Genomic DNA, 56,229 nt, shown 5'->3' with positions numbered 1-56,229 from the left:
GAAACCGTGGAGCTCGCCGTGCCGGGCTTCGTGCTGCACCGCACCGCCACCGCGGCCGGCCCCCTCCCGCTGGTCGTCGACGCGCTGGCCGCCGGAGTCGGCCCCGCCGCCGCTGCCGCGGGCACCGCGACCGCGCTGACGGCCGCGGCGGTCTCCGGCGGCCCGTACGACCTGGTGGTCTCGGCGGGCATCGGCGGCGGGTTCACGGGCGCGACGGCGGGGGCCCCGGTGGGTTCCCTCGTCGTTTCCGACGCGATCGTCGCCGCGGACCTGGGCGCCGAGACGCCCGAGGGCTTCCTCCCGGTGACCGAGCTGGGCTTCGGGACCGTGGAGCACCGGCCGCCCGAGGCGCTCGTGCGGGCCGTGGCCGAGGCGACGGGCGCCCGGCGCGGTGAGGTGCTCACCGTGTCGACGGTGACGGGTTCCGCGGAGCGCGCCCGCGCGCTGGCGAAGCTGCGTCCCGGCGCGCTGATCGAGGCCATGGAGGGCTTCGGCGTGGCCGAGGCCGCCGCGGCGCACGGGGTGCCGGTGCTGGAGATCCGCGCGGTGTCCAACCCCGTCGGCCCGCGCGACCGCGCCGCATGGCGCATCGGTGATGCCCTGGCCGCCCTCGCGGGCGCGTTCGCGGCGCTGCCCGGGGCCCTCGCGACGGAGCCCCTCCCGCACGTCAACGATCTTCCGGAGGCCCGCCCCGCGCCAGCCCCCGCAGCACCGCCACCGCACGCGAGGAGGACCCCATGAGTGAACCGCTCAAGATCGCCTATTCGCCCTGCCCCAACGACACCTTCGTCTTCGACGCCTGGGCGCACGGCCGCGTCCCCGGCGCCCCGGCCCTCGACGTCACCTTCGCCGACATCGACATCACCAACGGCATGGCCGAGCGCGGCGAGTTCGACGTGCTGAAGGTGTCGTACGCGGAGCTGCCCTGGGTCCTGGAGGAGTACGCGCTGCTGCCGTGCGGCGGCGCCCTGGGCCGGGGCTGCGGCCCGCTGGTGCTGACCCGCGAGCCGGGCGAGGCCGCGGGGCTCGCCGGGAAGACGATCGCGGTGCCGAGCGAGCGCTCGACGGCCTATCTGCTGTTCCGGCTGTGGGCCGCGGCGGAGGTGCCGGGCGGGGTCGGCGAGGTCGTCGTCCTGCCGTTCCACGAGATCATGCCGGCCGTCAAGGAGGGCAAGGTCGACGCCGGACTGGTGATCCACGAGGCGCGGTTCACGTATCAGCGGTACGGGCTGCACTGCCTCGCCGACATGGGCCAGCACTGGGAGTCGACGACGGGGCTGCCGATCCCGCTCGGCGCGATCATCGCCAAGCGCTCGCTGGGCGCGGCCCGGCTGCGTGAACTGGCGCAGGCGGCACGGACGTCGGTGCGGATGGCCTGGGAGGACCCGGCGGCGTCCCGGCCGTATGTGCTGGCGCACGCCCAGGAGATGGACCCGGCGGTCGTCGACCAGCACATCGGGCTCTACGTCAACGAGTTCACCGCCGACCTCGGTGAGGACGGCTACGCCGCGGTGCGCGGGCTGCTGACCCGCGCCGCGGCCGAGGGGCTGGTGCCGCCCCTCGGCCCGGAGGCACTGGAGTTCGCCTGACGGTCGGCCCGGCAGGCTTTTCCCCGCACCTCCGTCGAGCGGGAGCGGTGGTCAGACGTCCAGCTGGTCGGCCACCGCCCGCAGCATTCCGGCGATCTTCGCGCCATGGGCCTTGTCGGGGTAACGGCCGCGCTCCAGCTGCTGGGTGACGTTCTCCAGGAGCGTGGTGAGGTCCTGCACGATCGACGCCAGCTCGTCGGGCTTGCGGCGCTGTGCGGCCGCGACCGACGGGGCGGGGTCGAGGAGCGTCACGGTGAGCGCCTGGTCGCCGCGCTGGCCGGCCACGACACCGAATTCCACCCGCTGTCCGGGCTTGAGGGCGTCCACCCCGTCCGGGAGCACCGAGGAGTGCACGAAGACGTCTCCGCCGTCGTCGCGGGAGAGAAAGCCGAAGCCCTTCTCACTGTTGAACCACTTGACCTTGCCGGTAGGCACGTCTGTCCTCGTCCTCGTATCTCGTCGGAATTACGGAAAACGTCTGCAATCAACGGAAAAACAGCTCTTGATAGCACTACAGCGGGTCGCAAGACCCGCTACCCCCAAGGCTAATGGTCCCGGGCCCGGTGACAAGACGTCCTTTTCCGTGCGGCGCCGGGGGCGAAAGGAGCCACCGCGCCGTCGGCTATGGATCTACCCTGGTCAGGTGAGTAGCGAAACTCCCCGGGACGGGGATCTGCTGGTACGCGTCGGCGCCATCGTCTTCCTCGTGGGCGCGGTGGCCACCCTGGCGACGGTCGCCCCCCTCTTCCTCGGCGCCCATCCGCTGCCGCCGGCAGCGTACTTCGTCTGCATGCTGATGGGGGTCGGATTCCTGATCGCCGCCGCCGGAGTGCTGCGTTCCGTCGCGGCGCAGCGCCGTCAGGCGCGGGCCTCGCTCGCGGCGGCGGTCCCGGACGGCGCGGCCGCCTCGCGGTAGCCGCGCAGCCAGCCGGGGAAGGCCGTGAGGTCGGCGAGGAGCACATCGGCCCCGGCGGCGCGCAGTTCGTCCTCGTCACAAGGGCCCGTCGCGACCGCTACGGACAGCGCACCCGCCGTACGCGCGCCGCGCACGTCCCCGGTGTGGTCGCCTACGTAGACCGTCGCACCGTGCGCGCGCAGCGCCGTGGCCTTGCCCTCCGCCCAGAGGTCGCCGACGAGCGCGTCGGGGGCGAGCCCGAGGTGGTCGAGGTGCAGCCGGGCGTTGCGCTCGTACTTCGCGGTGACGACGACCGACCGCCCGCCCAGCTCCCGGACGGCGGCGAGCGCCTCGCGCGCGCCCGGCATGACGGGTGACGCGGCGATCGCGAGCGTGGGATAGACCGCGCGGTAGTCCGCGGCGGCCTCGGCGACGCGGTCCGCGGGGAACCAGTTGGCGAGCTCCTGCTCCAGCGGCGGGCCCAGCCTGCTGCACACGAGGTCGACGTCGATGCGCGTGCCCGTGGTGGCGGCCAGCGACTCGTAGGCGGCGCGGATGCCCGGCGCGGAGTCGATCAGGGTCAGGTCGAGGTCGAAGCCGACCGTGAAGGAGGGCCGGTCCTGGTGCCGCTGGTGCGAGGTCATGCCCCACATTCTGCCGCGATGCCCGACCCGTACACTTAGCGTTGCCTAACTTCCCCAGGTACGAGCCACGAAGTGGAAGCGATGTCAGCCGCCGTCCCGATCAGCAGCCCAGGGTCCCCACGGGTCCGGCGCCGCGTCGGCTGGACGGCGGCCGCGGTCGTCGCCCTGCTGGCGGCGGTGCTGTTCAGCCTCGCCGTCGGAGCCCGCGCCACCGCGCCCTCCCAGGTCTTCGACGCGCTCTGGCACGGCACCCCCGGCAAGGCCACAGCCGTCGTGCGGGACATGCGGCTGCCCCGCACGGTCGTCGGGCTGATGGTGGGCGCGGCACTCGCCATTGCCGGAACGGTTCTTCAGGGCATCACCCGCAACCCCATCGCCGACCCCGGCATCCTCGGCATCAGCCACGGCGCCTCGCTGGGCGTGGTCCTCGCGATGACCTTCGCCGGGGTGCAGACGCTGTCCGGCTATGTGTGGTGGGCCTTCGCGGGCGCGGCACTCGCCTCCGTCGCCGTCTACGCCGTCGCCGCGCGCGGCCGCGGCGGCGCCACTCCCGTGAAGCTGGCGCTGGCCGGTGCCGCGATCAACGCGCTGCTGCTGTCCGTCGTGCACGGCGTCCTCACCACCCACGCCGCCGTCCTGGACCGCTTCCGCTTCTGGCAGGTCGGCTCGCTGCCCAGCCAGGACACCGGGATCGCGGGCCAGATCTGGCCGTTCCTGCTGGTCGGCGTGGTGCTGGTGCTGAGCGTGGCCCGCGGCCTGGACGCCCTCGCGCTCGGCGAGGACGTCGCCAAGGGGCTCGGCCAGAACGTCGCGGCCGTGCGGATCGTCGGCGGCGTCGGCGCCACGGTGCTCACCGGCGTGGGCGTCGCGGCGGCCGGCCCGATCGCCTTCGTCGGCCTCGCCGTCCCGCACATCGCCCGCGCGATCGTCGGCACCGACCACCGCTGGCTGCTGCCGATGGCCGCGCTCATCGGGCCCGTGATGCTGCTGGTCGCCGACACCGTCGGCCGGATCGTCTTCCCGCCGAGCGAGGTCCCCTCCGGGGTGATGACGGCGCTCATCGGGGTGCCCTTCCTGATCGCGCTCGTCCGCCGCAAGAAGGCGGTGGCCGCGTGACGTCCACGCTGTTCCGCCCCGCCGGCCACACCCTCGTACGCGCCGGACGCGCCTCCTTCCTCGTCCACCGGCGGGCCACCGGCGTCGCCCTCGCCCTGGCCGCGCTGCTGGCCGCCGCGTGCCTGGCGTACCTCTGCGCGGCGCAGTCCTTCGTGTCGCCGGCCGAGGCCCTGAAGGTCGTCCTCGGGCAGCCGTCGCCGGAGGAGCTCACCGTCGGCACCTTCCGGCTACCCCGGATGACCGTGGGCCTGCTCGTGGGCGCGGCCTTCGGCGTGGCCGGGGCGCTCATCCAGACCGTCTCCCGCAACCCCCTGGCCAGCCCCGACATCATCGGCGTCACCCAGGGCGCGAGCGCGCTGACCGTCGGCGCGCTCACCTTCGGCGTCACCTCGTACGCCTTCCTGCCCTACCTGTCCGTCATCGGCGGGCTGCTCGCGGCGGCCCTCGCCTACCTCTTCGCCTGGCGCGGCGGGCTGCACGCCACCCGCTTCGTGCTCATCGGCATCGGCTTCGCGGTCGCGCTGCGGTCGCTGACCAACCTCTTCATGACCAAGGGCGACTACCTCGTCGCCCAGCAGGCCAAGGTGTGGATGACCGGTTCGCTCGCCGACCGGGGCTGGGACGAGGCCGTGCCGGTGGCCTGGGCGCTGCTGCTGCTCGCGCCGTTCGTCTGCTGGGCGGCCCGCGCGCAGCGCACCGTCTCGATGGACGACGACACCGCGACCGCGCTCGGCGTCCGGCTGAACCGGGTCCGGCTCGGCCTCGCCGTCCTCGGCGTCGTGCTGGCCTCCATCGCCACCGGCGCCGCCGGGCCCGTCGACTTCGTCGCCCTGCTCGCCCCGCAGCTGGCCCGCCGCATGACGCGTACGGCCCAGATCCCCCTGCTCTGCTCGGCGCTGACCGGCGCCGTCATCGTGATCGTCGCGGATCTGCTCGGCCGCAGGCTCTTCGAGCCGAACCAGCTGCCCGTGGGCGTCCTGACCGCCGCCGTCGGCGCCCCCTATCTGATCTGGCTCATCATCAGGGGCCGCACCGGAGGAAAAGCGTGACCGAGACCAGCGTGACCGGGACCGGCGACCGCACGGCCCGGCTCACCGCCCGCGACCTGACCCTCGCCTACGAGGACCGCACCGTCGTCGACGGGCTCGACGTGGACGTCCCGGACGGCGCCGTCACCGTCATCGTCGGCCCCAACGCCTGCGGCAAGTCGACCCTGCTGCGCGCCCTCGGGCGCCTGCTCAAGCCGGCCCGCGGCGCCGTCCTCCTCGACGGCACCGAACTCTCCCGCATACCCACCCGCACCATCGCGCGGTCCCTCGGCCTGCTCCCGCAGACCCCCGTCGCCCCCGAGGCCATCACCGTCGCCGACCTCGTCTCCCGCGGCCGCCAGCCGCACCAGCGCTGGTGGCAGCAGTGGTCGGAGGACGACGAGCGCGCCGTCACCGAGGCACTGACCCGCACGGACACGGCCGCCCTCGCCGAGCGCTCCGTCGACGAACTCTCCGGCGGGCAGCGGCAGCGCGTGTGGATCGCGATGGCCCTCGCCCAGGAGACGGACCTGCTGCTCCTCGACGAACCCACCACATATCTCGACATATCCCACCAGGTGGAGGTCCTCGACCTCTGCCGCCGCCTCAACCACGAGCGCGGCCGCACCGTCGTCGCCGTCCTCCACGACCTCAACCAGGCGGCCCGCTACGCCGACCACCTGATCGCGATGCGGGCGGGCCGGATCGTGGCCCAGGGCCCGCCGTCGGACATCGTGACGGCCGAGCTCGTACGCGACGTCTTCGGCCTGGAGTCGGTCGTCGTCCCGGACCCGGTGACGGGCAGTCCGCTGGTGGTGGCGGGCCGGCCGTGGGAGTCGGAGCGGGCCGCCGGCTGACGGCTCAGCCGGGGCGGCGCGAGCGCCAGACGACGTACAGCGCCGAGGCGACGGCAGCCGCGCGCACGACCCAGGGCCAGGAGTCCGACAGCGCCGCGCCCAGGCCGCCCTCCGGGATGGAATCGCCCCAGCGGCCCTCCGTACGGCCCCACAGCCAGACCGCCCAGGCCCCGAGCGTCAGCCCCGGGACGCCCATGACCGCCCACTGCGACTCGTTGTGCGAGAGCTTGCGCGTGAAATAGGCCAGCGCCCATCCGGCGGCGAGCACGAACCAATTGCCCAGCACCGCGCCCACGAGCAGCACCAGCGCCACCAGGAGCAGCAGCACGCTCACGGGCTCCCCGTCCGGGCGGCGCAGCAGGCTGGGGCGGCGCCGGGTCTCCCCGGCCTCCTCGGCCATGGCCTCGTCGTCCGGCTCCGCCTCCACGGCCTCGGCCGGCACTCCGTCCACCGGCTCGCGGGGCGGCGGCTTCAGTATCTCGGGGATCTCGATGCCGCCGACGAACCCGTGCACCGCCTCCCCCTTGCCGAACGGCCCCGGGTCCACCCGCCACCAGTCCGGCACCTCACCGGCGGGGCCGAGCTCCTCCGCGGGCGCGAGGTGCGGCGGCGCCACGGCGGGCACGCCCCGGGCGGGCTCCTCCTCCCGGCGCTGCGCCGGAACCCTGCCGCTCTCGGCGGTCACGAACCCGTTCGCGTCCGCCACGGCCTCGTCCGGCGTGCCGAGCCCGGAGAGGATGCGCTGCACGGCGGCGGGAGTGTCCGCCCCCTCGGACGATCTGCGACGCTCGATCTCCGTACGCAGACGGGACACGAGCCGCATGCGGTCGGCGGAGGTCAGCGCGGTGCGTTGCGCGATGTCGCCGACTCGGCTCAGGTAGTCAAAAACCAGCTGATCGCTCTCGATCCCCACCGAATCCCCTAAGACCGCTCGTGCTCCGACGGTACCGGGTCCCTGCGGGGCGGGCGGTGTTGTTCGGGGTTCTGCCGGTTGTCGAGTGCGGGTTGTTGTCCGCCTGCGGCGGGCTCCCGATGTGCGGATGCGTCGGCTGACGCGCAGCGCCTGCGGCGCTAGTCCTCAAACGCCGGACGGGCTGGTTTTTCAGCCCGTTGGGGCACCTCTGGGGGCACCCCCGGACGGAGTCTAGGGGAGGTAGCTGGGGGAGTTTGAGGACAACGCGCGAAGCGTGTTGCGGGGGTCTGGGGGCTTGCCCCCAGTTTCGGGAAGGGGCGGGGTAGGGGAACAAAGCGCCGCAGGCACACGGACCCGCACCCAAAAGCGACCCGCACCCCAACGCAGACCGACAGCAAAGCGCAGCGGACCGGTACCGTAAGCAGAATGACCACCCCGCGCCGCCCCGCCGACAGAACCGGCGCCCCCCGCACCCTCGCGGAAGAGCTGCGCGGCAGGCCCGACAACGCCCTCGCGGCCCTCCTCGTCGCCCGGCCGGACCTGCTCAACCCCGTCCCCGGCGACCTCACGCAGCTGGCCACCCGCGCCGGGACCCGCGCCTCCGTCGTCCGCGCGCTGGAGCGGCTGGACCGGTTCGCCCTACAGGTCGCGGAGGCGCTCGCGGTCGCCCCGGACCCCTGTCCGTACGCCACGCTGGACGCGCTGATGAGCGGGGACGAGGCCGCGGACCCCCGCGTCTCCCGCGAACTGCCGCGCGCCCTGGGGACGCTGCGCGACCAGGCCCTGGTCTGGGGCGGCGAGGACCGGCTGCGCCTGGTGCGCACGGCACGCGAGTTGCTCGCGCCGAGCGCCGCGCACCCCTCCCCCACCGGCCTCGGCCCGTCCGTCGCGGAGGCCACGGCGGGCATGTCCCCGGGGCGGGTCCAGCAGATCATCGCGGCGGCCGGGCTGCCCGCGACACACGATCCGGTGACGGCCGTCGACGCGCTGACGGAACTGTTCGAGGACCGTACGCGCATGGCCGCCCTGCTCGCCCAGGCGCCCGCCGACTCGGCGGCCGTCCTCGGCAAGCTGCTGTGGGGCCCGCCGTACGGCACGGTCACCGCCGACCCCGCCCCGCACCTGCGCTGGCTGCTCGACCGCGGCCTGCTGCTGTCCGCCGGGCCGGGCAATGTGGTGCTGCCCCGCGAAGTCGCCCTGCACCTGCGCGCCGGGCGCGCGCACCGCTCGCCCGAACCGGTGGCTCCGGAGCTCGCCCCCGTGACCGAGCACGCGGAGCGGACGGTGGACGCGACGGCGGCCGGCCAGGCGTTCACCGCCCTGGCCACCGTCGAGGAGCTGCTCAAGGAGTGGGAGACCGGCGGCCCGCTGGTGCTGCGCGCGGGCGGCCTCAGCGTCCGCGACCTCAAGCGCACGGCCGCCGTCCTCGACACCACGGAGCAGGCGGCCGCCTTCTGGGTCGAGCTGGCGTACGCGGCCGGACTGCTCGCCTCCGACGGCGAGGTCGACGAGCGGTACGCCCCGACGCCCGCCTACGACGAGTGGCTCAAGCTGCCCGCCGAACAGCGCTGGGCGCGGCTGGCCACCGCCTGGCTCGCCGCCACCCGCGCGGCCGGGCTCGTCGGCGGCCGGGACGCCAAGGCCCGTACGCTCGCCGCGCTCGGCCCCGACCTCGACCGCGGCCCGGCCCCCGAGGTCCGCCACCGCGTCCTCGCGCTCCTCGCCACCCTGCCGCCGGGCGCCTCCGTCTCCCCGGACACCCTCCTGGCCCGGCTGCACTGGGAGCGCCCGCCGCGCGTCACCACCGGCGCCGAGGAGGACCTCCGCACCCGCCTCGCCCGCTGGTCCCTGACCGAGGCCGAACTGCTCGGCGTCGTCAACCGCGGCGCCCTCTCCGCCCACGGCCGTGCCCTGCTCCCGCCCGTCGACGAGGCCCACGCCGTATGGCGGCCGCCGACCGATCCGGAGCTGGGCGCCGCGGGCGTACGGGCCGCCGCGCTCCTCGCCCCGCTGCTGCCCGAGCCGCTCGACCACATCCTGCTCCAGGCCGACCTCACGGCCGTCGCCCCCGGCCCGCTCGTCCGGCCGCTGGCCCAGACGCTGGGCATGCTCGCCGACATCGAGTCCAAGGGCGGGGCCACGGTCTACCGCTTCACCCCCGCCTCCGTGCGGCGGGCCCTGGACGCCGGGCGGACCGCCGACGACCTGAAGGCGTTCCTCACCGCGCACTCGCGCACGCCCGTGCCGCAGCCCCTCGCCTATCTCGTCGACGACGTCGCCCGCCGCCACGGCCATCTGCGGGTGGGCGCCGCCTCGTCCTACCTCCGCTGCGACGACGAGGCCGTCCTCGCCGAGATCCTCGCCGACCGCCGCTCCGCGCACCTGCGGCTGCGCCGCCTCGCCCCGACGGTGCTGGCCGCGCAGGCGGCACCGGACGCGCTCCTCGCGGGCCTGCGCGACATGGGGTACGCGCCCGCCGCCGAGTCCGCCGAGGGCGACGTGCTGATCGCCCGCGCCGACGCCCACCGCACCCCTCCCCGCACGGCCCCGGCCCCCGTCCCCGAGGGCCCGCCCGCCCCCGACGCGACGCTCCTGGGCGCGGCGGTACGGGCCATCCGCGCGGGCGACATGGCCGCCACGGCCGAACGCAAACCCGCCCCCGACACGGCCCCCGGCCACCTCCCCCGCACGACCTCCGCGGACACCCTCGCCGCGGTCCAGGCCGCGGTCCTCACGGGCACGCCGGTCTGGATCGGCTACGTCAACGCGGAGGGCTCGGCGAGCCAGCGTGTCATCGCGCCGGTACGGGTGGAGGGCGGCTTCGTGACGGCTTACGACCACACGGCGGACGAGATCCGCACGTATCCCTTGCACCGGATCACTGGCGTGGCGGAACTGGCGGACGATCCGGCGTAGCGCCGACTGCGTCTGATGGGCCCCGCGGGGTACGGGCCGGTTGGCGCCTGCGGCGGGCTTCTTCCCCTACCCCGCCCCTTCCCGGCTGCGTCTGGGGGCGCTGCCCCAGCCCCCTGCCCGCGGGCGGGTCGGCGCCTGGGGCGGGCATTTTCCCCTACCCCGCCCCTTCCCGGCTGCATCCAATCTGCGGCTCCGCCGCGTGGGGGGCGCTGCCCCAGACGCCCGAGTGCCGGCCGGTGGGCGCCTGCGGCGGGCATTTTCCCCTACCCCGCCCCTTCCCGGCTGCATCTAATTTGCGGCTCCGCCGCGTGGGGGGCGCTGCCCCAGACGCCTGGCCGCAGGCCGGTTGGCGCCTGCGGCGCTTCCTTCCCCTACCCCGCCCCTTCCCGAAACTGGGGCTCCGCCCCAGACCCCGAACCTGCGGGCCCGTTGGCCGCCTGCGGCGGGAGCGGCCTGCGGCCGCGTCCTCAAACTCCCCCAGCTACCTCCCCCAGAGGTGCCCCCAACGGGCTGAAAACAAAAGCATGGCGTGCCCCGAAGCCTGATGCTGCCCTCCGGCGGGAGGGGGTGGGGTCGGAGGGTGGGGTTCTGGAACGCGGTGCGACTTCACAGCACCCAACACGCCTCACAGCAACCGCACCGCGTTCCAGGTCCTCAGCCCGGAGGCCCCACCCCCGGCACCCACCACACACCCAAGCCCGGCCGGCGATTGAGGCCACGCCCGAAGGGCGTCCCGCCGCAGGCGCACACAACCCGCACCCAACAAACGACCGCAACCCACCCCACCGCTATACCCTGGACGTTTGGCCGGAAGAAATGGGTGAAGCGTTGAACGGACCCCTGATCGTCCAGAGTGACAAGACGTTGCTGCTGGAAGTGGACCACGACCAGGCGGACGCGTGTCGTCGGGCGATCGCCCCGTTCGCGGAGCTGGAGCGCGCGCCGGAGCACATCCATACGTATCGGGTCACGCCGCTCGGGCTGTGGAACGCGCGGGCCGCCGGGCACGACGCCGAGCAGGTCGTCGACGCCCTGGTGGCCTACTCCCGGTATCCCGTGCCGCACGCCCTGCTCGTCGACATCGCCGAGACGATGGCCCGCTACGGGCGGCTCAAGCTGGTGAAGCACCCCACGCACGGTCTGGTCCTGGAGTGCACGGACCGGCCGGTGCTGGAGGAGATCCTGCGGTCGAAGAAGATCCAGCCGCTGGTGGGGGCGCGGATCGACCCGGACACGGTGGCCGTGCACCCCTCCGAGCGCGGTCAGGTCAAACAGACGCTGCTGAAGCTCGGCTGGCCCGCCGAGGACCTCGCGGGTTACGTCGACGGCGAGGCGCACCCCATCGAGCTGCGCGAGGACGGCTGGGCCCTGCGGCCGTACCAGAAGCAGGCCGTGGAGGGCTTCTGGCACGGCGGGTCCGGTGTGGTCGTGCTGCCCTGCGGCGCCGGCAAGACGCTCGTGGGCGCGGGCGCGATGGCGCAGGCGAAGGCCACGACGCTGATCCTGGTCACCAACACGGTCTCCGCGCGGCAGTGGAAGCACGAGCTGGTCAAGCGGACGACGCTGACCGAGGACGAGATCGGCGAGTACAGCGGCACGAAGAAGGAGATCCGGCCGGTCACCATCGCCACGTACCAGGTCCTGACGACGAAGCGGAAGGGCATCTACCCGCACCTGGAGCTCTTCGACTCCCGGGACTGGGGTCTGGTGGTCTACGACGAGGTGCACCTGCTGCCCGCGCCGGTCTTCAAGTTCACCGCCGACCTCCAGGCGCGCCGCCGCCTCGGCCTGACCGCCACGCTCGTGCGCGAGGACGGCCGCGAGTCGGACGTCTTCTCGCTCATCGGCCCGAAGCGCTTCGACGCCCCCTGGAAGGAGATCGAGGCGCAGGGCTACATCGCGCCCGCCGACTGTGTCGAGGTCCGCGTCAATCTGACGGACAGCGAGCGGCTGGCGTACGCGACGGCCGAGACGGAGGAGAAGTACCGCTACTGCGCGACCACGGCCACCAAGCGGAAGGTCACGGAGGCGCTGGTCGCCAAGCACCAGGGTGAGCAGACGCTGGTCATCGGCCAGTACATCGACCAGCTCGACGAGTTGGGCGAGCACCTGGGCGCGCCGGTCATCAAGGGCGAGACGACGAACGCCCAGCGCGAGAAGCTCTTCGACGCGTTCCGCCAGGGCGAGCTGAGCGTCCTGGTGGTCTCGAAGGTCGCCAACTTCTCCATCGACCTGCCGGAGGCGACGGTCGCCATCCAGGTGTCGGGCACCTTCGGCTCCCGCCAGGAGGAGGCGCAGCGCCTGGGCCGGGTCCTGCGACCGAAGGCGGACGGCCACGAGGCGCGGTTCTATTCGGTGGTGGCGCGTGACACGGTCGACCAGGACTTCGCGGCCCACCGCCAGCGCTTCCTGGCGGAGCAGGGCTACGCGTACCGCATCGTGGACGCGGATTCCCTGCTCGCGGGCGAGGAGGCGTAAGGGGTCGGCGGAGGAACGGGGCGGCGGAACCCAGGTCGTGTCTGGGGGCGTGTCCTCAAACGCCGGACTGGCTGGTTCTGGCTGATGTGGGTGCTCAATCCAGCCCGTCCGGCGTTTGAGGACACGCCCGAAGGGCGTTCCCGCCGAAGGCGGCAGACGGCCCGCAGACTGGCCACGAGCCGAGGCACCCGCGTTCAACCGCGCCGCGCGTCCTCGTACTGCCCGAGGAGGACGACGCTGACGGCCGCGCCGGTGAAGGCCTTGATCGCGCGCAGGGCGGCGGCGAAGGAGAAGGGCGTGGTGTCCGGGGTGACGGATGCGGTGGTCATGTCGTCCATGATGGTTTCCGGCCGCCGACGCCACATCGCCCTGCTGGTGTAAACCCCGTGGCGCTGCCGTACGACCCAAGACTCATGCCGCCCCCTACGGAAGTGTGAGGGCGACCCTGAGAAGGGCCAGGGGCGCGTCGAAAAACCATTCGCACGCCTCCTCCGTGCTGGCTACAATCGCCCGTCCTGCCGCCTCCCGCACGCATCCGGGAGCGGCCCCGTCCGGTCGGAAACCGGCGGGTCCCGCTCGTCCACAGCACTCTCCCGGAGGCCATGCCGTGCCCGCGCAGCAAGTGACCGAAGCCGACGCCCCTCTCGAACGCGAGCGCGCCCACCTCTCCTCCTCCCGGGCGGCCCTGCGCGCGATGCGCGCGGACGTCGAGTCCCTGGACATCAAGGACGTGACCGCGAACTGGGTCAACGCGGCTGTCCTGCAACGCCAGATCGACGACCGCATCACCGCGCTCGCCGACCTCGCGCACACCCCGCTCTTCTTCGGCCGCCTCGACTATCTGCACGCGCCCGGGGCTGAACAGGCGGAGGGCGCGGACGGCGAGCGGTTCTACATCGGGCGCCGGCACGTCCACGACGCGGACGGCGACCCGATGGTGATCGACTGGCGCGCGCCCGTCTCGCAGCCGTTCTACCGGGCGTCGAAGAAGGACCCGATGGACGTCGGCACGCGGCGCCGGTTCGGCTACACCGGCGGCGAGTTGACGGCGTACGAGGACGAGGACCTCACCGACACGGCGGGCGCCGAGCGGACGAGCCGGCTGCTCCAGACGGAGATCGAGCGGCCGCGCGTCGGCCCGATGCGGGACATCGTCGCGACGATCCAGCCGGAGCAGGACGAGATCGTCCGCGCGGACATCGGCGGCACCGTGTGCGTGCAGGGTGCCCCGGGCACCGGCAAGACCGCCGTCGGCCTGCACCGTGTGGCCTATCTGCTCTACGCCCACCGCGAGCGCCTCGCGCGCACCGGCACGCTCGTCGTCGGCCCGAACCGGTCCTTCCTGCACTACATCGAGCAAGTCCTGCCCGCGCTGGGTGAGTTGAACGTCGGGCAGGCCACCGTCGACGACCTCGTCGCCCACGTCGAGGTCCGCGGCGCGGACACCGCCGCCGCGGCCTGCGTCAAGGGCGACGCCCGCATGGCCGAGGTGCTGCGGCGGGCTGTGCGGTCCGGGGTGACGATGCCCACCGAGCCGCTGGTCGTCGTGCGTGGTTCGCGCCGGTGGCGGGTCCCGGCGTACGAGATCGAGGAGATCGTCCGCGAGCTACTGGCCCGCGACATCCGTTACGGAGCGGCGCGCGACGCCCTGCCGCAGCGCATCGCCCACGCCGTGCTCGTCCGCATGGAGGCCGCGGGCGAGGCACCGGACGACCGCGTGCAGGACGCGGTGGCCCGCAACGCGGCGGTGAAGGCGCTGGTCAAGACGGTCTGGCCGCTGGTGGACCCGGCCAAGCTGGTGCTCCGGCTGCTCACCGACGCGGAGTTCCTGGCCGAGCACGCGGAGGGCCTCCTCACGCCGGAGGAGCAGGCGGAGATCCTCATGGCCAAGCCCGCCCGGAGCGTGAAGTCGGCCAAGTGGTCGGCCGCGGACGCGGTGTTGATCGACGAGGCCGCCGACCTCGTGGCCCGCACGCCGTCGCTCGGGCACGTGGTCCTGGACGAGGCGCAGGACCTCTCCCCCATGCAGTACCGCGCGGTGGGCCGCCGCTGCACGACGGGCTCGGCGACGATCCTCGGCGACCTGGCCCAGGGCACGACCCCGTGGGCGACCCGCAGTTGGGCGGAGGCCCTCACCCACCTGGGCAAGCCGGACGCCACCGTGGAGGAGCTCACGCAGGGCTTCCGCGTCCCCCGCGAGGTCATCGCGTACGCGTCCCGCCTCCTGCCCGCGATCGCGCCGGAGCTCAACGAGGCGACATCCGTACGAGAAGCGGCGGGCGACTTCTCCGTACGCTCCGTCACCGCAGACGAACTCGACACGACGGTGGTAAAAGCCTGCCACGAGGCCCTGAAGCACGAAGGCTCGACCGGCCTGATCGCAGCGGACGCACGCATCCCCACCCTGGCCGCGGCACTGGAGAAAGCCGGCCTCCCCTACCTGGCCCCGGGCGAGGAAACAAGCGCCGAGGCCCGCCTGACCCTGGTCCCGGCAACACTCGCGAAGGGCCTGGAGTACGACTACGTGGTCCTGGACGAACCGGAACGCGTGGTCGCGGGAGAACCGGACGAACGAACGGGCCTGCGCCGCCTCTACGTGGCACTGACCCGAGCGGTATCAGGCCTGACGGTCATTCACGCACAGCCGCTACCGGCCGAATTGGGCTGAGGACACACTCCGGCGGGAGGGGGTGGGGTCGGAGGGTGAGGTTCTGGAACGCGGTGCGTCTTTACAGCACTCAATACGTAGAACGGTGCCCGCACCGCGTTCCAGGTCCTCAGCCCGGAGGCCCCACCCCCGGCACCCCCACAAACCAGCCCGGCCGGCGCTTGAGGCCACCTACATCAAGCACAGCACACCCGCAGACAAAAACCGGTCACCCCCCAAGCGCCTCCCGCCACACCGAAACCGCCGAAGCGGAAACCGGCGCACCCCACCCGCCAGGCCGAGCCGCCCCGCCGATATGGAACCCGGAAACGCCGGCCCCCAGAAGCACCGGCACATGCTTCAACTGAAGCCCCCCGCCCACCAGGATGCGAGGTTCGTACCCCGGCTCGTCCCCCCGCGCCGCCTCGGCGAGCAGCGTGGCGATGCCGTCGTCGACGCCGGAGGCGGCCCCGGCGGTGAGGTAGGTGTCGAGCCCGGGGAAGTCGGCGAGCTGCTTGCGCAGGGCGTCCCGGTCGGCGGCCCGGTCGATGGCACGGTGGAAGGTCCACCGGGCCCGCGGCCCGATCGCGTCGGCGAGGGCGGCGACGGCGGTGAGGTCGGCCCGGCCGTCGTCGGTGAGAAAGCCGAGGACGAACTCGTCGGCACCCTCGGCGGCCAGCGCCCGGGCAGAGTCGCAGAGGGCGGAGAGCTCGGCGGCGCTCCCGGCGGAGAAGCCGTCGGCGGCGCGGAGCATGACGCGCACGGGGAGGGAGACGGCCGCGCGGACGGCGGCGAAGGTCGCGAGGGAGGGGGTGAGCCCGTCGGCGGCCATGTCGGTGACCAGTTCGAGGCGGTCCGCCCCTCCGGCCTGGGCCGCCACCGCGTCCTCGGGGGTGAGCGCGATGACCTCGAGAATTGGTCTAGACATGTAGCACAGAGTGCCACACCGGCGCCCGGCGTCAAAAGCGGTACTCCACAATTGGCCTATGGCAGACACGCCCGAGCACCCGTCCGGCCCCGCGCTGCGCGCCCGCTGGCGGGACACCGTCGTGCGGGCCCGCGGCGGCGCCACCGCCCCGGACCCCGCCCCCTACGCGGAGGACCTGCTGCGCCGCTGGTCGGAGCCGCAGCGCCGGTACCACACGGTCGATCACCTGGCGGCGGTCCTCGACCGGGTCGACGAGCTGGCGGCGTACGCGGAGGACGTCGACACGGTGCGCTTCGCGGCGTGGTTCCACGACGCCGTCTACCGCCCGGACCGCTCGGAGAACGAGGAGCGCAGCGCGCACCTCGCGGAGCGCGCCCTGCCGGAGCTGGGCCTGGACGCGGACCGGACGGCGGAGGCCGCCCGGCTCGTACGGCTGACGGTGACGCACGACCCGGCCGAGGGCGACCGCAACGGCGAGGTGCTGTGCGACGCGGACCTGGCGGTGCTGGCGGGGGCGCCGCAGGAGTACGCGGCGTACGCCGCGGCGGTCCGGGAGGAGTACGCCTTCGTGCCCGACGCGGCGTTCCGCGAGGGCCGGGCGGGGGTGCTGCGGCACCTGCTGGGGCTGCCGTGCCTCTTCCGCACGCGGCTGGGGCACGACCGCTGGGAGCCGACGGCCCGCCGCAACCTGCGCACGGAGCTGGAACTGCTGACGGCGTAAGGGTGCGGGTCCGTTGCGCCTACGGCGGGAGCGCCCTTCGGGCGCGTCCTCAAACTCCCCCAGCCACCTCCCCCAGACTCCGTCCGGGGGTGCCCCCAGAGGTGCCCCCAACGGGCTGAAATTGCGCACCCACATCAGCCAAATCCAGCCCGTCCGGCGCTTGAGGACAACGCGCGAAGCGTATTGCGGGGTCTGGGGCGCAGCCCCAGTTTCGGGACGGGGCGGGGTAGGGGAACAAAGCCCGCCGCAGGCGCAAGCAACCGCCCCGGCCACCGCCTAAAGCAAACCCCCCGCCGGCGGCGAATGCTTAGGCCGGCGCAGCCCCGAAGCCACCAGCAGCCCCACCAGCTCCTTGCTGCCCACCTCCCGCGCGCCCATCTGCACGGCCCGGCCGTACGACGTCGACGGGATGTCGTAGTGATCACGGTCGAACGCCCGCGCGGGGGCGCCGAGCCGCGCCGCGAACTCGTGCAGCTCGTCGAACGACACGTCGCTGACCAGGTGGGACCACATGCGTCCGTGACCGGGCCAGGTCGGCGGGTCGATGTAGAGGGTCACCGCAGTGCCGCCCCCAGCGACCCCACGCGCGCCACCAGCACCGTCTGCTTGGCGCAGGCCCAGTGCGGGTCGGGGCCGAGCTCGGGCTCGACCTCCAGGGCGTGCGGGTCGCCGGCGTCCGTGCAGACCGGGCACAGGGGCCACCGGCCGTGCCGCTCCAGCAGGGCGTCCTGGACGTCCTGGGCGACGAGCCCCACGACGTACGCCACGCCCTCCGGCCACTGCTCGACCCACCACCGGCGGTGGACCACCGCGTCCTCGACGAGGGAGACGACGTCGGCCTCCGCCACGTCACCGGCCATGAGGTCGGCGAGGACGAGGGCGCGCGCCGTGTGCAGTGCCTGTTCGAGCTCCATATGGTCCATTGTCCGGGACGGGGAGGGTTGACGGTTCACCGGTCCGAAAATACCTTTCATGAGGTGAGCAGCAAACTGAAAGAAACTTTCACCGCCGTCCCGGCACCCGCCGCCACACCACCGGCCCCCGGCGCGCTGGCCGCCAAGGTCCGCACGCTGGCGCCGTCGATGACACGCTCCATGCAGCGCGTCGCCGAGGCCCTGGCGGGCGACCCGGCGGGCTCGGCGGCGCTCACGGTCACCGGCCTCGCGGAGCGCACCGGCACCAGCGAGGCCACCGTCGTCCGCACCGCGCGCATCCTGGGCTACCCCGGCTACCGCGACCTGCGCCTGGCCCTCGCCGCGCTCGCGGCCGAGCAGGCGGCGGGCCGGGCCCCGGCGGTCACGGCCGACATCGCGGTGGACGACCCGCTGGCCGAGGTGGTCGCCAAGCTCGCCCACGAGGAGGCGCAGTGCCTGGCCGACACCGCCGCCGGGCTGGACACCGCGCAGCTGGAGCCGGCGGTCGGCGCGCTGGCCACCGCCCGGCGCATCGACGTCTACGGCATCGGCGCCTCCAACCTCGTCGGCCAGGACCTGGTGCAGAAGCTGCTGCGCATCGGCCTGATCGCGCACGCGCCCGCCGACCCCCACCTGGCCGTCACCAACGCCGTGCAGCTGCGGGCCGGTGACGTCGCCATCGCCATCACCCATTCGGGCCGGACCACCGATGTGATCGAGCCGCTGCGGGTCGCCTTCGAGCACGGCGCGACGACGATCGCGATCACCGGCCGCCCGGACGGGGAGATCGCGCAGTACGCCGACCACGTCCTCACCACCTCCACCGCGCGGGAGAGCGAGCTGCGCCCGGCCGCGATGTCGAGCCGCACCAGCCAACTGCTCGTGGTGGACTGCCTGTTCATCGGCGTCGCCCAGCGGACGTACGAGCGGGCGGCACCCGCCCTGTCCGCCTCCTACGAAGCCCTCGCCCACCGCCACGACCCCCGCCGCTGAGCCCCCGTTCCGGCACACGGAAAGGCGCCGCACCCATGGAATCGCCCGCACACGCGGCGCTCCGCGCCGAACTCGCCGCGCTCACCACCGAGGCGTTCCGCCCCGAGCTCGCGGACATCGACCGGCTGCCCACGCTCGACATCGCGAAGATCATGAACGGTGAGGACGCCACCGTCGCCACCGCCGTCGCGGCCCGGCTCCCCGGCATAGCGGCCGCCATCGACGCGATCGCGGCCCGGATGGCCGGTGGCGGGCGGCTCGTCTACGCGGGCGCGGGCACGGCCGGCCGGCTCGGGGTGCTGGACGCCAGCGAGTGCCCGCCGACCTTCAACACCGACCCCGCGCAGGTCGTCGGCCTGATCGCGGGCGGCACGCCCGCGCTGGTCACCGCGGTGGAAGGGGCCGAGGACAGCCGGGAGCTGGCCGCCGGGGACCTGACGGCGATCGGGATCGGCCCGGCCGACACGGTCGTGGGCGTCTCCGCGTCCGGCCGCACCCCCTACGCGCTGGGCGCCGTCGAGCACGCCCGCGCGGCGGGCGCGCTCACGGTCGGGCTGTCCTGCAACGCCGGCTCGCCGCTCGGCGCGGCCGCCGAGCACGCCATCGAGGTCGTCGTGGGGCCCGAACTCCTCACCGGATCGACCCGGTTGAAGGCGGGCACCGCGCAGAAGCTCGTCCTCAACATGCTCTCGACCATCACCATGATCCGGCTCGGCAAGACCTACGGAAACCTCATGGTCGACGTGCGCGCCTCCAACGACAAGCTGCGCGCCCGCTCCCGGCACATCGTCGCCCTGGCCACCGGCGCGTCCGACGCGGAGACGGAGGCGGCGCTGGCGGAGACCGGCGGCGAGGTGAAGAACGCGATCCTCGTCGTGCTCGGCGGGGTCGACGGCCCCACGGCGGCGCGCCTGCTCCAGGAGTCGGCCGGGCACCTGCGCGCGGCCCTGCGTGCGGTCGCCGGGGGCTGACCGGCGGGAGAGAATCCCGTTACGAGCGTCCCCGGAGCAAGGGACTTCACCCATGGCCCCAGCCGACAGCCCCGCCGCCATCGCCGCCGCGCTGCTCCCGCTCCTGGGCGGCGCCGGGAACATCGCCTCCGTCGAGAACTGCATGACCCGGCTGCGGCTGGAGCTCCACGACCCCGCCCTCGTCCGGGGCGAGGCGCTGCGGGCGCTGCCGGCCGTGCTCGGCGTGGTCGAGGACGGGCGGGTCCGCCAGGTCGTGCTGGGCCCGGGAGCCGTCGCCCGGGTGGCGCCCGAGCTGGCGCGGCTCTGCGCGGCCGCGCCGGTCACCGCCGAGGCCCTCGCCCAGCGGGGCGCGGCGATCCGCGCCGAGCGCGCCGAGCGCAACGCCACCCCCGGCAAGCTCTTCCTGCGCCGGATCGCGGCCGTCTTCGTGCCGCTGATCCCGGCGCTGATCGGCTGCGGCATCGTCGCCGGGCTCGGCGGGCTGCTGGCCAATCTGCACCGGCTGCCCGGCCTCTCGCCCGCGCTGACCGCGGTGGCCTCGGGCTTCATGTCGCTGATCGCGGTGTTCGTCGGCTACAACACGGCGAAGGAGTTCGGCGGCACCCCGGTGCTGGGCGGCGCGGTCGCGGCGATCACGGTCTACGGGGGCGTCGGCCGGGTCAGCGCCTTCGGGGAGCGGCTGGAGCCGGGCCAGGGCGGGGTGCTCGGCGCGCTGGCCGCGGCGCTGCTGGCGACCCGCGTCGAGAAGTGGTGCCGCAGGCGGGTGCCGCAGGCCCTGGACGTCCTCGTCACCCCGACGCTGACGGTGCTGGTGACGGGCCTGGTCACGCTGTACGGGCTGATGTACGCGGCCGGGAAGGTCGCCGCGGGCATCGGGCGGTGGGCCGACTGGCTGCTGGCCCACGGCGGCGCGGGCGCGGGCTTCGTCCTGGGCGGGCTGTTCCTGCCGCTGGTGATGCTGGGCCTGCACCAGGCGCTGATCCCCATCCACACGACACTGATCCAGCAGGAGGGCTATTCGGTCCTGCTGCCGATCCTGGCGATGGCGGGCGCGGGCCAGGTGGGGGCGGCCCTCGCGGTCTACGTCCGGCTCCGGCGCAATCTGTCGGTGCGCGGCACGATCCGCTCCGCGCTCCCGGCGGGCCTGCTGGGCATCGGGGAGCCGCTGATCTACGGCGTCTCGCTGCCGCTGGGGCGGCCGTTCGTCACGGCGTGCGTGGGCGGCGCGTTCGGCGGCGGCTTCGTGGGCCTGCTGAACCAGCTGGGCGTCAAGGTCGGCGCCACGGCCATCGGCCCGTCCGGCCTGGCCCTCTTCCCCCTGCTGAAGGGCAACCACGGCCTCGGGAGGACGGCGGCGGTCTACGCGCTGGGGCTGCTGGTGGGGTACGTGACGGGCTTCGCGGCGACGTACTTCTTCGGCTTCGGCCGGGAGTCGCTCAGGGAGCTGAACGCGCCGAGGGCGGCACCCCGGTGATGGGGTACCGCCCTCGGAAGACTCGAGCTGCTCCCGATCACCGGACGGAGTCCGGTGCAGCGTCCCGAAGCGTGTGAGGCCGGCTACGGCCGAACACTGCGAGGGGCGCGTCGGGAGGATTCAGCTCAGAAGTCCATGTCACCGCCCGGCATGCCGCCCGGAGCGGCCGCGGCGGCCTTCTCCGGCTTGTCGGCGATGACGGCCTCGGTGGTCAGGAACAGCGCGGCGATGGACGCGGCGTTCTGCAGGGCGGAGCGCGTGACCTTCGCCGGGTCGATGATGCCCTCGGCGATCATGTCGACGTACTCGCCGGTCGCGGCGTTCAGGCCGTGGCCGACCGTGAGGTTGCGGACCTTCTCCACGACGACGCCACCCTCGAGACCACCGTTGACGGCGATCTGCTTGAGCGGGGCCTCCAGGGCCAGGCGCACGGCGTTGGCGCCGGTGGCCTCGTCACCCTCGAGCTCGAGCTTCTCGAAGACCGCGGAGGCCTGGAGCAGGGCCACGCCACCACCGGCGACGATGCCCTCCTCGACGGCCGCCTTCGCGTTGCGCACGGCGTCCTCGATGCGGTGCTTGCGCTCCTTGAGCTCGACCTCGGTCGCGGCACCGGCCTTGATGACGGCCACGCCGCCGGCCAGCTTCGCGAGGCGCTCCTGGAGCTTCTCGCGGTCGTAGTCCGAGTCGCTGTTCTCGATCTCGGCGCGGATCTGGTTGACGCGGCCCTGGACCTGGTCGCTGTCACCGGCACCGTCGACGATGGTCGTCTCGTCCTTGGTGATGACGACCTTGCGGGCGCGGCCGAGCAGGTCGAGACCGGCGTTCTCCAGCTTGAGGCCGACCTCCTCGGAGATGACGGTGCCACCGGTGAGGATGGCGATGTCGCCGAGCATGGCCTTGCGGCGGTCACCGAAGCCCGGGGCCTTGACGGCGACGGACTTGAAGGTGCCACGGATCTTGTTGACGACCAGGGTCGACAGGGCCTCGCCCTCGACGTCCTCGGCGATGATCAGCAGCGGCTTGCCGGACTGCATGACCTTCTCGAGGAGCGGCAGCAGGTCCTTGACCGAGCCGATCTTCGAGTTGACGATCAGGATGTACGGGTCGTCCAGGGACGCCTCCATACGCTCCATGTCGGTGGCGAAGTACGCCGAGATGTAGCCCTTGTCGAAGCGCATACCCTCGGTGAGCTCCAGCTCCAGACCGAAGGTCTGGGACTCCTCGACGGTGATGACGCCTTCCTTGCCGACCTTGTCCATCGCCTCGGCGATGAGCTCGCCGATCTGGGTGTCGGCGGCGGAGATGGAGGCGGTGGAGGCGATCTGCTCCTTGGTCTCCACGTCCTTGGCCTGCTCGAGCAGCGCACCGGAGACGGCCTCGACGGCCTTCTCGATGCCGCGCTTGAGGGCCATCGGGTTGGCGCCGGCGGCGACGTTGCGCAGGCCCTCGCGGACCAGCGCCTGGGCCAGGACGGTCGCGGTCGTCGTGCCGTCACCGGCAACGTCGTCCGTCTTCTTCGCGACCTCCTTGACCAGCTCGGCGCCGATCTTCTCGTACGGGTCCTCGAGCTCGATCTCCTTGGCGATGGAAACACCATCGTTGGTGATCGTGGGGGCGCCCCACTTCTTCTCGAGGACGACGTTGCGGCCCTTGGGGCCGAGGGTGACCTTGACGGCGTCGGCGAGCTGGTTCATCCCGCGCTCGAGACCGCGCCGTGCCTCCTCGTCGAACGCGATGATCTTGGCCATGTGAAGTGGTCCTCCCGGGACGTCGGGGGTCCCCCCATGCCGTTCAGGCTATGGGGGAAGGATTTCTCCGGACCGCGCTGGCGCCCGCGACGGACGGCTCACCGGCCTGATGGTTCCTTGCCCCACCCGGCTGATGGACCTCACCGACGGTCCAAATCTGTCACTCTCACGGGGAGAGTGCTAACGCCAATGATTAGCACTCGACCCACCAGAGTGCAAGCGATCCGTCGGCGAGCGCACCGTAAGTGGCACCGGGGGCACCTCCCAGCGTTAGCTGGGGGCGCAAGCGCCTCTACCGAACGGCACCCCTACGGAGAGAACGCGACCGGGTACACACGGAACGCGCACGCGTACACGTACACGTACACGCGCGAGGGCACACGAAGGGCCCGTACCCCGGTGCGCGGGTACGGGCCCCTCGGCGAGCTGAGTGAGCCGGTGGTCGATGCGCCGAGATCAGACGGCGAGCTTGACCATGTCCGCCTGCGGCCCCTTCTGGCCCTGCGAGATCTCGAACTCCACTCGCTGACCCTCCTCGAGGGTGCGGTAGCCGTCCATCTGGATCGCGCTGTAGTGGACGAATACATCCGCACCACCGTCGACCGCGATGAAGCCGTACCCCTTCTCCGCGTTGAACCACTTGACGGTGCCCTGAGCCATGCCTAACTCCCCTATTACTGGCCCTTGCGCAGGACCGCACTTCGCGGACCCGGGTCAGACCTCACCCCTGGAACTCTCCCCAGCCGGTGGCAGGAGGAATCCCAGTGGCGTGCGCCGGAACGCGTCGACCGCGGCTGAATGTATCTGCACGGATGCCGTCTGCAACAGGTCACTCGGACGAGAATTCCCGGCGCGGCCGATTGCCGAAATACGGCGAACTCCGGTGGATCCAGGGCAAGTCGGGCCGGGCATAGCGCAAGCAACCCGACAATTCGCGCACACAGTTCGCGCACAACTTGACGGGTTCTCATATGCGTTCGGCACTGACGCCGGAGGGGGATCGCCCCAACTGTATCGCGCTCAACAGACGGAATCGCCCCGTCCACTTCGTGGCCGGGGCGATTCCGGGGGTCTTTCGCAAGGAGCCTGCGTAAAGCTCAGCCTCCGGCGACGGCGGGGATGATCGAGACGCCGGAGCCGTCCGGCGTGGGCGTCAGAAGTCCCTGCTCGAACCGCACATCGTCGTCGTTGACGTAGACGTTCACGAACCGGCGCAGCTTCCCCGCGTCGTCGAGGACGCGGGCGGCGATGCCGGGGTGGTTCTTCTCCAGATCGCCGATCACCTCGGCGAGCGTCGCGCCCTCGGCGGGGACTTCGGCGACACCTCCGGTGTAGGTGCGGAGGATGGTGGGGATGCGCACGGAGATGCTCATGGGGGTCCTGCCTTTCCGGTCTTCCGGTGAATGGTCGGGTACGGACGTCAGCCGGTGGCGAGCCCGGCGGCGCGGAACGCCTCCAGGGACGGCCGGATGGTCGCGGACGGCCCGGCCGCCACGGCGTCCAGCGTCTTGAGCCCGTCCCCGGTGTTGAGCACGACCGTCGTCAGCGCGGGGTCGAGCACCCCGCGCTCGACGAGCTTGCGGGTGACGCCCACCGTCACCCCGCCCGCGGTCTCGGCGAAGATCCCCTCCGTCCGGGCCAGCAGCCGGATCGCGTCGACGATCTCCGCGTCGTCCACGTCCTCCACGGCGCCGCCCGTCCGCCGGGCGATGTCGAGCACGTACGGCCCGTCCGCGGGGTTGCCGATGGCGAGGGACTTCGCGATCGTGTCCGGCTTCACCGGCCGCACCACGTCGTGGCCGTCCTTGAACGCGCGGGAGACCGGCGAGCAGCCCGCCGCCTGGGCACCGAAGATCTTGTACGGCCGGTCCTCGACCAGGCCCAGCGCGATCAGCTCCTTCAGCCCCTTGTCGATCTTCGTGAGCTGGGAGCCGGAGGCGATGGGCACCACGATCTGGTCCGGCAGCCGCCAGCCCAGCTGCTCACAGATCTCGTAGGCGAGCGTCTTGGAGCCCTCGCCGTAGTACGGGCGGAGGTTGACGTTGACGAAGCCCCAGCCCTCGCCGATCGGGTCGCCGATCAGCTCGGAGCAGAAGCGGTTCACGTCGTCGTAGGTGCCCTCGATGCCGACGAGGTCGCCGCCGTAGACCGCGGCCATGACGACCTTGCCCGCCTCCAGGTCGTGCGGGATGAAGACGCAGGACTTGAAGCCCGCGCGGGCCGCGGCGGCACCGACCGCGCCGGCGAGGTTGCCGGTCGAGGAGCAGGAGAGCGTGGTGAAGCCGAAGGCGCGCGCCGCCTCGACCGCGATGGCGACGACGCGGTCCTTGAAGGAGTGCGTGGGGTTGCCGGAGTCGTCCTTGACGTACAGCCCGCCGGTGAAGCCCAGCTCGCGGGCGAGGTTGTCGGCCTTGACGAGCTTGGTGAAGCCGGGGTTGAGGCTGGGCCGGTCCGCGACGTCGGCGGGGACGGGCAGCAACGGGGCGTAGCGCCAGATGTTGTCGGGACCGGACTCGATGCGGCGGCGCAGGGCCTCGGGGTCCCCGGTGGGGAGGTCGTACGCGACTTCGAGCGGGCCGAAACAGGCGGCGCAGGCGAAGATGGGACCGAGGTCGAACCGCTCGCCGCACTCACGGCACGAGAGGGCGACGGCGGGACCGAGCGCGACAGAAGTGGTTGAGCTTTCGACAGACTGCACAGCCATGGAGGCGAGGCCCTTTCTCCTCATCTTCCTCGCGGCGAACCTCGCCACGAGACGGAATTGGCACCTTCCCCACCGGGAGCCTCGCTGCTTACGCGCAAGACCGGCGGGAGGGTTGCCGGGGCTTCAACGGGCCGTGTCCCTCTGCCCCTCTGGATGAGCGGTATGGCACTGGGCACTGCCCAGGCGTTTGTGCGCGCGGCGACCCCGACATACGACGGCGTTCCGCGTTGTTCAGACTGTAACCGAAGGCACGGAGGCCCGAGACAGCCGTCCGTACCGCGAGATGCGTCACAGAACCACGTCACAGAACCACATCGCAGAACCAGAGGAGTCGTTCACGTGCTGGAAGAGGTGGAGCGCTGGCTGGACCGGCGGTCCTGGTCCGTCGGAGACCGTCCGCTCGACCAGCTGCTCGCGGCCAAACGGGAGAAGGGCACCACGGTCAGCGTGGTGCTGCCCGCGCTGGACGAGGAGGCGACCGTCGGCGACATCGTCGCCACGATCCGGCGCGAGCTGATGACGGACGCGATGCCGCTGGTGGACGAGCTGGTGGTGCTCGACTCCGGCTCCACCGACCGCACGGCCGAGGTCGCCGCCGCGGCCGGCGCGCGCGTGGTGCACCGCGACTCGGTGCTGCCGCGGCTGCCCGCCCTGCCCGGCAAGGGCGAGGTGCTGTGGCGGTCGCTGCTGGTGACGCGCGGTGACGTCGTCTGCTTCGTCGACGCCGATCTGCGCGACTTCTCCGCGGACTTCGTCTCCGGCATCGTCGGCCCGCTGCTGACCGAACCCGGCGTGCAGTTCGTGAAGGCGATGTACGACCGCCCGCTCGGCGAGGTGGCCGGGCAGGGCGGCCGGGTGACCGAGCTGGTGGCCCGCCCGCTGCTCAATCTGCACTGGCCGCAGCTGGCGGGCTTCGTCCAGCCCCTGGGCGGCGAGTACGCGGCCCGCCGCTCGCTCCTGGAGAGCCTGCCGTTCCCCGTGGGCTACGGCGTGGAACTCGGCCTCCTGGTCGACGCGCTCCACACGGTCGGCCTGGACGCGCTGGCCCAGGTCGACGTGGGCGTCCGCGTCCACCGCCACCAGGACGGCCGCGCGCTGGGCCGGATGGCCGCCGCGATCTACCGCACGGCGCAGCTGCGGCTGGCTCGCGGCCATTTGGTGCGGCCGTCTTTGACCCAGTTCGAGCGTACGTCCGAGGGATTCGTCCCTCGGACGTACGCGGTGGACACGGAGGAACGCCCCCCGATGCGAGAAATCCCGGAATACGCGAGCCGCGACGCCGCGTAGCGGGTTCTTGTGCCCCAGCCCCGCCCCTTCCCGGCTGCGTCCGATCTGCGGCTCCGCCGCGTGGGGGCGCCTGCGGCGCTTTGTTCCCCAGCCCCGCCCCTTCCCGAAACCGGGGAGACCCCGCCCCCCCTGACCGCGCTCCGCGCGGTGTCCTCAAACTCCCCCAGCTGCCTCCCCCAGACTCCGTCCGGGGGAGGCAGCTGGGGGAGGCAGCGGACCCGCAGCCCGGGGTCTGGGGCAGCGCCCCCCACGCGGCGGAGCCGCAAATTAGATGCAGCCGGGAAGGGGCGGGACTGGGGAAACAATCCCGGCCGCACCCAGGCACGGGTCCGGGGCGGAGCCCCGGCCGCGGCGGAGCCGCGCAACAGACGCTGCGGGAAGGGGCGGGGTAGGGGAACAAAGCCCGCCGCAGGCGCAGCCGACCCGCACCCACCCCCGCCAAGGACAAACGTTTGAACGGCCGGCAGTCAGGCAAGGCTGGCCACATGGTCGTTGAGCACATGCAACCGCACACGCACGCCGCCCAGATCGTCGTCGCCTCCAACCGCGGCCCGGTCTCGTACAAGCTGGTCGACGGCGAGCTGACGGCCGGCCGAGGCGGTGGCGGTCTCGTCTCGGGGCTCAGCGCCATAGACCGCGACGCCGGCGCCGTATGGGTGTGCGCGGCCATGAGCGAGGGCGACCGCGAGGCGGCGCGGCGCGCGGGCCGCAGGCTCGACGCCGAGGACACCGGCGGCCACCGGGTGCGCATGCTGGACGTCGCCCCGGACACTTTCACCGCCGCCTACAACGGCATCGCCAATTCCGTGCTGTGGTTCGTCCACCACATGCTCTACGAGACGCCCCTGGCCCCCGTCTTCGACGCGGACTTCCGACGGCAGTGGGCGGCGTACGAGGCGTACAACGCGGCCTTCGCGGACGCGCTCGCCGAGGAGGCCGCGCAGGGCGCGGCCGTGCTCGTGCAGGACTACCACCTGGCACTGGTGCCGGGCCTGCTCCGGGAGCGCCGCCCGGACCTGCGGATCGGCCACTTCTCGCACACCCCCTGGGCCCCGCCCGACTACTACCGCGTACTGCCGGACGACGTCGCTGAGCGGGTGCTGCGCGGCATCCTGGGCGGCGACCGCGCGGCCTTCCTGACCGAGCGGTGGGCGGACGCGTTCGCCGACTGCTGCGAGAAGGTCCTGGGCGCGGAGATCGTCCGCGGCACGGGCGGTACGGCGGTGCTCTTCGAGGGGCGGACGACCCGGCTCGGCGTGCACGGCCTCGGCGCCGACGCGGACTTCCTGCGGGAGCGCGCGCACCGGCCGGATGTCGAGGAGCGGATGGCGGCGCTCCGCGAGCGGCTCGGTCCGGACCGCAAGGCGATCGTGCGCGTCGACCGCACCGAGCTGTCCAAGAACATCGTGCGCGGCCTGCACGCGTACCGCCGACTGCTGGAGGACCGCCCGGAGTGGCGGGGCAAGGTGGTGCACATCGCCTTCGCGTATCCCTCGCGGCAGGACCTGAAGGTCTACCGCGACTACACGGCGGAGGTGGAGCGGGTCGCCCGGGACATCAACTCCACGTTCGGCACGGTGGATTGGGAGCCGGTCTCGCTGCACGTCAAGGACGACTTCGCCCGCTCGCTCGCCGCCTACCGGCTCGCGGACGTCGCGCTCGTCAACCCCATCCGCGACGGCATGAACCTGGTGGCCAAGGAGGTGCCCGTCGTCTCCGACCACGGCTGCGCGCTCGTCCTCTCCCGGGAGGCGGGGGCGGTGGCCGAGCTCGGCGACGAGGCGATCGTGGTCAACCCGTACGACGTGGAGGCGACGGCCTCGGCACTGCACGAGGCTCTCCTGATGGACCCGTCGGAACGGGCGTCCCGCACGAAGCGGCTCGCCGAGGCGGCGGTGGCGCTCCCTCCGGCCCGCTGGTTCCTGGACCAACTGTCCGCGCTGTAGCCGCTGGCGGCGGGCTTTTTCCCCAGCCCCGCCCCTTCCCGAACTGGGGCTGCGCCCCAGACCCCGAAGCACGCTTCGCGCGCTGTCCTCAAACGCCGGACGGGCTGGATTTCGCTGATGCAGGTGCCAATTCAGCCCGTCCGGCGTTTGAGGACGCGCCCGAAGGGCGCTCTCCGCCGCAGGCGGCAACGGACCCGCAGCCGGGGGTCTGGGGCACGAGCCCCAGTTCGGGAAGGGGCGGGTAGGGGAAAAAGCCCGCCGCAGGCGCACCCGGCCCGCACCCAACACACCGCTCACCCCCCAGCGCACACCCCGGGCAAACAACCGGGCAGCCTTCGGCAAAGTGCTTCGGGCCGTCGCCTGGCCCGTCCCGGGCACGGGTAACCATGAGGCCATGCCGATAGCAACACCCCGAGCCGCCTCCGTCCTCGCGGCCGTCGCCCTTCTGGCCGCCGCCCTGACGACCGGCTGCTCCTCCGATTCCGGGAGCAAGAGCTCCGACACCGAGAACGCCAAGGACACCAAGGGCGCCAAGTCCAGCGCGTCCGCGTCCCCCTCCGCTTCGGCCGCCGCCGCGGGAGGGGTCGGCGCCATACCCGTGGGCCCGGGCCCCCAGGGCTCGTACACCGTGCAGAAACAGCCCGAACCGGGCAGCTGCCACTATCAGTACACGGCGGCCAAGGAGCCACTGCCCGACTCCAATTGCACGCCCGGGGCGACGAATCCTAAGGTCACGCAGGCGACGTTGAAGTCGACGATCTGCCGCAGCGGCTACACCAAGGACATCCGGCCGCCGGTCAACATCACCAGCCGCGAGAAGACCGCCAACGCGGCCTCGTACGGCTACAAGGGCTCGATGAAGGACTACGAGTACGACCACCTGATCAGCCTTCAGCTCGGCGGCGACCCCAACGACCCGCGCAATCTGTGGGTCGAGCCGCCCTCCCCGGGCCACAAGGAGGGCGCGGGGCCCAACAACCCCAAGGATGTGGTCGAGACCAAGCTCAAGAACGCGATCTGTTCGGGCAAGGCGGACCTCGTCAAGGCTCAGCAGGCCATAGCCCATGACTGGACGACGGCGCTGAAGACTCTCGGGCTGCCGGAGAAGGCGGCCAAGGGGGACCCGACCGCGGTCAAGGACCCGGACGACGAGTGAGGTTCAGCCGGTGGTGAGACGGTCCGCGAGGGCCGTCAGCAGTTCCACGACGCCGGCCGGGCCGTCGACGACGAGGTCGGCCCGTTCGGCGAGTTCGGTGACCTCCGTGCTGCCGCTGCACACGAGGAGGCCGGCCAGCCCTTCGGCCCGCAGCTCCTCGACGGCGGCGAAGGCGGCGAGGTCACCGAGGTCGTCACCGGCGTAGAGCACGGAGCGGGCGCCCGTCTCGCGCACGTACTCGGCGAGGGCCACGCCCTTGTCGATGCCGGGCGGGCGCAGCTCCAGGACGAACCGGCCGGGTTCGACGATCAGTCCGTGCCGTGCGGCGAGCGCTTCCAGCGGGCCGCGCAGGGCGTCGTACGCGGCCTGGGGGTCGGCGGCGCGCCGGGTGTGCACCGCGATGGCGCGGCCCTTGTCCTCGACCCAGGTGCCCCGCCAGGAGCCGGACCGGTCGAGCTCCCCGGGCAGCGCCGCCTGCACGGCCGCGACGCCGGGGTGCGGGGCGGGGGCCTTGACGGTGCCGGTGACGGCGTCCCAGCGCTCGGCGCCGTAGTGGCCGAGGACGACGAGGTGTTCCAGCCCCTGGACCCCGGCGAATCCGCCGTAGCGCACGGCCACGCCCGCCGGGCGTCCGGTGATCACGGCGACGGAGCGCAGTCCGGGCGCGAGGCGCGCGAGCGCGGGCACGGCGCCGGGGTGGGCGCGGGCCTGCTCGGGGTCCGGGACGATCGGCGCGAGCGTGCCGTCGAAGTCCAGCGCGACGACGCTCTTGTCCGGCGCGGCGAGCAGCTCGGCGAGGCCGTGGCGGCCGGCGCGGCTGCGGGGTTCGGGGAGCGGATGACTGCCCATGGGGACGACCCTACTGTCCTGGAGCGCCCGAGGGGCTCGAACGTGCGACTGGAACCGGCCCGGCTAGCGTCTTTCCCGCCGTGCGTCGCGCAGCCGCCGGAGGCGGTTCACCGTCACCGGGTCGTGCGCGAGCGCGGCGGGGTCGTCCAGCAGCGCGTTGAGCAGCTGGTAGTAGCGGGTCGGCGTGAGGCCGAGGTCCTCGCGGATCGCGCGTTCCTTCGCGCCGGGGCCCGGCCAGGTGCGGCGCTCCAGCGCCAGCACGTCCCGGTCCCGTCCGGAGAGCCCGGACCCGTCCGGTCCGGAGCCCGCGGAATCGCCGTCGGCCGCCGTCACTTGTTGCCCTGGCTCGCCGTCTCGAGGGAGTTCGCCTCGCGCTCGATCTCGCTGAGCACGCTGCTCGGGTCGCCGCCGTTCTTCACCGTGGCGCCGATCTTCTCCTTGATCGCCTTGCTGACCGCCGCCCAGGACGTCTTGTCGGCGGGATAGAACTCGGCGCTCTCCAGCTGCTCCAGGAAGGGCCGCAGCTTCTTGCGGCCCGAGTCCGCGGCCATCTTCGCGGAGGCGGACGAGGTCACCGGCAGCAGGTCGTACTGGCCGGTGAAGTCCAGCACGTTCTTGGTGCTGTAGACGAAGTCGAGGAAGGCACCGATCTGGTCGCGGTTGCCGTTCTGCTTGAACGCCATCATCCAGTCGGCGACGCCCATGGTCGACTTGGACTTGCCCTTGACGCCGGGCAACGGCGCGGTGATGTACTTGATCCCCTTGGCGTCGGCCTGCTGCATCAGCGTGGGGTGGCCGTTGAGCATCCCGACGTCGCCCTTGCAGAAGGCGTCGAAGACTTCCTGCCGGTTGGTGCGGGCGGGGTCGAGGGAGCCGGTGAGCTTCTTGGCCACGAGCTCGTCGCGCAGCCAGGTCAGCGCGTTGACGTTCTCCTGGCGGGCGATGGTGTAGACGCCGTCGGCGTCGGTGTAGCCGCCGCCCGCGGCGAGGAACCACATCATCGTCTCGGCCGGGGCCTCCTCCGGGCCCAGCGGCAGGCCGAAGGGTATCTTCACGCCGTTCGCCTGGAGCTTCTTCGCCGCGGACTGGAGCTCGTCCCAGGTCTCGGGGGCCTTGGCGATGCCGGCCTTGTCGAAGTGCTCCTTGTTGCAGAAGAGCAGACGGGTGCTGGAGACGAACGGCATGCCGTACTGCACGCGGTGCACCTCACCCGCCTTCTCGATCGAGGGGATGAACTCCGCCTGGGTGGGGACCGTGAGCAGCTGGTCGACGCTGTAGAGCTTGCCGGCCGCGGCGAAGTCGGCGTACGCGCCGATCTGCGCGAGGTCGGGGGCCTTGCCCGCGGCGACCAGGTCGGCGACCCTCTTGTCGACCTCGGTCCAGCTGAGGACCTCGACGTCGACCTTGATCTTGCCGTGCTGGTCCTCGAAGTCGCGGACGACGGCGTCCCAGTACTTCTTCGAGGTGTTCGACGGATTGTCGCCGTAGTCCGCGGCGATCAGCTTCAGCTTCTTGGTGCCCGAACCGGGACCGCCGCTCCCGCAAGCCGTCAGTGCGGGAGCCAACGCCGCAGTCGCGGCACCCGCCGCCGTCATACCCAGGAACCGCCGCCGCTGCACTACTGCTGCCCACCTTCGTGGTTCGTTTGTCCTCGCTGGAGACCGTGAGTCTCCCCCGCGCGCCACCTTACGGTCCAGCCGGCTCCGGTTGCGCTTCGGTACCACCTTCCGCTCTTCCCTCCCTCGCCGCAGGGCTGCTATCCACGTTCCCGACGCCCACCGCACCTCTCCCAAGGAGCCTCAGCGCATGCAGCAGCCTTCCTCCTCACATTCCGCTTCCCGCACGGCGGCGGAGATCGTCACCCAGCCCGGCTGCTGGCGGCGCGCCGCCGAGGCGGCGGCCGGCACCACGGAGCTGCCCCGGCCCGGCGAGCGGGTCGCGGTGACCGGGTGCGGCACGTCCTGGTTCATGGCCCAGGCGTACGCGGCGCTGCGCGAGGCCGCCGGGCAGGGCGAGACGGACGCCTTCGCCGCCTCGGAGTTCCCCCGGGCCCGCGCGTACGACCGGGTCGTGGCGATCACCAGGTCCGGGACCACGACGGAGGTCCTCGACCTGCTGGCGGCCCTGCGCGGCCGCACGCGCACGCTCGCGCTGACCGCCGACCCCGCGACGCCGGTGACGGACGTGGCCGGATCTCTCGCCCCGCTCGACTGGGCCGACGAGGAGTCCGTCGTCCAGACCCGCTTCGCGACCACGGCCCTCGCGTACCTCCGCGCCGGCCTGGAGGCACACGGCCCGCTCCCCTCCGGCGTCCGTACGGTCGCCGAGGCGGCGGCGGACGCGGAGTCCGCGGTCTTTGAGCCGCTGCCGCCGTCCGTGCTCTCCGCCGGGCAGTGGACCTTCCTGGGCACGGGCTGGACGTACGGGCTCGCGCAGGAGGCCGCCCTGAAGATGCGCGAGGCGGCGGGCGCGTGGACCGAATCGTACCCCGCGATGGAATACCGCCACGGCCCGATCTCGATCACGGCCCCCGGCCGCGTCGCGTGGATCCTGGGCGCGGTCCCCGCGGGGCTCGCGGAGGATGTGTCACGAGCGGGCGGCACGCTCGTGACGGCCGGTCCTCGCCTCGACCCGATGGCGGACCTGATCCGTGCGCAACGTCTCGCTGTCGCGGTGGCGGAGTCGAAGGGCCTCGCCCCGGACGAGCCGCGGGGGTTGACGCGGAGTGTCATCTTGAACGGCTAGCGGACGCGGCTTCGCCTGCGGCGGGCTTTTGTTCCCCAGCCCCGCCCCTTCCCGAACTGGGGCGCTGCCCCAGACCCCGACCTGCGGGTCCGTCAGCTGACGCGCAGCGCCTGCGGCGCTCGTCCTCAAACTCCCCCAGCTACCGCTGGGGGAGTTTGAGGACAACGCGCGAAGCGTGCTTCGGGGGTCTGGGGGCTTGCCCCCACGCGGCGGAGCCGCACTTCAGACGCAGCCGGGAAGGGGCGGGGCTGGGGAACAAGCCCGCCGCAGGCGCACCACACCCGCACCCACCACCGCCCCACCCAACAGTGGACTAGACCTTTCCACCCCCACACGCGACACTACAGACGTGAAACACGTCATCGCCCTGGACGTCGGCGGCACCGCCATGAAAGCCGCACTCATCGGCCCCGACCACCAGATCCTGCACGAAGCCCGTCGCCCCACCCGCCGCGATCACGGGCCCGACGCGGTCGTCGACGGCATTCTCGACCTCGCGGCGGAGCTGCGAGCGGCGGGGCGGGAGAAGTTCGGGCGGGAGGCGGAAGCGGCCGGCGTGGCCGTGCCCGGGATCGTGGACGGCGAGGCCGGCACGGCCGTCTACGCCGCGAACCTCGGCTGGCGCGACGTGCCGCTGCGCGACCTGCTGACGGAGCGCCTGGGCGGCGGCACCCCCGTGGCCCTGGGGCACGACGTCCGCACGGGCGGCCTCGCGGAGGGCCGCGTCGGCGCGGGCCGGGACGCCGACCGGTTCCTGTTCGTCGCCCTCGGCACCGGCATCGCGGGAGCGATCGGCATCGACGGCCGGATCGAGCAAGGCTCGCACGGATACGCGGGCGAGATCGGTCACATCTCCGTACGTTCCGGGGCAAACGCCCCGAAGTGCGGCTGCGGCGGCACCGGCTGCCTGGAGACGCTGGCCTCGGCGGCGGCCGTGAGCGCCGCCTGGGCGCGGGTCACGGAGGACCCGGCCGCCGACGCCGCGGGCTGCGCCGCGGCCGTCGCGGCCGGTGACCCGCGCGCCCGCGCGGTGTGGCAGGAGGCCGTCGACGCCCTCGCGGACGGCCTCGTCATCGGGCTCACCCTGCTGGACCCCCATACGCTGATCATCGGTGGCGGGCTCGCCGAGGCGGGGGAAACGTTGTTCACACCGCTGCGCGCCGCCGTCACGGAGCGGATCACGTTCCAGCGGCTCCCCCGCATCGTCCCGGCGGTGCTCGGGGACACCGCCGGCTGCCTGGGCGCGGGCCTGCTCGCCTGGGACCTTCTCTCCACCGATGCCACGGAGGTATCCGCCTGATGGTCGAACGAACGGTTCTCTCCGGTGCCCGCGTGGTCCTGCCGACAGGCGTGGCCGAGAACGGGCGGGTGGTGGCCGAAGGCCGCCGCATCGCCGCGACGGCACCCGCCGACGGCCCGGTCCTCGACCTCACGGGCCACTGGATCGTTCCCGGCTTCGTGGACATGCACGTGCACGGCGGCGGTGGCGCGTCCTTCTCCTCGGGCGACGCCGAGGAGGCGCTCACGGCCATCCGTACGCACCGCGCGCACGGCACGACCACGACCCTCGCCTCCACGGTCACCGGCGACCTCGACGACCTGGCCCGGCAGGCGGCCGTCCTCGCGGAGCTGACCGAGCAGGGCGACCTGGCGGGCATCCACTTCGAGGGCCCGTTCATCTCGCCGCACCGCTGCGGCGCGCACCAGCCGGGGCTGCTGCGCGACCCGGACCCGGCGGACGTGCGCAAGCTCGTCGACGCGGCGCGCGGCACGGCCCGCATGATGACCCTCGCCCCGGAGCTCCCCGGCGGCCTGGAGTCCGTCCGGCTGCTCGCGGACGCGGGCGTCATCGCGGCGGTCGGCCACACGGACTCCACGTACGAGGCCACGCTGGAGGCCGTCGAGGCGGGCGCGACGGTGGCCACCCACCTCTTCAACGCGATGCCGTCCCTGCTGCACCGCGCGCCCGGCCCGATCGCGGCGCTGCTGGAGGACGAGCGGGTCACCGTCGAGCTGATCGACGACGGCACCCACCTCCACCCCGCCGCCCTGCAACTCGCCTTCCGCGGCGCGGGCGCGGACCGGGTCGCGTTCATCACGGACGCGATGGGCGCGGCCGGCATGAACGACGGCATGTATCCGCTGGGCCCGATGCGCGTCGAGGTCAAGGACGGCGTCGCGCGGATCGCCGACGGCCCGACGGCCGGTTCGATCGCGGGCTCCACGCTGACGCTCGACACCGCCTTCAAGCGCGCGGTGACCGTCGACGGGCTGCCGGTCGAGGATGTCGTACGGGCCCTGTCGGCGAACCCGGCGCGGCTGCTGGGCGTCGACGACCGCGTCGGTTCCCTGGAGCCGGGCAAGGACGCGGACCTCGTCGTCCTCGACGCGTCCTACGACCTGGTCGGTGTCATGCGCAAGGGCGAATGGGTGGTTGAGCCCGAAGTGCGGTAGTTCTCCGCACCCGTGACGGGAGTTCACACGGCGGCGGCGCGTCCGAGGTCTGGGCGTGCCGCCGCTGTTTTGGCATGATCGCTCGCGCAGCCGTTCACACAGCCGTCACGCCGCCGTAAACGCCGTCCCCGGTCATGGGAGAGAGCCGCCGATGATCCTCACGGTCACGCTCAACACCGCACTCGATCTGACCTACCGCGTTCCACGTCTGCACCCGCACACCTCGCACCGCGTCACGGACGTCACCGAACGGGCGGGCGGCAAGGGCCTCAACGTCGCGCGCGTCCTCGCCGCGCTGGGCCACCCCACCGTCGTCACCGGCTTCGCCGGGGGCGCGACGGGTGAGACCGTGCGCCGTCTGCTCGCCGAAGGCGCCCCCGCCACGGGGAACCTCACCGACGCCCTCGTACCCGTCCTCGGCCCCACCCGCCGCACGGTCGCCGTCGTCGACGCCTCAACCGGCGACACGACCCAGCTCAACGAGCCCGGCCCCGCCATCGCGCCCGAGGAGTGGGCGTCCTTCACCGACGCCTACGCCCGGCTCCTGCCCGAGGCCGCCGCCGTCGCCCTGTGCGGCAGCCTGCCGCCGGGCGTCCCGGTCGGCGCGTACGCCCATCTCGTACGGCAGGCCCGCGCGCTCGGCGTGCCCGTCCTCCTCGACACCAGCGGCGAGCCGCTGCGCCGGGGCATCGCCGCCCGCCCCGACCTGGTCAAGCCCAACACCGGCGAACTCGCCGCCCTCACCGGCTCCACCGAGCCGCTGCGCGCGGCCCTCGACGCCCGGCGCCGGGGCGCCCACGCGGTGGCCGCGACCCTGGGCGCCGACGGCATGCTCGCCGTCACCCCCGAGGGCACCTGGCGCGCGACCCCGCCGCGGCGGCTGACCGGCAACCCGACCGGCGCGGGCGACTCCGCCGTCGCGTCCCTCCTCGCCGGCTGGGTGGAGGGCACCCCCTGGCCGGAGCGCGTGGCCCGCGCCGTGGCCCTCGCGGCGGCGACCGTACGGGCGCGGGCGGCGGGCGAGTTCGACCGGAAGGCGTACGAGGAGTTGCTGCCGAAGGTCTCGGTGACGCCGCTGTAGCAGGCGCGGAACCCCTCACGAGCAAGGGAGTTGGCCCGCAATGCCCCTGACCCGCACCGCCGATCTCGTCTCCGCCCACGAGGCCGTGATCGCCTTCAACGTCATCACGGTCGAACACGCGGAGGCGATCGCCACGGCCGCGGAGGCCGCCGGCTCCCCCGCCGTCCTCCAGGTCTCCGAGAACGCCGTGAAGTACCACGGGGGCCACCTCGCCCCCATCGCCGCCGCGACGGCGGCGGTCGCCGCGTCCTCGACCGCCCGCCTGGCCCTGCACCTGGACCACGTCGAGGACGACGCCCTGCTGCGCGAGGCGCACGCCCACCCCTTCAGCTCGGTGATGTACGACGCGTCGAGGCTCCCGTACGGCGAGAACGTCAAGGCCACCGCGGAAGCGGTGCGTTGGGCCCACGAACGCGACCTGTGGATCGAGGCGGAACTGGGCCGCGTGGGCGGCAAGGCGGGCGACGCCCACACCCCCGGCGTACGCACCGACCCGGCGGAGGCCGCCGCCTATGTGGCCGAGACCGGCGTGGACGCCCTGGCGGTGGCGGTCGGCAGCACGCACGCGATGGCCACCCGCACGGCCACCCTCGACCACGCCCTCATCGCCGCCCTGGCCGCCGCCGTCCCCGTCCCCCTCGTCCTCCACGGCTCCTCGGGCGTCCCCGACGGGGAACTCCGCCGCGCGGTCACCGCGGGCATGAGAAAGATCAACGTGGGCACGGCCCTGAACACGGCCTTCACCGAGACGGTCCGGACCTTCCTGAAGACCCACCCGTCGACGGTGGACCCGAGAAAATACCTGACCCCGGCACGAGAGGCGATGGCGGAGACGGCACGCCACTTCCTGGAGGCGGTGAGCCGAGGTCAGTCCTGACCGGAGAAGATCTCGTCGGCCTCGGACACGATGAAGGCCCGGTCCAGCCAGCGCTCCAGGGTGTCCAGGTCCTTGCAGCCGGACACCCGTTCCCGAATCTCCGGCGGGACGGCGATGTCCCTGTTCCGCAGCACGCGCAACACCATCAGCGCCCGCTCCGAGGCCCGCCCTTGGGCCAGCCCCTCGGCACACCCTTCGGCACGCCCTTCGGCACGCCCCTTCTCTTCGCCTTCGAGGAGCGCCTGCTCGATCATGGTGCCGCGGCCGGGGAAGTAGGTACGGATAGGCATCAGTTTCCTCCAGGTCTCTCCCGCCCGGGAGTTCCCCAGGCCGATCTCCAGCAGTTCCGCGTAGTACGCCGATGTCTCCGGGGCCGCCGTCGCCAGGGCGAGGGCCAGTGCGTCCAGTATGGCCGTGGCGTCCCGGCTGCTGCCATGTGTCATGGCGGAGAACGTCGCCATGGTCAAGTCCTGGGCGGCCTCCTCCGCGTCGATGATCACGGGGACGTTCCCGGGTCCCAGGACCAGCGGATGCACCGACAGCGAGGTCCAGGCGTCGACGCCGAGCCGCAGCGGCCCCGAAGCCCAGTCCGCGGTCGCCTTGTCCTGGCAGACCACGAGGAGCAGTGCGGGACAGCCGTACTTCGCCTTCAGATAGGACAAGTAATACGCCCAGCTGGCCGCCTTGGCCTGGTCCTGACGCCCCTGCGCCTCGATGGCGAGGAGGAACCCGGGACCGTCACCGCCGTCGGCCGGCTCGATGCGCAGCACGCTGTCCACGCGCCGTTCGAGCGGTCTGATCTCCGTGACGTCCGCCGTGAGGACCTCGACGGTGGCCTTGGCGGGTAACGGCACGCCCAGCAGCCGGAATACCGGCGCGAGCAGCTCCGGGCGTTCCTGGAAGATGCGGTGCGACGCCTCGTGGCGCGAAGTGACCATGGGGGAACGCTAGAACCGCGAACGCGGGCCCCCTGGACTTTCTACCTACGTTCACCCGTTCGAGAGGGCGGAATCGCTCATCAGTTCAAAGAAGGCCGCCCCGGCAACGGGACGGCCTTCTTCGGGCTCACCCGACGCGCCCGCCTCAGACGTTCACACCAAAGTCCTGCGCAATGCCCACAAGACCCGACGCATACCCCTGGCCCACGGCGCGGAACTTCCAGTCCGCGCCGTTGCGGTAGAGCTCGCCGAAGACCATGGCCGTCTCCGTGGCCGCGTCCTCGCTGAGGTCGTAGCGGGCGATCTCGGCGCCGCCGGCCTGGTTGACGATGCGGATGTACGCGTTGCGGACCTGGCCGAAGTTCTGGCTGCGGGCCACCGCGTCGTAGATGGAGACGGGGAAGACGATCTTCTCCACGTCGGCCGGGAGCGCGGCGAGGTTGACGTTGATCGACTCGTCGTCGCCGTCGCCCTGGCCGGTGGTGTTGTCACCGGTGTGGACGATGGACTGGTCCGGCGTCGACTTGTTGTTGAAGAAGACGAAGTGGGCGTCGGAATAGACCTTGCCCGTGGGGTTCACGGCGATCGCGCTCGCGTCGAGGTCGAAGTCCGTACCGGTGGTGGTGCGGACGTCCCAGCCGAGGCCGACCGTGACGGCCGTCAGGCCCGGGGCCTCCTTGGTGAGGGAGACGTTGCCGCCCTTGGACAGGCTTACAGCCATGGGAAAGGTCCCTTTCTGATGGAAACGCTGCGATGGCGACCGCGGGATCGCCGTCACCCTTGATAACGCCCTCCGGGGGACCTGGGGTTCCAGTCAGCTTTACTTTCTTTGCCATTTCCTGATGGGGGTTCCGGGCGGGGATCCGGACGGGTTTCCTGATGGGGCGTCTCCGCGGACGCCGCCGGACGCAAAACGGGGTGACGGCCCGCCCCGGGCGCGGGATCATGGGGGACATGTCCGGTCCCCACGTCATCCGCGGCTCCGTCTGCCTCCCGGAGTCGGAGCTCATGTGGCGTTTCTCGCGCTCCTCGGGCCCCGGCGGCCAGCACGTCAACACCAGCGACAGCCAGGTCGAGCTCCGCTTCGACCTCGCCGCCACCGACGCGCTGCCCCCGGTGTGGAAGGAGCGCGCCCTCGCCAGGCTGGCGAGCCGCCTGGTCGGCGGCGTGGTGACCGTACGGGCGTCGGAGCACCGTTCCCAGTGGCGCAACCGCGAGGCGGCGGCCGTCCGGCTGGCCGCGCTCCTCGCCGAGGCGTCCGCGCCCCCGCCCCGGCCGCGGCGGCCCACGAAGATCCCGCGCGGGATCAACGAGCGGCGGCTGCGCGAGAAGAAGCAGCGCGGCGACACCAAGCGCGGCCGCTCCGGGCGCGATTGGGGCTGAGCCGCGCGCCGAGCAGGAGCTGAGTCGCACAGAAGGGCGCAAGCCGGGGCCGGACCTCAGGCCAGCCGCCGGTAGCGCCCCTTGAAGTACGTCAGCGGCCCGCTCTCCGTGCTCGGCGCGTGCGCCGTCAGCACCCGGCCGATCACCAGCGTGTGGTCCCCCGCCTCGACCCGCTGCTCGGTCCGGCATTCCAGCACCGCCAGCGCACCCCGCACCAGCGGAGCCCCCGTCGGCACGCCGCGCTCGTAGGGGATGTCCTCGAACAGCAGCCGGTCGCTGATCCGGCCCTTCATCGCGAAGCGGCCCGCGATGTGCCGCTGGCTCTCGGCGAGGACGGACACCGCCCACAGCGGCTGCCGTTCCAGAAGGTCGTCCATGCGGGAGCCGTTGCGAACGCTCACCATCACGAGCGGCGGTTCGAGCGAGACGGACAGGAACGCGGTCGCCGTCATCCCGACGTCCTCACCCTGCGGCCCGTCCTCGGCGTCGTGGGCGGTCACCAGCACGACGCCCGCGGCGAGGCGTGCGAGGGCGGCCCGGAACTCGTCGGCGCTCACCCCTTCAGCATGGGGTATGGCGGTCTCGTGGGGCGAAGTCGTCTGCAACACGCTGTGCACGCTAGCCGCCGCGCCGTTCCCCCGCATCGGGCTTCAGGACCAGCCGGGTCCTAGGTCGCCCGGTGGTGCCTCCCGGGCAGGAATCCCGTGCCGACCGGGCATTCTCGCGCTCCGCGACCGATTCGCGCCAAAGCGTGGCCGATTGCCTTTCGGCAGCCATCCGATTCGCCTCCGGATGGCGTCCATATGGGTGTCGTATGGGTTTCGGATTTGCGTTCACGAAGCATAAGAGCGCGCTCGAACGCCAGGGGCGGGACTTCATCACACACTGTGACATGAGTCACAGAGGGCGCTAATTGTTGACCCTGTGTACCGAGTGGTCAGCTCGCTGTGATTCAGTGGCCGTGATAAACGGACGACAAGAAGCCTGGAGTTGCTGTCGAGGTCTCGGGGGAGAGCGAAGATGGAGACCGAGTCGGAGCCGTACGTCCGCCTTGCGACCTTGCGGGGATTGCATCAGGTGGTTGCCGATCTGAACACGGCACGTAGCCTCGCGGACACCTTGCAGACCGTCGCCGACGGCATCATCGCCGGCCTCGGCTATGAGCTTTCGGCGGTCAATCTCGTGCGGCCCGACGGGGATCTCGTCGTGGCCGCCGTCGCGGGCAGCGCACACGCCGAGGCGCTGATGGCCGGGCGGGTCGGCTCCCGGGTCTCCTGGGAGCGCCGGCTGGCCATGGCGGACCAGTGGGGCTCGCTGCGCTTCATCCCGTACACCGAGGGCTGGGTGCTCGACGACGACGACGTGCCTCAGTGGCACACCGCAGGCCCCGCCCCGCGCTTCCCGGACGAGTGGCACCCCATGGACCGCCTCTTCGCCCCGATGTACACGGCGGGCACCGCCGGAGGCGAGCTCCTCGGCGTCATATCCGTCGACCGGCCGCGCAATGGACGCCGCCCGGGAGCCTGGGGGCGGGAGGCCCTCCAGATGTACGCGTTCCAGGCCGCGATTGCGATCAGTAACGCTCGGCTGCGCGCAAACATGCAAAGGGCACTCGTCCGCTTGGAGCGGGAACAGCAGGCGCTGCGCGCGAGTGAGGAAAGCTTCCGCCAGGCCTTCGAATACGCGCCCAGCGGCATGGCCATCGCCGAGATGGGCGGGGATCAGCACGGGCGGCTGCACCGCACGAACGACGCCCTGTGCCGGCTGCTGGGCCGGTCCGCCTCGCAGATGCGCCGCTATTCCTTCTCCGACCTCGTCCACCCCGAGGACATCGGCACCCTCCTGCGCACCTCCGCCGAGGGCGGCCGGGCCGAACTCCGCCTCGGCCGCCGCGACGGCAGCTATGTCTGGGTGTCGCTGCGCAATTCCGTGGTGGCCGACGCCGCCGACGGCCCGCGCTATCTCCTCACCCACGTCGAGGACATCGAGGAGCGCAAGCGCCACGAGCTCCAGCTCGCCCACCGCGCCAGCCACGACTCCCTGACCGGCCTGCCCAACAGCGCCGAGCTGCGCGCCCGCCTCAGCAGCCGGCTGTGCGGCACCCCGGCCCGCGCCGAGGAGCACGCGGCGGCGGTGACCCCGTACGGCCCCCTGGACGGCTTCGACGAGGTCGAGGGCGCGGCGTACGGGCAGCAGCAGTACGGGCACGGCTTCGGCGCCGACCTCGGGCCGGACTACGCCCCGGACTTCGCCGCCGACTACGCCTCCGACTTCAAGCCCGACAGCGCCACCGGCGAATTCGGCGCCGAGCACGGCGGCGCGCCCTATCCGGGGCACGTGCACACCGTCGCGCCCGACGAGAGCTCCGAGGACGACGGGACCAAGGGCCTGGCCGTGCTCTTCTGCGACCTCGACGGCTTCAAGTCGATCAACGACCGCTTCGGGCACCACACCGGCGACGCCGTCCTCATAGAGGTCGCCCGGCGGCTGACCGACGGCGTGCGCGAGGGCGACACCGTGGCCCGGCTCGGCGGCGACGAATTCGTGGTCCTGGCGGACGGTCTCGGCCAGGCGGACGCCGAGGACCTGGCGGTCCGGCTGCGCAACGCGATCATCCCGCCGATAAGGGTCGACGGCCGCGCCGTACGCGTCGGCGCGAGCTTCGGGATCGGCTGGGCGGGCTGCGGAATGTCGGCCGACGAGGTGCTCCGCTCCGCGGATCAGCGGATGTACGTCGAAAAACGGTCACGCGCCAAGGCGGGGCGGCGGGCAGGCTGAGGTCCGTACCACGGCGTGGGCCCATGATTACCGGGTAGGCTGCGCCGAATGCGGCCACTGCCGCCGACGTGAATCGATCGTGAAAATTGGCCATCCGGACCGCGAGGATGCCCGGGCCGCCCCGGCTCGGCAGCGGCGTTCCGGGGCGCTCGCGCACGTGAGCGCCGGTGGGCACCAGGTTGGGAGTGACAGGGGATGACGGCCGGTAATAACGGTTCGGCAACGCCGGAGGGCGACGACCCGTTCGCGCACCTGTACCGCTCGGAGGGTGGTGACGGGAGCCCGGAGGGTGGCCCCGCCGCGCCCCGGCCCGGCGTCCCCCGCACGTCCTACCACCAGGTCCGCACGGTGGGCTCCCGGCAGTACGGGCAGCAGAACCAGACGTACGGCGGCCAGCAGCCCCCGCAGCAGCCCGCCCCGCACTACGCGGCCCCCGAGACCCTCCCGGGCGGCACCCCCCGCCAGCCGGGCCCCCCGCCCGGCGGCCACGGCGGCGGCCCCCAGCGCCCGAAGCGCCGCGGCCTGCTCGTCGCCGCCATAGCCGTCGTCGTGGTCGTGGCGGGCGGCATCGGCGCGGCAATGATCACCAACAGCGGCACCGGCGACGCGAAGACGAACGCCGACGGCGACAACAAGCCGGACCAGCAGAACAGCGCGAAGCCGAAGGAACCGAAGAAGGACGAGCCGAGCAATTCCTCGGCGGCGGGTCTCCAGCAGCGTGACGCGGCGACCCTCAACCTCTCGGGCGGCGCCACCACCGAGAAGACGGTGAAGGGCGCACAGGCCGACGGTGGCCTCTATATAACCGGTATGAACAAGGTCGGCGCGGCCGTCGAGTGGCAGGTGAACGTCGACGCGGACGGCGAATACCGCCTCGACGCCCGCTACGGAGTCCCCGGCACGGACGCCAACCTCACCATCACCACCAACGGCGCTCCCGAGTCCCGCCCCATCAACATGAGGAACTTCGGCGGCACGAAGGACTGGGAGAACGGCTGGAAGAGCACCTGGTCCCTGATCCAGCTCAAGAAGGGCGCGAACTCCATCAAGCTCTCCTGCGAGCAGGGCAATTCGTGCGACGTCCACCTCGACCAGCTCTCGATCAGGAAGAACGGCTGACGGCTCACCGCTGAGCGAACGGCGCGCCCCCACCCCCGCGCGCCACCCCAAGGCCCCCGCGCGCCGCCCGGCGGGGAGCCGCCGAGGATGCGGGCCGGGCGGAATGCGGCGATGCTGGGTGCGTCAGCGTTCCGTGAGGAGGACGGTCATGTCCATGCTTGACAAGCTCAAGGGCCTGCTCAAGGGCCATGAGGACACAGCCCGGCAAGGCGTCGAGAAGGCCGGTGACGCCTTTGACGCGAAGACGGGCAACAAGTATCAGAGCCAGGTCGACACGGCCCAGCAGAAGCTCAACGAGCAGATCGGCAACCAGCCGCCGACGGACGAGCAGCGATAGTCCGCGCGTTCACCGTTCGTATACGGTCGCAATGCCCGCCACGGCGGCGTTGCGGCCGCGGCGTGCGCCGGGCCGGGCTGACTGAGCGCGCTCCGCCGTAGAGCGCCTCTCACCCCGCCCCCCTTTCATCGCAAGCCGCCCCGGGCACCCACCACCCGGGGCGGCTTTCGCATGCCCTCTTGCGGAAGCCGCCGGTCCGCCGCCCGCCGGGCGCGTAACAAACCCGCACCCAGTTCACCGCATAGCGGAACCAAACAACCGCCTTTCGGAGAACGGGAGATCAAATCCTTGTTGCGCCCCTGTCAATGACGCCTCATCAGTGGCAGTCTCTTCTCAATTCGCTCCTGCACCACATGTGCAACAAGGGGCAGTCGTACACCCGGCTGCCCTAACCCCCCTCATAGGAGACAGAGTTGAGAAGCATCACCTCCACCTCCCGCAAGAACACCCTGCGTGCCGCCGCCCTCGTCGCCTCGGCCGCCATGGTCGTCGTCGGAGTGCAGAGCGGCTCGGCGACCGCCAAGACCGACCGCGAGAACGGCGCGCAGGCGCTCGCGCTCTCGGCGGGGCAGCGGTCGGCCGCGATCAAGAGCGCGCAGACGGAGGCAGGAAGCACCGCCGCGAAGATCGGTCTCGGCAGCAAGGAGAAGCTGGTCGTCCGCGACGTCATCAAGGACGCCGACGGCACGGTGCACACCCGCTACGAGCGGACGTACGAGGGTCTGCCGGTGCTCGGCGGCGACCTGGTCGTGCACGAGACCAAGGGCGGCTCGCGCAGCGTCGACAAGGCGACGGACGCCGACATATCCGTGCCCACGACGGCGCCCTCGCTCGCCCCCTCCGCCGCGAAGAAGAGCGCGCTGAGCGCCTCCGCGGACCAGAAGAACGCCAAGACCGACAGCCAGGCCCCGCGCAAGGTCGTCTGGGCGGCGAGCGGCAAGCCGGTCCTGGCCTACGAGACCGTGGTGACGGGCGTCCAGAAGGACGGCACGCCGAGCAAGCTGCACGTCGTCACCGACGCGTCGACGGGCAAGAAGCTCTTCCAGCGCGAGGCCATCGAGACGGGCACGGGCACCAGCACCTACAGCGGCACGGTCCCGCTGACCACCACGAAGGGCGGGTCGGGCTACGAGCTCACCGACGGCTCGCGCGGCGGTCACAAGACGTACGACCTCAACCAGGGGACGTCCGGCACCGGTTCGCTCTACACCAACTCCTCCGACACCTGGGGCGGCGGCCGCCAGACCGCCGGCGTCGACGCGCACTACGGCGCGGCCGTCACCTGGGACTTCTACAAGAACGTCCTCGGCCGCACAGGCATCAAGAACGACGGCAAGGGCGCGTACTCCCGCGTCCACTACGGCGACAACTACGTCAACGCCTTCTGGGACGACGAGTGCTTCTGCATGACCTACGGCGACGGTGAGGGCAACAACCACCCCCTGACCTCGCTCGACGTCGCCGCCCACGAGATGAGCCACGGCGTCACCTCGGCGACGGCCGGCCTGGAGTACAGCGGCGAGTCCGGCGGCCTCAACGAGGCGACCTCGGACATCTTCGGCACGGCCGCCGAGTTCTACGCCAACAACGGCACCGACAAGGGCGACTACCTCATCGGCGAGGCCATCAACATCAACGGCGACGGCACCCCGCTGCGCTACATGGACAAGCCGAGCAAGGACGGCAAGTCGAAGGACTACTGGTCCTCCAGCCTCGGCAACAACGACGTCCACTACTCCTCGGGCCCCGCCAACCACTTCTTCTACCTGCTGTCCGAGGGCAGCGGCACGAAGACGGTCAACGGCGTGACCTACAACAGCCCCACCTACGACAAGTCGAAGCTGGCGGGCATCGGCCGGGACAAGGCCACCAAGATCTGGTACAAGGCCCTGACCACGTACTTCACCTCCACCACCAACTACAAGGCCGCCCGCGCGGGCACCCTGAAGGCCACCGCGGACCTCTACGGCGCCACCAGCGCGGAGTACAAGGCGGTCGCCGCCACCTGGACCGCGATCAACGTCAAGTGATCCGCCCCTGGTGAACCCCCTCCCCCTCCCGTGACCCGCACCGGACCGCGCTCCCACCGCCCAGGAAGGCGGGGGCGCGGTCCGGTGCGCGCGGGCCCGGGACGTCACGTTTACGCGTACACCTCCCGGCCGTGACACCATCGAAGCGTGATCGACCTCGGCTACTCGCTTTCGCGCCGCTTCCCCGACCCACCGCAGACGGACTACCGCACCGCGGACGTGCGGACGCTCCGGCACGACCTCTTCTGCGGCGACGTCTACCTCGCGGACGTGAAGACCGACCGCGAGCTGTCCACAGCCTGGGGATGGGTGCCGGTCCTGGACTTCGCCTGGGCGCTGTGCGACATCCTCGAACAGGTCGACCAGGACCCCCGGGGCAACCGCTCGTCGGTCCCGCAGTACGCCGAGCTGGACTTCACCGAGTCGACCGACCGGATGCTCTTCACCCGGCGCTTCGGCTGGGTGGAGGTCGAGGCCGACTGGATGCCGGCCGACGAGCCCCCGCTCAACTTCAACCACCGGGCGCTGCGGCGCGAGGCCCGCGACTTCCTGCACGACCTGATCGCGGACCTGTCGGACATGCACGAGGGCCTCGCCGACAACCCCGTGATCTGGGACCTCCAGGCCCGCTTCCCCCGCCTGTGACCCGCCGCCCCTGAGCCCCGGCCGCCGCCCGGGTCACCCCGCCACAGAGCCCGGCGCCCGGCGCCCGGATCAGTCGACCGGCGCCTCCACCCGGACGCCTATCTGCGCGGCGAACGCGGGGGCCAGATCAATCAGTTGGGACGGGCTGATGACCGCGCCCGAGAGCCGGTCGACGCCCCGGGCGATGTCCAGCTCGCCGGCCGCCCGCAAGTCGACGTCCTTCATCCGGGCGACCGAGAAGTCGACGCGCCGCAGCGCGCAGTCGCGGAAGACGACCCGCTCCAGGACGGCGCCGCCGAAGTCCGCCTCGGAGAGCACACAGCCCTCGAAGGTGACGTCCTTCAGCGTCGCCGCGCGCAGATTCAGATAGTCGATCTTGCCGCCGCGCACCAGGACCCGCTCCAGGACCGCGCCGTGCAGCTGCGTCCCGCCGAGGCGGGCGTCACACACCTCCACGTCGCGCAGCGTGGCCTCCGCGAGATCCGTGCCCACGCCCCGGATGCCGTCCAGCACGCAGTCCGTGAACCGCGCCCGGCTCAGCCGGGCCTCGTCCAGCACGCAGCGCCGCATCCGGCAGTCCATGAAGCTGCTGCCCCGCGCCCTCTGGCCCGCGAGGTCCGCCTCGGTGAAGTCCAGCCCGTCGTAATCCCCGTCCGGCTCCAGCCCGGGTCCCTCGTACGGCCGCAGCGGTGGCAGCCGCACCTCTGGAAGTCTGATGACCGGGGCCGTCTTCCGCGGCCTCGCCCTGCCCTGTGCCCTGTCGTCCACCGTCATGCGTCCACGGTGGCACACGGCACTGACAACGCCCCTGACCTGGGTGTTCGGCCTCATCACCGGCGCCCTGCCCGAGGAGGAGCACCCCATGCACGCGATCCGGCTGCACGCCTTCGGCCCCGCCGAGAACCTCACGTACGAGCGCACCGACGACCCCGTGCCGGGCCCCGGCCAGGTGCGGATCGCGGTCGCGGCGGCGGGGGTCCACCTCGTCGACACGACCCTGCGGCAGGGCCGGGCGAAGGGGCCGCACAAGCCGCCGGAGCTGCCCGTGATCCTCGGGCACGAGATCGCCGGCACGGTCGAGGCGCTCGGCGAGGGCGTGGCGTCCGCGCTGCTCGGGCGCCGCGTCGTCACCCACCTGGGCCAGGTGCCGGGTGGCTACGCGCAGCTCACGCTCGCCGCCGCGGACACGCTGCACGACATCCCCGAGGGGCTGGCCGACGAGCACGCCGTGGCCATGGTCGGCACCGGCCGCACCGCCCTCGGCGTCCTCGCCCTCGCGGAAGTGACGGGCGAGGACGTGGTCGTGGTCCTGGCCGCCGCGGGCGGCATCGGCACGCTGCTGGTGCAGCACGCGAAGCGCGCGGGCGCCACGGTCGTCGGCCTCGCCGGGGGCCCCGCGAAGGTGGAGCGCGTACGCGAGCTGGGGGCCGACGTCGCCCTCGACTACACGGACCCGGCATGGCCGGAAAAGGCCCGTACGGCGCTCGGGGGCCGAGCCGCGACCGTCGTCCTCGACGGGGTCGGCGGGGACGCCGCTCGCGCCGCGGTCGGCCTGCTGGGGCGGGGCGGCCGGCATCTGAACCACGGCTGGACAGCGGTCCCGGAGAGCCCGGGGCCCGTGGCCGCGTTCACCCCCGAGGAGCTCGCCGCGCGGTCCATCACGTCGCGCTGTGTGCTGGGGGAACCGATGCTGAAGCGCCTCGGCGGACCTGCCGGGATGCGACGCACGCAGGCCGAGGCGCTGGCGCACGCGGCCGCCGGGCGGGTGGCTCCGGTCGTCACGCGCTTCCCGCTGGCGGAGGCCGCGGCGGCGCACCGGGCGCTGGAGACGCGCGCGACGGTGGGCAAGGTCGTACTCGTCCCCTGAGCCCCTCTTCCCTCATCCGCCTCATGGGCCTGATGCCGTGCCCCGGAGCGCTTCAGTCCGGCGCCGAGGGGCGAAATCAAGCCGCCTTCCAGCAGGCGGAGGTCCCCCGTCGGGCCTAGTCTGGATGGCGCGCGTGAGCGCATGGGTATACGCGCCGCGCACAACCGCATACGCACCGAATCGGACGCGAGAGCAGGTTCCGATGAGCTCCATGAATACGGGCCCTATACCTCCCCCATCCGCCGCTCGGACCGCACCCGACCCCCGTCGTTGGTGGGGTCTGGTCGTCATCGGCACAGCGCAGCTCATGGTCGTCCTCGACGCCACCATCGTGAACATCGCCCTGCCGTCCGCGCAGCGCGCCCTCCACATGTCCGACGGCAACCGGCAGTGGGTCATCACGGCCTACACCCTCGCGTTCGGCGGCCTGCTGCTGCTCGGCGGCAAGATCGCCGACCTCGTCGGACGCAAGCTCACCTTCATGACCGGGCTCGTCGGCTTCGCCGCCGCGTCCGCGCTCGGCGGCGCCGCGCAGACCTCGGGGATGCTCTTCATGTCCCGGGCGCTCCAGGGCGCGTTCGGCGCGCTGCTGGCACCGTCCGCGCTGTCCCTGCTCACCACCACGTTCACCGATGTGCGCGAGCGCAGCAAGGCGTTCGGCATCTACGGCGCGATCGCGGCCGGCGGCTCGGCGATCGGCCTGATCGCCGGCGGCCTGCTGACCGAATACCTCAACTGGCGCTGGTGCCTGTATGTGAACACCCCGATCGCGATCATCACCTTCCTCGGCGCCGGAGCGTTCCTCCACGACGACCGCCGCCGCGGCGAGGGCAGGCCGCGGCTGGACATCCCGGGCGTGCTGCTGGGCTGCGGGGGCCTCGTGGCGATCGTCTACGGGTGCAGCGAGGCCGAGCCGCGCGGCTGGGGCGACGCGCGCGTGCTGGGCCTGCTGCTCGGCGGCGCCGCGCTGCTGAGCCTGTTCACCTGGTGGCAGAAGCGGGCCCCGAGCCCCCTGCTCCCCTTGCGCATACTGCGCGACCGCAACCGCGCGGGGTCGGTGCTGACGATGGCGCTCGCGGTCATCGCCATGTTCGGGATGTTCCTGTTCATGACGTACTACCTCCAGGTCGTGTGCGGCTACTCCCCGGTCAAGACGGGCCTGGCCTTCCTGCCGATGACCGCCGCGATCGTCACCGGCTCCACGCAGATCTCCGCACGGCTGATGACGCACGTGCCGCCGCGGGCCCTGATGGCACCGGGCGCGCTGCTGGCCGCCGCCGGGCTCTTCCTGCTGACCTTCCTGCCGGTGGAGCCCGCGTACGTCTCGCACGTCCTGCCGGCGGAGATCCTGGTGGGCCTCGGCATGGGCCTGATCTTCATGCCGGTGATGGCCACCGCGACATCGGGGGTGGCTCCGCGGGACTCCGGCGTCACCTCCGCGACGGTCAACACCGCCCAGCAGGTGGGCGGTTCGATCGGTACGGCGCTCCTCAACACCATCGCGACCTCCACCAGCGCCACATACGTCGCGGCCCACCTGAGGACCGCCACCGCCGAGGCGGGCGGACAGCTCACCCCGGCCGCCCGGGACGCCGTCGTGAAGACGGGCGTGGTCCACGGCTTCAACGTCGCCATCGGCTGGGCCTCGGCCATCATGCTCCTCGCCGCCGCGACGAGCAGCCTCCTCGTCACCACGGGCGCCCCCAAACACACCGCGCCCCCACCGGATCCAGCCCGGACGGAAGCCGAGGAACGCCACCACATGCGAGCCTGCGAACCGGGCGAACCCCCGGCCTGACCGCCCGAATTCCCTTCGCACCGACACGCACCGACGCACACCGGCACGCGCCGAACGAGCCCTCGGTGAATACCCACGGGCACGCACCGAGGGTTATCGGAAGCTGTGGTGCAACTCCGCCGGGGAGAGCCGCACTTCGCGCCCCGCCCCCCTCACCGCACCACCAGCAGTTCCCGCGCGGTGTTGTTCAGCCGGCGGCCCGCCGACTCCGTGCAGGTCACAATGTCCTCGACACGGACGCCGAAGCGGCCCGGCAGATAAATGCCCGGTTCGATGGAGAAACACATTCCGGGGCGCAACGGGAGGTGTTCGCCCTCGACCATATAAGGCGGTTCGTGGGTGGTCACACCGATGCCGTGGCCGGTGCGGTGGATGAAGTATTCGCCGTATCCGGCGGCCCGGATGACCTTGCGGGCCACCCGGTCGATCTCCTGGCAGGCCACCCCCGGCCGCACGGCCTCGAATGCCGCCTGCTGCGCCTCGCGCACCACGTCGTGCACCTTGCGCTCCTCGGCGGTCGGCTCGCCCACGTGGACCGTACGGGTGGTGTCGGAGCCGTAGCCGTCCATGAGGCCGCCGAAGTCCATGACGACCATGTCACCGTCCTCGATGACCTTGTCGCCCGCGTCGTGGTGCGGATTGGCGCTGTGGGCGCCCGCGCCGACCACCGTGAAGTCCACCTGGCTGTGGCCGTGTTCACGCAGCAGCCGCGCCAGATCCGCCGCCACGTCCCGCTCGCGCCGCCCCGCGAAGCGCAGCCGCACGATGTCCTCGTACGTCGCGTCCGCCGCCGCACCGGCCGCCGCGAGCCGCTCCACCTCGTACGCGTCCTTGACCGCGCGCAGCATCGGCAGCAGCTCCGTGAACGCCCCGAAGGCCACACCCGGGCAGGCCCGCTGGAAGGCCAGCAGGTGCAGCGCCCAGGCGCTGTCCGAGACGCCGTAGCGGCCGCGCGGGTCCAGCAGCGGGGCCAGCGCGGCATACGGATCCTGGCCGTCCGTCCAGCCCGTGATCGTCAACGCGTGGGCGCCCGCCGCCCGTTCGGCGTCCGGCGCCTCCAGCGCCGGGACCAGCAGCTGCGGCCGGCGGCCGGGCGCCAGCAGCAGCGCGGTGAGCCGCTCCGTGGTGTGCGGGCGGTAGCCCGTCAGCCAGGCGAGGTCGGGGCCGGGCGTGACCAGCAGACCGGCCAGCCCCGCCTCGGCGGCCGAGACGGCGGCGCGCTCCATGCGGGCGGCCAGGACCTTGGACCCCTCGGTCGCCCCGGCGGGGGCGGGATCGGCGGCATCGCTCATGAAGGCAGCGTAATCCGGACGGAGGCGGTCGGCAGCGATTTCTCTACCTCACGGGTGAGGGCCCCTCATCCGCCCGGAGGAGAAGCACCCCGACCCAGGACCGATTTCCCCCTGATTTCGTTGTGGAGGGGAATCCCGCAGCCCTAGCGTGTTGACGCCCGAACTGAACTCATTCCGTTGTCGTTCTTCCGCCGGGCAGCGCTGGACCACACGTTGAAGGAGCACCATGTTCCGACGGATCGGACGGTTCGCCGTCCACCGCCCCTGGCTGACCATAGCGGGCTGGATCATCGCGGCAGTGGCACTCGCCATGCTCGCCCCCGGTTTGAAGTCGACAACCGATGAAACGGAATTCCTCCCTTCGCATTACGAGTCCGTACAGGCCGGGAAACTTCAGGAGAAGGCATTCCCGCAGACCCAACAGCCCTCCGCGATCGCCGTGTTCCAGCGGACCGACGGCGGCAAGCTCACCCAGAGCGACAAGGACGCCGTCGCCCGGATCACCCAGGGCCTGGACGCCAAGCACCACAAGGGCATAGCCAAGGTGGCGACCAGCCCCGAGGCCGTCTCGCCCAACGGTGAGATCGCCCTCGCCAATATCGTCGCCGTCGACCGCAACTCCCAGGACAGCACCGTCCCCGACGCGGTCAAGGACCTCCGCTCGGACGCCAAATCCCTGTTGAGCGGCACCCAGTTGAAGGTCGGCATCACCGGTCAGGCGGCCACCGCGCTCGACGCCAAGGAGTCCTCGGGCGACACCGACTCCATGATCATGTCGGCGACCCTCCTCCTGATCGTCGTCCTGCTGCTCGTCATCTTCCGCAGCCCGCTGATCGCCCTGCTGCCCGTGCTGATCATCGGCGTCGTCTTCTCCGTCGCCCTCGGACTCATCGGCACCGTGGCCCACCTCGGCGGCCTCAAGGCGGACAACTCCATATCCGCGATCCTCATCGTCGTGCTCTTCGGCGTCGGCACCGACTACATCCTCTTCCTCCTCTTCCGCTACCGCGAGGAACTGCGGGCCGGCGAACAGCCCAAGAACGCGCTCGTCAACGCCGTCGCCCGGGTCGGCGAGACCATCGCCTCCGCCGCGGGCGCCGTCATCGTCGCCTTCCTCGCCCTGCTGCTCTCGACCATGGGCATGATGCGCGCGATGGGCCCGTCGCTGGCGATCTCCGTCGGCGTGACCCTCGTGGCCGCGCTCACCCTCGTGCCGGCCGTCTTCTCCCTCCTCGGCACCAAGGCGTTCTGGCCGTCCAAGTCGTGGAAGAAGAAGCCGCGCAACCGCATCGCGGGCGGCCTCGGCTCGGCCGTCGCCCGCCGCCCGGGACTCATCGGGGCCGCCTCCGCCCTGGTCCTGGCCGTGCTCGCCATCGGCACGTTCAGCTTCAAGGCCGAGTTCGACACCGACAGCCAGCTGCCGCAGAAGCTGGAGTCCGTCCAGGCGATGAAGGACCTCCAGCGGGGCTTCTCCGCAGGCCAGTCCGACCCCGCGATGATCTACGTCCAGTCCGAGGCGGGCACCCCGCTCGACAAGGGCGCCCTGGACACATACCGCGACAAGCTCGCGAAGCTCGACGGCGTCGGCTCCGCCGCGCTCACCGCCACCAGCCCCGACCGGAGCGTCGCGCAGTACAGCGTCGTCCTGAAGTACCGCCCCACCGAGGACAAGGCCATCGAGCTGGCCGGCGGCTCGCTCCGCGACGGCGCGCACGCCGCCGCGCCCGAGGGCACCAAGGCCGTCGTCGGCGGCACCTCGGCCGTGCTCTCCGACGTCGAGAAGGCCGTCACCCACGACTACACGGTCGTCTTCCCCGTCGCCGGCCTCGCCATCATGATCATCCTGGGGCTGCTGCTCCGCAGCCTGGTGGCGCCGCTCTATCTGATGATCTCCGTCGCCCTGGGCTTCGGCGCGACGCTCGGCGCGACCGTCTGGCTCTTCCAGGACATGCAGCACAAGAACGGCCTGCTGTTCATGCTGCCGATCATCGTCTATCTCTTCGTCGTCGCCATCGGCACTGACTACAACATCCTCATGGTGGCCCGCCTGCGCGAGGAGGTCCGCCGCGGCGTCCCGGCCCGCGAGGCCATCCGCACGGCCGTCTCCCGCTCGGCACCGACGATCTCCTCCGCGGCGATCATCCTGGCGGGCACCTTCGGCGTCCTGATGCTGGCCGACAACTCCATGCTCCAGCAGATGGGCTTCGCGGTCGCCTTCGGCATCCTGCTCACGGCCTTCATCATGGCCATGCTGCTGGTCCCGACCGTGACCTCGCTCCTCGGCCACAAGGCGTGGTGGCCGGGCCACCAGGACGCACCGCGGGCGGAGCCGGCGGAGCAGGCGGGCACGGCACCGAGCTGGTCGCGGAACGAGGAGGTACGGAGCTGATCCGTACGCGACAGTGAACGACATCGGCCCTCCGTGAAAGATCACGGAGGGCCGATTCGCGCGCTGTTCAGCGCTGACACGAGCCGCCTGTCGGATTCGAACCGACGACCCTCGCTTTACAAGAGCGACGCTCTGGCCAACTGAGCTAAGGCGGCACGACGCACGCGGGCGGCGCCCACGAACGCTGCCCCACTCTACACAGCGCCTCCCGCGGCCAGCCACAGAGTTGCCCCGCCCCCCGGAGCGCCGGAACGCGGGCACGCGAAGGTTTCGCCCGCTCCCCTGCTGACAACGGCCCTTCCCCCGGGTAGCGTCACCGGCAGCCCGTCCAATTGGACTGGACCACTCCTTTTACTCGGATCGTCCGGCACGTTCCTGCCGGTGAAGGGATCTCGAACCATGGCTACGGTCACGTACGACAAGGCGACCCGGATCTACCCGGGGAGCGACAAGCCCGCCGTCGACCAGCTCGACATCGCGATCGAGGACGGCGAGTTCCTCGTCCTCGTCGGGCCCTCCGGCTGCGGCAAGTCCACCTCGCTGCGCATGCTCGCGGGGCTGGAGGACGTCAACGGCGGGGCGATCCGCATCGGCGACCGCGACGTCACCCACCTGCCGCCCAAGGACCGGGACATCGCCATGGTGTTCCAGAACTACGCGCTCTACCCGCACATGACCGTCGCCGACAACATGGGCTTCGCCCTGAAGATCGCGGGCGTCAACAAGGCGGAGATCCGGCAGAAGGTCGAGGACGCGGCGAAGATCCTGGACCTCACGGAGTACCTCGGCCGCAAGCCCAAGGCGCTCTCCGGCGGCCAGCGGCAGCGCGTGGCCATGGGCCGCGCGATCGTCCGCGAGCCGCAGGTGTTCCTCATGGACGAGCCGCTGTCCAACCTCGACGCCAAGCTGCGCGTCCAGACCCGCACCCAGATCGCCGGGCTCCAGCGGCGCCTCGGCATCACCACGGTCTACGTGACCCACGACCAGGTCGAGGCCATGACCATGGGCGACCGGGTGGCCGTGCTCAAGGACGGCCTGCTCCAGCAGGTCGACTCGCCGCGCAACATGTACGACCGCCCCGCCAACCTCTTCGTCGCCGGCTTCATCGGCTCCCCCGCCATGAACCTCGTCGAGGTCCCGATCACCGACGGCGGCGTGAAGTTCGGCAACAGCGTCGTGCCCGTCTCCCGCGAGGCGCTCTCCGCCGCCGCGGACCGGGGCGACCGCACGGTGACGGTCGGCGTCCGGCCCGAGCACTTCGACGTCATCGAGCAGGGCGGCTCCACCGCCCCCTCCTCCGCCAAGGAGGCCCCCGCCGGCCTCGCCGTCACGGTCAACGTCGTCGAGGAACTCGGCGCGGACGGCTACGTCTACGGCACGGCGGAGGTCGGCGACGACCGCAAGGACCTCGTGGTCCGCGTCAACGGCCGCAACGTCCCGGAGAAGGGGGCTCTCCTGCGGGTGGTTCCGCGGGCGGGCGAGCTTCACGTCTTCTCGACGTCTTCGGGGGAGCGGCTGAGCGACTAGGTGGGGCGGGGGGGTGGGTGCGGGTTCGTTTTTGTCTGCGGGTGCGTTGCGCCTGCGGCGGGCGGCCTCAAACGCCGGCCGGGCTGGGTTTGTGGTGGGTGCCGGGGGTGGGGCCTCCGGGCTGGGGACCTGGAACGCGGTGCGGGCACCGTTCTGCGTATTGGGTGCCGTGAAGTCGCACCGCGCTCCAGAACC

At 72.2% G+C, this 56,229-nt stretch carries 50 protein-coding genes, 1 tRNA gene and 1 riboswitch (1 of these 52 only partly in view); of the genes, 31 read left to right on the top strand and 20 right to left on the bottom strand.

The window, feature by feature from the left end; all coding sequences use genetic code 11:
• Both ACFY1P_RS28625 and ACFY1P_RS28620 read left to right on the top strand, forming a co-directional pair.
• A protein-coding gene (locus ACFY1P_RS28625; protein WP_390752219.1) for a futalosine hydrolase crosses the window boundary here: on the top strand, nucleotides 1–741 show its 3' portion. The gene continues 93 nt to the left of window position 1, outside the view; only the last 741 of its 834 coding nucleotides appear in the window; its start codon lies off the left edge, out of view; the stop codon is at nucleotides 739–741.
• Entirely contained in the window at nucleotides 738–1,589 is an 852-nt protein-coding gene (locus ACFY1P_RS28620) for a 1,4-dihydroxy-6-naphthoate synthase (protein WP_361530287.1), read from the top strand. The genes ACFY1P_RS28625 and ACFY1P_RS28620 overlap by 4 nt, the downstream gene beginning before the upstream one ends.
• A 51-nt stretch (nucleotides 1,590–1,640) precedes the next feature.
• Here the strand turns inward: ACFY1P_RS28620 and ACFY1P_RS28615 are convergent, their stop codons facing one another.
• On the bottom strand, nucleotides 1,641–2,024 hold the full coding sequence (locus tag ACFY1P_RS28615; protein WP_046926517.1) for a cold-shock protein: 384 nt from the start codon (nucleotides 2,022–2,024) through the stop codon (nucleotides 1,641–1,643).
• Nucleotides 2,025–2,232: 208 nt separating this feature from the next.
• Between ACFY1P_RS28615 and ACFY1P_RS28610 the strand changes: the two genes are divergently transcribed.
• Nucleotides 2,233–2,505 (top strand): hypothetical protein, encoded by a 273-nt coding sequence (locus tag ACFY1P_RS28610; RefSeq protein ID WP_361530283.1) that lies wholly within the window; start codon nucleotides 2,233–2,235, stop codon nucleotides 2,503–2,505.
• On the opposite strand, the gene ACFY1P_RS28605 is transcribed toward ACFY1P_RS28610, so the two are convergent.
• Nucleotides 2,448–3,128 (bottom strand): HAD family hydrolase, encoded by a 681-nt coding sequence (locus ACFY1P_RS28605; protein ID WP_361530280.1) that lies wholly within the window; start codon nucleotides 3,126–3,128, stop codon nucleotides 2,448–2,450. The genes ACFY1P_RS28610 and ACFY1P_RS28605 overlap by 58 nt on opposite strands.
• 81 nt (nucleotides 3,129–3,209) lie before the next feature.
• Between ACFY1P_RS28605 and ACFY1P_RS28600 the strand changes: the two genes are divergently transcribed.
• The 3 genes from ACFY1P_RS28600 to ACFY1P_RS28590 are packed head-to-tail and all read left to right on the top strand — an operon-like array spanning nucleotide 3,210 to nucleotide 6,129.
• Nucleotides 3,210–4,244: a FecCD family ABC transporter permease gene (locus tag ACFY1P_RS28600; RefSeq protein WP_390752218.1), complete on the top strand. Its 1,035-nt coding sequence runs from the start codon at nucleotides 3,210–3,212 to the stop codon at nucleotides 4,242–4,244.
• Entirely contained in the window at nucleotides 4,241–5,293 is a 1,053-nt protein-coding gene (locus tag ACFY1P_RS28595; RefSeq protein WP_390752217.1) for a FecCD family ABC transporter permease, read from the top strand. Before ACFY1P_RS28600 ends, ACFY1P_RS28595 begins: the two co-directional genes overlap by 4 nt.
• Nucleotides 5,290–6,129: an ABC transporter ATP-binding protein gene (locus ACFY1P_RS28590; protein WP_361530271.1), complete on the top strand. Its 840-nt coding sequence runs from the start codon at nucleotides 5,290–5,292 to the stop codon at nucleotides 6,127–6,129. Before ACFY1P_RS28595 ends, ACFY1P_RS28590 begins: the two co-directional genes overlap by 4 nt.
• A 4-nt stretch (nucleotides 6,130–6,133) precedes the next feature.
• Here the strand turns inward: ACFY1P_RS28590 and ACFY1P_RS28585 are convergent, their stop codons facing one another.
• Nucleotides 6,134–7,042, bottom strand: coding sequence for a hypothetical protein (locus ACFY1P_RS28585; protein WP_390752216.1), 909 nt, complete (start codon nucleotides 7,040–7,042; stop codon nucleotides 6,134–6,136).
• Between the two features lie 426 nt (nucleotides 7,043–7,468).
• Between ACFY1P_RS28585 and ACFY1P_RS28580 the strand changes: the two genes are divergently transcribed.
• Both ACFY1P_RS28580 and ACFY1P_RS28575 read left to right on the top strand, forming a co-directional pair.
• On the top strand, nucleotides 7,469–9,958 hold the full coding sequence (locus ACFY1P_RS28580) for a helicase-associated domain-containing protein (protein WP_390752215.1): 2,490 nt from the start codon (nucleotides 7,469–7,471) through the stop codon (nucleotides 9,956–9,958).
• A gap of 828 nt (nucleotides 9,959–10,786) precedes the next feature.
• Nucleotides 10,787–12,436, top strand: coding sequence for a DNA repair helicase XPB (locus tag ACFY1P_RS28575; RefSeq protein WP_390752214.1), 1,650 nt, complete (start codon nucleotides 10,787–10,789; stop codon nucleotides 12,434–12,436).
• Nucleotides 12,437–12,630: 194 nt separating this feature from the next.
• Here ACFY1P_RS28575 and ACFY1P_RS28570 read toward each other — a convergent pair whose 3' ends face one another.
• A complete protein-coding gene (locus ACFY1P_RS28570; protein WP_361528058.1) occupies nucleotides 12,631–12,765 on the bottom strand; it encodes a hypothetical protein in 135 nt (44 codons plus the stop codon).
• A 278-nt stretch (nucleotides 12,766–13,043) separates the two neighbouring features.
• Between ACFY1P_RS28570 and ACFY1P_RS28565 the strand changes: the two genes are divergently transcribed.
• Nucleotides 13,044–15,104 (top strand): ATP-binding domain-containing protein, encoded by a 2,061-nt coding sequence (locus ACFY1P_RS28565; RefSeq protein ID WP_361528056.1) that lies wholly within the window; start codon nucleotides 13,044–13,046, stop codon nucleotides 15,102–15,104.
• Nucleotides 15,105–15,312: 208 nt separating this feature from the next.
• Here ACFY1P_RS28565 and ACFY1P_RS28560 read toward each other — a convergent pair whose 3' ends face one another.
• Nucleotides 15,313–16,011, bottom strand: coding sequence for a copper homeostasis protein CutC (locus ACFY1P_RS28560; protein WP_361528054.1), 699 nt, complete (start codon nucleotides 16,009–16,011; stop codon nucleotides 15,313–15,315).
• Nucleotides 16,012–16,069: 58 nt separating this feature from the next.
• Here ACFY1P_RS28560 and ACFY1P_RS28555 point away from each other — a divergent pair, with 58 nt between their 5' ends.
• Nucleotides 16,070–16,732 (top strand): hypothetical protein, encoded by a 663-nt coding sequence (locus ACFY1P_RS28555; protein WP_390752213.1) that lies wholly within the window; start codon nucleotides 16,070–16,072, stop codon nucleotides 16,730–16,732.
• Between the two features lie 276 nt (nucleotides 16,733–17,008).
• Here the strand turns inward: ACFY1P_RS28555 and ACFY1P_RS28550 are convergent, their stop codons facing one another.
• Nucleotides 17,009–17,290: a DUF4031 domain-containing protein gene (locus tag ACFY1P_RS28550; protein ID WP_361528050.1), complete on the bottom strand. Its 282-nt coding sequence runs from the start codon at nucleotides 17,288–17,290 to the stop codon at nucleotides 17,009–17,011.
• On the bottom strand, nucleotides 17,287–17,646 hold the full coding sequence (locus ACFY1P_RS28545) for a hypothetical protein (RefSeq protein WP_361528048.1): 360 nt from the start codon (nucleotides 17,644–17,646) through the stop codon (nucleotides 17,287–17,289). The genes ACFY1P_RS28550 and ACFY1P_RS28545 overlap by 4 nt, the downstream gene beginning before the upstream one ends.
• A 63-nt stretch (nucleotides 17,647–17,709) precedes the next feature.
• Here ACFY1P_RS28545 and ACFY1P_RS28540 point away from each other — a divergent pair, with 63 nt between their 5' ends.
• From ACFY1P_RS28540 to ACFY1P_RS28530, 3 genes are read left to right on the top strand one after another with little or no spacing between them, the layout of a single operon-like run.
• Nucleotides 17,710–18,639, top strand: a complete 930-nt coding sequence (locus ACFY1P_RS28540; protein ID WP_361528046.1) for a MurR/RpiR family transcriptional regulator — start codon at nucleotides 17,710–17,712, stop codon at nucleotides 18,637–18,639.
• Nucleotides 18,640–18,674: 35 nt separating this feature from the next.
• The gene (gene murQ / locus ACFY1P_RS28535) at nucleotides 18,675–19,610 is read left to right on the top strand and encodes an N-acetylmuramic acid 6-phosphate etherase (RefSeq protein WP_390752212.1); all 936 of its coding nucleotides are present in this window, start codon (nucleotides 18,675–18,677) and stop codon (nucleotides 19,608–19,610) included.
• Nucleotides 19,611–19,662: 52 nt separating this feature from the next.
• Nucleotides 19,663–21,084, top strand: a complete 1,422-nt coding sequence (locus ACFY1P_RS28530; RefSeq protein WP_361528042.1) for a PTS transporter subunit EIIC — start codon at nucleotides 19,663–19,665, stop codon at nucleotides 21,082–21,084.
• 125 nt (nucleotides 21,085–21,209) lie between these two features.
• Here ACFY1P_RS28530 and groL read toward each other — a convergent pair whose 3' ends face one another.
• The 4 genes from groL to thrC all read right to left on the bottom strand — a co-directional run bounded on the left by groL (nucleotide 21,210) and on the right by thrC (nucleotide 25,536).
• Nucleotides 21,210–22,832, bottom strand: a complete 1,623-nt coding sequence (gene groL / locus ACFY1P_RS28525) for a chaperonin GroEL (RefSeq protein ID WP_366007490.1) — start codon at nucleotides 22,830–22,832, stop codon at nucleotides 21,210–21,212.
• A gap of 456 nt (nucleotides 22,833–23,288) precedes the next feature.
• A complete protein-coding gene (locus ACFY1P_RS28520; RefSeq protein WP_005315736.1) occupies nucleotides 23,289–23,492 on the bottom strand; it encodes a cold-shock protein in 204 nt (67 codons plus the stop codon).
• A 437-nt stretch (nucleotides 23,493–23,929) separates the two neighbouring features.
• Nucleotides 23,930–24,205: a MoaD/ThiS family protein gene (locus tag ACFY1P_RS28515; RefSeq protein ID WP_390752211.1), complete on the bottom strand. Its 276-nt coding sequence runs from the start codon at nucleotides 24,203–24,205 to the stop codon at nucleotides 23,930–23,932.
• 47 nt (nucleotides 24,206–24,252) lie between these two features.
• Entirely contained in the window at nucleotides 24,253–25,536 is a 1,284-nt protein-coding gene (thrC, locus tag ACFY1P_RS28510; RefSeq protein WP_390752210.1) for a threonine synthase, read from the bottom strand.
• A 17-nt stretch (nucleotides 25,537–25,553) separates the two neighbouring features.
• Nucleotides 25,554–25,696: riboswitch (SAM riboswitch) on the bottom strand.
• Nucleotides 25,697–25,875: 179 nt separating this feature from the next.
• Here thrC and ACFY1P_RS28505 point away from each other — a divergent pair.
• From ACFY1P_RS28505 to ACFY1P_RS28495, 3 genes are all read left to right on the top strand, one after another.
• Nucleotides 25,876–26,823: a glucosyl-3-phosphoglycerate synthase gene (locus ACFY1P_RS28505; protein WP_361528034.1), complete on the top strand. Its 948-nt coding sequence runs from the start codon at nucleotides 25,876–25,878 to the stop codon at nucleotides 26,821–26,823.
• 485 nt (nucleotides 26,824–27,308) lie between these two features.
• Nucleotides 27,309–28,769 carry a trehalose-6-phosphate synthase gene (locus tag ACFY1P_RS28500; protein ID WP_390752209.1) on the top strand — a complete coding sequence of 487 codons (1,461 nt, stop codon included), beginning with the start codon at nucleotides 27,309–27,311 and terminating at the stop codon, nucleotides 28,767–28,769.
• Nucleotides 28,770–29,163: 394 nt separating this feature from the next.
• Nucleotides 29,164–29,925, top strand: coding sequence for a hypothetical protein (locus ACFY1P_RS28495; protein WP_361534777.1), 762 nt, complete (start codon nucleotides 29,164–29,166; stop codon nucleotides 29,923–29,925).
• Nucleotides 29,926–29,928: 3 nt separating this feature from the next.
• On the opposite strand, the gene otsB is transcribed toward ACFY1P_RS28495, so the two are convergent.
• From otsB to ACFY1P_RS28480, 3 genes are all read right to left on the bottom strand, one after another.
• Nucleotides 29,929–30,774 (bottom strand): trehalose-phosphatase, encoded by an 846-nt coding sequence (otsB, locus tag ACFY1P_RS28490; protein ID WP_390752208.1) that lies wholly within the window; start codon nucleotides 30,772–30,774, stop codon nucleotides 29,929–29,931.
• Between the two features lie 63 nt (nucleotides 30,775–30,837).
• On the bottom strand, nucleotides 30,838–31,107 hold the full coding sequence (locus ACFY1P_RS28485) for a DUF3263 domain-containing protein (RefSeq protein ID WP_361534771.1): 270 nt from the start codon (nucleotides 31,105–31,107) through the stop codon (nucleotides 30,838–30,840).
• A complete protein-coding gene (locus ACFY1P_RS28480; protein WP_361534768.1) occupies nucleotides 31,104–32,393 on the bottom strand; it encodes an extracellular solute-binding protein in 1,290 nt (429 codons plus the stop codon). The genes ACFY1P_RS28485 and ACFY1P_RS28480 overlap by 4 nt, the downstream gene beginning before the upstream one ends.
• 187 nt (nucleotides 32,394–32,580) lie before the next feature.
• Between ACFY1P_RS28480 and ACFY1P_RS28475 the strand changes: the two genes are divergently transcribed.
• The 5 genes from ACFY1P_RS28475 to ACFY1P_RS28455 all read left to right on the top strand — a co-directional run bounded on the left by ACFY1P_RS28475 (nucleotide 32,581) and on the right by ACFY1P_RS28455 (nucleotide 37,931).
• The gene (locus ACFY1P_RS28475; RefSeq protein ID WP_361534765.1) at nucleotides 32,581–33,519 is read left to right on the top strand and encodes a sugar isomerase; all 939 of its coding nucleotides are present in this window, start codon (nucleotides 32,581–32,583) and stop codon (nucleotides 33,517–33,519) included.
• Nucleotides 33,520–33,868: 349 nt separating this feature from the next.
• Nucleotides 33,869–34,819: an ROK family protein gene (locus ACFY1P_RS28470; RefSeq protein ID WP_390752207.1), complete on the top strand. Its 951-nt coding sequence runs from the start codon at nucleotides 33,869–33,871 to the stop codon at nucleotides 34,817–34,819.
• Nucleotides 34,819–35,973: an N-acetylglucosamine-6-phosphate deacetylase gene (gene nagA, locus ACFY1P_RS28465; RefSeq protein WP_390752206.1), complete on the top strand. Its 1,155-nt coding sequence runs from the start codon at nucleotides 34,819–34,821 to the stop codon at nucleotides 35,971–35,973. Before ACFY1P_RS28470 ends, nagA begins: the two co-directional genes overlap by 1 nt.
• Before the next feature lie 151 nt (nucleotides 35,974–36,124).
• Entirely contained in the window at nucleotides 36,125–37,054 is a 930-nt protein-coding gene (locus ACFY1P_RS28460; RefSeq protein ID WP_361524256.1) for a 1-phosphofructokinase family hexose kinase, read from the top strand.
• Between the two features lie 40 nt (nucleotides 37,055–37,094).
• A complete protein-coding gene (locus ACFY1P_RS28455) occupies nucleotides 37,095–37,931 on the top strand; it encodes a ketose-bisphosphate aldolase (RefSeq protein WP_390752205.1) in 837 nt (278 codons plus the stop codon).
• On the opposite strand, the gene ACFY1P_RS28450 is transcribed toward ACFY1P_RS28455, so the two are convergent.
• Nucleotides 37,922–38,869, bottom strand: a complete 948-nt coding sequence (locus ACFY1P_RS28450; RefSeq protein WP_361524250.1) for a hypothetical protein — start codon at nucleotides 38,867–38,869, stop codon at nucleotides 37,922–37,924. The genes ACFY1P_RS28455 and ACFY1P_RS28450 overlap by 10 nt on opposite strands.
• 145 nt (nucleotides 38,870–39,014) lie before the next feature.
• Nucleotides 39,015–39,590 carry a TerD family protein gene (locus ACFY1P_RS28445; protein WP_361524247.1) on the bottom strand — a complete coding sequence of 192 codons (576 nt, stop codon included), beginning with the start codon at nucleotides 39,588–39,590 and terminating at the stop codon, nucleotides 39,015–39,017.
• A 233-nt stretch (nucleotides 39,591–39,823) separates the two neighbouring features.
• Between ACFY1P_RS28445 and arfB the strand changes: the two genes are divergently transcribed.
• On the top strand, nucleotides 39,824–40,252 hold the full coding sequence (gene arfB, locus ACFY1P_RS28440; RefSeq protein ID WP_361524244.1) for an alternative ribosome rescue aminoacyl-tRNA hydrolase ArfB: 429 nt from the start codon (nucleotides 39,824–39,826) through the stop codon (nucleotides 40,250–40,252).
• A gap of 56 nt (nucleotides 40,253–40,308) precedes the next feature.
• Here the strand turns inward: arfB and ACFY1P_RS28435 are convergent, their stop codons facing one another.
• Entirely contained in the window at nucleotides 40,309–40,860 is a 552-nt protein-coding gene (locus ACFY1P_RS28435) for a flavin reductase family protein (RefSeq protein WP_390752204.1), read from the bottom strand.
• A 412-nt stretch (nucleotides 40,861–41,272) separates the two neighbouring features.
• Here ACFY1P_RS28435 and cdgB point away from each other — a divergent pair, with 412 nt between their 5' ends.
• The 5 genes from cdgB (at nucleotide 41,273) to ACFY1P_RS28410 (ending at nucleotide 47,161) form a co-directional block, all read left to right on the top strand.
• A complete protein-coding gene (cdgB, locus tag ACFY1P_RS28430; RefSeq protein ID WP_361524238.1) occupies nucleotides 41,273–43,030 on the top strand; it encodes a diguanylate cyclase CdgB in 1,758 nt (585 codons plus the stop codon).
• A 195-nt stretch (nucleotides 43,031–43,225) separates the two neighbouring features.
• A complete protein-coding gene (locus ACFY1P_RS28425) occupies nucleotides 43,226–44,149 on the top strand; it encodes a CBM35 domain-containing protein (protein WP_361524235.1) in 924 nt (307 codons plus the stop codon).
• Between the two features lie 148 nt (nucleotides 44,150–44,297).
• Entirely contained in the window at nucleotides 44,298–44,486 is a 189-nt protein-coding gene (locus ACFY1P_RS28420; protein ID WP_361524232.1) for an antitoxin, read from the top strand.
• A gap of 482 nt (nucleotides 44,487–44,968) precedes the next feature.
• Nucleotides 44,969–46,516 carry a M4 family metallopeptidase gene (locus tag ACFY1P_RS28415; RefSeq protein ID WP_390752222.1) on the top strand — a complete coding sequence of 516 codons (1,548 nt, stop codon included), beginning with the start codon at nucleotides 44,969–44,971 and terminating at the stop codon, nucleotides 46,514–46,516.
• A 147-nt stretch (nucleotides 46,517–46,663) separates the two neighbouring features.
• Nucleotides 46,664–47,161: a hypothetical protein gene (locus tag ACFY1P_RS28410; protein ID WP_361524226.1), complete on the top strand. Its 498-nt coding sequence runs from the start codon at nucleotides 46,664–46,666 to the stop codon at nucleotides 47,159–47,161.
• Between the two features lie 69 nt (nucleotides 47,162–47,230).
• On the opposite strand, the gene ACFY1P_RS28405 is transcribed toward ACFY1P_RS28410, so the two are convergent.
• Entirely contained in the window at nucleotides 47,231–47,935 is a 705-nt protein-coding gene (locus ACFY1P_RS28405) for a pentapeptide repeat-containing protein (RefSeq protein WP_361524223.1), read from the bottom strand.
• Between the two features lie 88 nt (nucleotides 47,936–48,023).
• Between ACFY1P_RS28405 and ACFY1P_RS28400 the strand changes: the two genes are divergently transcribed.
• Nucleotides 48,024–49,028, top strand: coding sequence for a zinc-binding dehydrogenase (locus tag ACFY1P_RS28400; protein WP_390752221.1), 1,005 nt, complete (start codon nucleotides 48,024–48,026; stop codon nucleotides 49,026–49,028).
• A 202-nt stretch (nucleotides 49,029–49,230) separates the two neighbouring features.
• Nucleotides 49,231–50,826, top strand: a complete 1,596-nt coding sequence (locus tag ACFY1P_RS28395; RefSeq protein ID WP_390752203.1) for an MFS transporter — start codon at nucleotides 49,231–49,233, stop codon at nucleotides 50,824–50,826.
• Between the two features lie 152 nt (nucleotides 50,827–50,978).
• Here ACFY1P_RS28395 and ACFY1P_RS28390 read toward each other — a convergent pair whose 3' ends face one another.
• Nucleotides 50,979–52,118 (bottom strand): aminopeptidase P family protein, encoded by a 1,140-nt coding sequence (locus ACFY1P_RS28390; RefSeq protein WP_361524217.1) that lies wholly within the window; start codon nucleotides 52,116–52,118, stop codon nucleotides 50,979–50,981.
• Between the two features lie 226 nt (nucleotides 52,119–52,344).
• Between ACFY1P_RS28390 and ACFY1P_RS28385 the strand changes: the two genes are divergently transcribed.
• A complete protein-coding gene (locus ACFY1P_RS28385; RefSeq protein WP_361524214.1) occupies nucleotides 52,345–54,507 on the top strand; it encodes an MMPL family transporter in 2,163 nt (720 codons plus the stop codon).
• Nucleotides 54,508–54,588: 81 nt separating this feature from the next.
• Here ACFY1P_RS28385 and ACFY1P_RS28380 read toward each other — a convergent pair.
• Nucleotides 54,589–54,662, bottom strand: a tRNA-Thr gene (locus ACFY1P_RS28380).
• 244 nt (nucleotides 54,663–54,906) lie between these two features.
• Between ACFY1P_RS28380 and ACFY1P_RS28375 the strand changes: the two genes are divergently transcribed.
• Nucleotides 54,907–56,034, top strand: a complete 1,128-nt coding sequence (locus ACFY1P_RS28375) for a sn-glycerol-3-phosphate ABC transporter ATP-binding protein UgpC (RefSeq protein WP_361524211.1) — start codon at nucleotides 54,907–54,909, stop codon at nucleotides 56,032–56,034.
• Nucleotides 56,035–56,229 lie beyond the last annotated feature (195 nt).

It is taken from the genome of Streptomyces sp. NPDC001407 (genome assembly GCF_042895325.1).
Lineage (GTDB): Bacteria > Actinomycetota > Actinomycetes > Streptomycetales > Streptomycetaceae > Streptomyces.
The sequence above is the reverse complement of the archived record's forward strand: the minus strand, read 5'-3'. Positions and strand labels throughout refer to the sequence as shown.

Excerpts from the sequence above, each read along its gene's own strand:
- ACFY1P_RS28460 (WP_361524256.1), top strand. The coding sequence starts at position 36,125 with ATGATCCTCACGGTCACGCTCAACACCGCACTCGATCTGACCTACCGC.
- ACFY1P_RS28445 (WP_361524247.1), bottom strand. The coding sequence starts at position 39,590 with ATGGCTGTAAGCCTGTCCAAGGGCGGCAACGTCTCCCTCACCAAGGAG.
- ACFY1P_RS28520 (WP_005315736.1), bottom strand. The coding sequence starts at position 23,492 with ATGGCTCAGGGCACCGTCAAGTGGTTCAACGCGGAGAAGGGGTACGGC.
- thrC (WP_390752210.1), bottom strand. The coding sequence starts at position 25,536 with ATGGCTGTGCAGTCTGTCGAAAGCTCAACCACTTCTGTCGCGCTCGGT.
- cdgB (WP_361524238.1), top strand. The coding sequence starts at position 41,273 with ATGGAGACCGAGTCGGAGCCGTACGTCCGCCTTGCGACCTTGCGGGGA.
- ACFY1P_RS28390 (WP_361524217.1), bottom strand. The coding sequence starts at position 52,118 with ATGAGCGATGCCGCCGATCCCGCCCCCGCCGGGGCGACCGAGGGGTCC.
- ACFY1P_RS28515 (WP_390752211.1), bottom strand. The coding sequence starts at position 24,205 with ATGAGCATCTCCGTGCGCATCCCCACCATCCTCCGCACCTACACCGGA.
- ACFY1P_RS28580 (WP_390752215.1), top strand. The coding sequence starts at position 7,469 with ATGACCACCCCGCGCCGCCCCGCCGACAGAACCGGCGCCCCCCGCACC.
- ACFY1P_RS28420 (WP_361524232.1), top strand. The coding sequence starts at position 44,298 with ATGTCCATGCTTGACAAGCTCAAGGGCCTGCTCAAGGGCCATGAGGAC.
- ACFY1P_RS28555 (WP_390752213.1), top strand. The coding sequence starts at position 16,070 with ATGGCAGACACGCCCGAGCACCCGTCCGGCCCCGCGCTGCGCGCCCGC.
- groL (WP_366007490.1), bottom strand. The coding sequence starts at position 22,832 with ATGGCCAAGATCATCGCGTTCGACGAGGAGGCACGGCGCGGTCTCGAG.
- ACFY1P_RS28620 (WP_361530287.1), top strand. The coding sequence starts at position 738 with ATGAGTGAACCGCTCAAGATCGCCTATTCGCCCTGCCCCAACGACACC.
- ACFY1P_RS28400 (WP_390752221.1), top strand. The coding sequence starts at position 48,024 with ATGCACGCGATCCGGCTGCACGCCTTCGGCCCCGCCGAGAACCTCACG.
- ACFY1P_RS28425 (WP_361524235.1), top strand. The coding sequence starts at position 43,226 with ATGACGGCCGGTAATAACGGTTCGGCAACGCCGGAGGGCGACGACCCG.
- ACFY1P_RS28600 (WP_390752218.1), top strand. The coding sequence starts at position 3,210 with ATGTCAGCCGCCGTCCCGATCAGCAGCCCAGGGTCCCCACGGGTCCGG.
- murQ (WP_390752212.1), top strand. The coding sequence starts at position 18,675 with ATGGAATCGCCCGCACACGCGGCGCTCCGCGCCGAACTCGCCGCGCTC.
- ACFY1P_RS28495 (WP_361534777.1), top strand. The coding sequence starts at position 29,164 with ATGCCGATAGCAACACCCCGAGCCGCCTCCGTCCTCGCGGCCGTCGCC.
- otsB (WP_390752208.1), bottom strand. The coding sequence starts at position 30,774 with ATGGGCAGTCATCCGCTCCCCGAACCCCGCAGCCGCGCCGGCCGCCAC.
- ACFY1P_RS28530 (WP_361528042.1), top strand. The coding sequence starts at position 19,663 with ATGGCCCCAGCCGACAGCCCCGCCGCCATCGCCGCCGCGCTGCTCCCG.
- ACFY1P_RS28415 (WP_390752222.1), top strand. The coding sequence starts at position 44,969 with ATGGTCGTCGTCGGAGTGCAGAGCGGCTCGGCGACCGCCAAGACCGAC.
- nagA (WP_390752206.1), top strand. The coding sequence starts at position 34,819 with ATGGTCGAACGAACGGTTCTCTCCGGTGCCCGCGTGGTCCTGCCGACA.
- ACFY1P_RS28500 (WP_390752209.1), top strand. The coding sequence starts at position 27,309 with ATGGTCGTTGAGCACATGCAACCGCACACGCACGCCGCCCAGATCGTC.
- ACFY1P_RS28475 (WP_361534765.1), top strand. The coding sequence starts at position 32,581 with ATGCAGCAGCCTTCCTCCTCACATTCCGCTTCCCGCACGGCGGCGGAG.
- ACFY1P_RS28450 (WP_361524250.1), bottom strand. The coding sequence starts at position 38,869 with ATGGTCACTTCGCGCCACGAGGCGTCGCACCGCATCTTCCAGGAACGC.
- ACFY1P_RS28455 (WP_390752205.1), top strand. The coding sequence starts at position 37,095 with ATGCCCCTGACCCGCACCGCCGATCTCGTCTCCGCCCACGAGGCCGTG.
- ACFY1P_RS28375 (WP_361524211.1), top strand. The coding sequence starts at position 54,907 with ATGGCTACGGTCACGTACGACAAGGCGACCCGGATCTACCCGGGGAGC.
- ACFY1P_RS28605 (WP_361530280.1), bottom strand. The coding sequence starts at position 3,128 with ATGACCTCGCACCAGCGGCACCAGGACCGGCCCTCCTTCACGGTCGGC.
- arfB (WP_361524244.1), top strand. The coding sequence starts at position 39,824 with ATGTCCGGTCCCCACGTCATCCGCGGCTCCGTCTGCCTCCCGGAGTCG.
- ACFY1P_RS28395 (WP_390752203.1), top strand. The coding sequence starts at position 49,231 with ATGAGCTCCATGAATACGGGCCCTATACCTCCCCCATCCGCCGCTCGG.
- ACFY1P_RS28405 (WP_361524223.1), bottom strand. The coding sequence starts at position 47,935 with ATGACGGTGGACGACAGGGCACAGGGCAGGGCGAGGCCGCGGAAGACG.
- ACFY1P_RS28385 (WP_361524214.1), top strand. The coding sequence starts at position 52,345 with ATGTTCCGACGGATCGGACGGTTCGCCGTCCACCGCCCCTGGCTGACC.
- ACFY1P_RS28570 (WP_361528058.1), bottom strand. The coding sequence starts at position 12,765 with ATGACCACCGCATCCGTCACCCCGGACACCACGCCCTTCTCCTTCGCC.
- ACFY1P_RS28560 (WP_361528054.1), bottom strand. The coding sequence starts at position 16,011 with ATGTCTAGACCAATTCTCGAGGTCATCGCGCTCACCCCCGAGGACGCG.
- ACFY1P_RS28545 (WP_361528048.1), bottom strand. The coding sequence starts at position 17,646 with ATGGAGCTCGAACAGGCACTGCACACGGCGCGCGCCCTCGTCCTCGCC.